At 43.2% G+C, this 45062-nt stretch carries 46 protein-coding genes and 1 pseudogene (1 of these 47 cut by a window edge); 25 read left to right on the top strand and 22 right to left on the bottom strand.

Translation table 11 applies throughout. The features are described from left to right. The coding region (locus H6550_15840) for a DUF4783 domain-containing protein (protein MCB9047605.1) at window positions 1–274 on the top strand (274 nt) is incomplete at its 5' end. 29 nt (window positions 275–303) lie between these two features. Here H6550_15840 and H6550_15835 read toward each other — a convergent pair. The 3 genes from H6550_15835 to H6550_15825 form a co-directional block, all read right to left on the bottom strand. Beyond that, window positions 304–1974: a DUF4139 domain-containing protein gene (locus H6550_15835; GenBank protein MCB9047604.1), complete on the bottom strand. Its 1671-nt coding sequence runs from the start codon at window positions 1972–1974 to the stop codon at window positions 304–306. Window positions 1975–2041: 67 nt separating this feature from the next. Next, the gene (locus H6550_15830) at window positions 2042–4336 is read right to left on the bottom strand and encodes an exodeoxyribonuclease V subunit gamma (protein MCB9047603.1); all 2295 of its coding nucleotides are present in this window, start codon (window positions 4334–4336) and stop codon (window positions 2042–2044) included. Window positions 4337–4407: 71 nt separating this feature from the next. After that, a complete protein-coding gene (locus tag H6550_15825; protein MCB9047602.1) occupies window positions 4408–5130 on the bottom strand; it encodes a DUF1275 domain-containing protein in 723 nt (240 codons plus the stop codon). A gap of 152 nt (window positions 5131–5282) precedes the next feature. Between H6550_15825 and H6550_15820 the strand changes: the two genes are divergently transcribed. The 5 genes and pseudogenes from H6550_15820 (at window position 5283) to obgE (ending at window position 9686) form a co-directional block, all read left to right on the top strand. Continuing rightward, window positions 5283–6293, top strand: a complete 1011-nt coding sequence (locus tag H6550_15820) for a VWA domain-containing protein (protein ID MCB9047601.1) — start codon at window positions 5283–5285, stop codon at window positions 6291–6293. Continuing rightward, window positions 6290–7075, top strand: a complete 786-nt coding sequence (locus H6550_15815; protein MCB9047600.1) for a tetratricopeptide repeat protein — start codon at window positions 6290–6292, stop codon at window positions 7073–7075. Before H6550_15820 ends, H6550_15815 begins: the two co-directional genes overlap by 4 nt. Before the next feature lie 240 nt (window positions 7076–7315). Beyond that, window positions 7316–7910: pseudogene (locus H6550_15810) on the top strand (pseudouridine synthase). Between the two features lie 193 nt (window positions 7911–8103). Further along, the gene (locus H6550_15805) at window positions 8104–8685 is read left to right on the top strand and encodes an adenylate kinase (GenBank protein MCB9047599.1); all 582 of its coding nucleotides are present in this window, start codon (window positions 8104–8106) and stop codon (window positions 8683–8685) included. Next, window positions 8685–9686, top strand: coding sequence for a GTPase ObgE (gene obgE / locus H6550_15800; protein ID MCB9047598.1), 1002 nt, complete (start codon window positions 8685–8687; stop codon window positions 9684–9686). Before H6550_15805 ends, obgE begins: the two co-directional genes overlap by 1 nt. A 246-nt stretch (window positions 9687–9932) precedes the next feature. Here obgE and H6550_15795 read toward each other — a convergent pair whose 3' ends face one another. Further along, entirely contained in the window at window positions 9933–11483 is a 1551-nt protein-coding gene (locus H6550_15795) for a glycosyltransferase family 39 protein (protein MCB9047597.1), read from the bottom strand. Between the two features lie 123 nt (window positions 11484–11606). On the opposite strand from H6550_15795, the gene paaZ reads away from it, so the two are divergent. The 3 genes from paaZ (at window position 11607) to H6550_15780 (ending at window position 15930) form a co-directional block, all read left to right on the top strand. After that, window positions 11607–13661 (top strand): phenylacetic acid degradation bifunctional protein PaaZ, encoded by a 2055-nt coding sequence (paaZ, locus tag H6550_15790; protein MCB9047596.1) that lies wholly within the window; start codon window positions 11607–11609, stop codon window positions 13659–13661. 132 nt (window positions 13662–13793) lie between these two features. Further along, window positions 13794–15131 (top strand): hypothetical protein, encoded by a 1338-nt coding sequence (locus H6550_15785; protein ID MCB9047595.1) that lies wholly within the window; start codon window positions 13794–13796, stop codon window positions 15129–15131. Between the two features lie 31 nt (window positions 15132–15162). Further along, the gene (locus tag H6550_15780) at window positions 15163–15930 is read left to right on the top strand and encodes an enoyl-CoA hydratase/isomerase family protein (protein MCB9047594.1); all 768 of its coding nucleotides are present in this window, start codon (window positions 15163–15165) and stop codon (window positions 15928–15930) included. A 3-nt stretch (window positions 15931–15933) separates the two neighbouring features. Here the strand turns inward: H6550_15780 and H6550_15775 are convergent, their stop codons facing one another. Genes H6550_15775 through H6550_15755 form a run of 5 tightly spaced genes read right to left on the bottom strand, consistent with a single transcriptional unit; the run spans window position 15934 to window position 22171 of the window. Next, complete coding sequence (locus H6550_15775) at window positions 15934–17025, bottom strand: DUF1972 domain-containing protein (protein ID MCB9047593.1); 1092 nt, start codon at window positions 17023–17025, stop codon at window positions 15934–15936. 24 nt (window positions 17026–17049) lie between these two features. Next, complete coding sequence (locus H6550_15770) at window positions 17050–18132, bottom strand: glycosyltransferase family 4 protein (protein MCB9047592.1); 1083 nt, start codon at window positions 18130–18132, stop codon at window positions 17050–17052. 17 nt (window positions 18133–18149) lie between these two features. Then, the gene (locus H6550_15765; GenBank protein MCB9047591.1) at window positions 18150–19106 is read right to left on the bottom strand and encodes a glycosyltransferase; all 957 of its coding nucleotides are present in this window, start codon (window positions 19104–19106) and stop codon (window positions 18150–18152) included. Then, window positions 19093–20694: a hypothetical protein gene (locus H6550_15760; GenBank protein MCB9047590.1), complete on the bottom strand. Its 1602-nt coding sequence runs from the start codon at window positions 20692–20694 to the stop codon at window positions 19093–19095. The genes H6550_15765 and H6550_15760 overlap by 14 nt, the downstream gene beginning before the upstream one ends. 55 nt (window positions 20695–20749) lie before the next feature. Continuing rightward, window positions 20750–22171, bottom strand: a complete 1422-nt coding sequence (locus tag H6550_15755) for an oligosaccharide flippase family protein (protein ID MCB9047589.1) — start codon at window positions 22169–22171, stop codon at window positions 20750–20752. Between the two features lie 111 nt (window positions 22172–22282). Between H6550_15755 and H6550_15750 the strand changes: the two genes are divergently transcribed. From H6550_15750 to H6550_15740, 3 genes are all read left to right on the top strand, one after another. Beyond that, a complete protein-coding gene (locus tag H6550_15750; GenBank protein MCB9047588.1) occupies window positions 22283–23536 on the top strand; it encodes an O-antigen ligase family protein in 1254 nt (417 codons plus the stop codon). Window positions 23537–23648: 112 nt separating this feature from the next. Beyond that, a complete protein-coding gene (locus H6550_15745) occupies window positions 23649–24392 on the top strand; it encodes a sugar transferase (GenBank protein ID MCB9047587.1) in 744 nt (247 codons plus the stop codon). 78 nt (window positions 24393–24470) lie between these two features. Continuing rightward, complete coding sequence (locus H6550_15740; protein ID MCB9047586.1) at window positions 24471–25295, top strand: universal stress protein; 825 nt, start codon at window positions 24471–24473, stop codon at window positions 25293–25295. Here H6550_15740 and H6550_15735 read toward each other — a convergent pair. From H6550_15735 to H6550_15725, 3 genes are read right to left on the bottom strand one after another with little or no spacing between them, the layout of a single operon-like run. Continuing rightward, window positions 25292–25663: a hypothetical protein gene (locus tag H6550_15735; GenBank protein MCB9047585.1), complete on the bottom strand. Its 372-nt coding sequence runs from the start codon at window positions 25661–25663 to the stop codon at window positions 25292–25294. The genes H6550_15740 and H6550_15735 overlap by 4 nt on opposite strands. Next, a complete protein-coding gene (locus H6550_15730) occupies window positions 25660–26016 on the bottom strand; it encodes a hypothetical protein (GenBank protein ID MCB9047584.1) in 357 nt (118 codons plus the stop codon). The genes H6550_15735 and H6550_15730 overlap by 4 nt, the downstream gene beginning before the upstream one ends. A gap of 20 nt (window positions 26017–26036) precedes the next feature. After that, a complete protein-coding gene (locus H6550_15725) occupies window positions 26037–26252 on the bottom strand; it encodes a YtxH domain-containing protein (protein ID MCB9047583.1) in 216 nt (71 codons plus the stop codon). A 144-nt stretch (window positions 26253–26396) separates the two neighbouring features. Between H6550_15725 and H6550_15720 the strand changes: the two genes are divergently transcribed. After that, window positions 26397–27422 (top strand): AI-2E family transporter, encoded by a 1026-nt coding sequence (locus H6550_15720; GenBank protein MCB9047582.1) that lies wholly within the window; start codon window positions 26397–26399, stop codon window positions 27420–27422. 8 nt (window positions 27423–27430) lie between these two features. On the opposite strand, the gene H6550_15715 is transcribed toward H6550_15720, so the two are convergent. Together H6550_15715 and H6550_15710 are read right to left on the bottom strand one after the other, a co-directional pair. After that, entirely contained in the window at window positions 27431–28000 is a 570-nt protein-coding gene (locus H6550_15715) for a nicotinate-nucleotide adenylyltransferase (protein MCB9047581.1), read from the bottom strand. 103 nt (window positions 28001–28103) lie between these two features. Continuing rightward, window positions 28104–28325: a ferrous iron transport protein A gene (locus H6550_15710; GenBank protein ID MCB9047580.1), complete on the bottom strand. Its 222-nt coding sequence runs from the start codon at window positions 28323–28325 to the stop codon at window positions 28104–28106. A gap of 94 nt (window positions 28326–28419) precedes the next feature. Between H6550_15710 and ybeY the strand changes: the two genes are divergently transcribed. The 6 genes from ybeY to H6550_15680 are packed head-to-tail and all read left to right on the top strand — an operon-like array spanning window position 28420 to window position 31602. After that, a complete protein-coding gene (gene ybeY / locus H6550_15705; GenBank protein MCB9047579.1) occupies window positions 28420–28848 on the top strand; it encodes an rRNA maturation RNase YbeY in 429 nt (142 codons plus the stop codon). A 4-nt stretch (window positions 28849–28852) separates the two neighbouring features. Continuing rightward, window positions 28853–29575 carry an RluA family pseudouridine synthase gene (locus H6550_15700; protein ID MCB9047578.1) on the top strand — a complete coding sequence of 241 codons (723 nt, stop codon included), beginning with the start codon at window positions 28853–28855 and terminating at the stop codon, window positions 29573–29575. Between the two features lie 50 nt (window positions 29576–29625). Continuing rightward, the gene (gene gldC / locus H6550_15695) at window positions 29626–29982 is read left to right on the top strand and encodes a gliding motility protein GldC (GenBank protein ID MCB9047577.1); all 357 of its coding nucleotides are present in this window, start codon (window positions 29626–29628) and stop codon (window positions 29980–29982) included. A gap of 56 nt (window positions 29983–30038) precedes the next feature. Further along, on the top strand, window positions 30039–30485 hold the full coding sequence (locus H6550_15690) for a GatB/YqeY domain-containing protein (GenBank protein ID MCB9047576.1): 447 nt from the start codon (window positions 30039–30041) through the stop codon (window positions 30483–30485). A gap of 12 nt (window positions 30486–30497) precedes the next feature. After that, complete coding sequence (locus H6550_15685) at window positions 30498–31055, top strand: CvpA family protein (protein ID MCB9047575.1); 558 nt, start codon at window positions 30498–30500, stop codon at window positions 31053–31055. After that, window positions 31036–31602: an aminodeoxychorismate/anthranilate synthase component II gene (locus H6550_15680; GenBank protein ID MCB9047574.1), complete on the top strand. Its 567-nt coding sequence runs from the start codon at window positions 31036–31038 to the stop codon at window positions 31600–31602. The genes H6550_15685 and H6550_15680 overlap by 20 nt, the downstream gene beginning before the upstream one ends. Here the strand turns inward: H6550_15680 and H6550_15675 are convergent. After that, window positions 31599–33416: a tetratricopeptide repeat protein gene (locus tag H6550_15675; GenBank protein ID MCB9047573.1), complete on the bottom strand. Its 1818-nt coding sequence runs from the start codon at window positions 33414–33416 to the stop codon at window positions 31599–31601. The genes H6550_15680 and H6550_15675 overlap by 4 nt on opposite strands. Window positions 33417–33507: 91 nt before the next feature. Beyond that, entirely contained in the window at window positions 33508–34266 is a 759-nt protein-coding gene (locus H6550_15670) for a biotin--[acetyl-CoA-carboxylase] ligase (protein MCB9047572.1), read from the bottom strand. Between the two features lie 65 nt (window positions 34267–34331). On the opposite strand from H6550_15670, the gene rsfS reads away from it, so the two are divergent. From rsfS to H6550_15650, 4 genes are all read left to right on the top strand, one after another. After that, a complete protein-coding gene (gene rsfS / locus H6550_15665) occupies window positions 34332–34721 on the top strand; it encodes a ribosome silencing factor (GenBank protein ID MCB9047571.1) in 390 nt (129 codons plus the stop codon). 43 nt (window positions 34722–34764) lie between these two features. Beyond that, window positions 34765–36765 (top strand): ATP-dependent metallopeptidase FtsH/Yme1/Tma family protein, encoded by a 2001-nt coding sequence (locus tag H6550_15660; protein ID MCB9047570.1) that lies wholly within the window; start codon window positions 34765–34767, stop codon window positions 36763–36765. Window positions 36766–36897: 132 nt separating this feature from the next. Continuing rightward, entirely contained in the window at window positions 36898–37560 is a 663-nt protein-coding gene (locus H6550_15655) for a lactate utilization protein (GenBank protein ID MCB9047569.1), read from the top strand. Window positions 37561–37917: 357 nt separating this feature from the next. Further along, window positions 37918–38328 carry a group III truncated hemoglobin gene (locus H6550_15650; protein ID MCB9047568.1) on the top strand — a complete coding sequence of 137 codons (411 nt, stop codon included), beginning with the start codon at window positions 37918–37920 and terminating at the stop codon, window positions 38326–38328. Here H6550_15650 and H6550_15645 read toward each other — a convergent pair whose 3' ends face one another. Both H6550_15645 and H6550_15640 read right to left on the bottom strand, forming a co-directional pair. Then, entirely contained in the window at window positions 38329–39108 is a 780-nt protein-coding gene (locus H6550_15645; protein MCB9047567.1) for a diaminopimelate epimerase, read from the bottom strand. A 6-nt stretch (window positions 39109–39114) separates the two neighbouring features. Next, window positions 39115–40599, bottom strand: coding sequence for a GWxTD domain-containing protein (locus tag H6550_15640; GenBank protein MCB9047566.1), 1485 nt, complete (start codon window positions 40597–40599; stop codon window positions 39115–39117). A 47-nt stretch (window positions 40600–40646) separates the two neighbouring features. Between H6550_15640 and H6550_15635 the strand changes: the two genes are divergently transcribed. Beyond that, on the top strand, window positions 40647–41291 hold the full coding sequence (locus H6550_15635) for a WbqC family protein (protein MCB9047565.1): 645 nt from the start codon (window positions 40647–40649) through the stop codon (window positions 41289–41291). Here the strand turns inward: H6550_15635 and H6550_15630 are convergent, their stop codons facing one another. The 3 genes from H6550_15630 to H6550_15620 all read right to left on the bottom strand — a co-directional run bounded on the left by H6550_15630 (window position 41292) and on the right by H6550_15620 (window position 44239). Further along, window positions 41292–42008, bottom strand: coding sequence for a polyprenol monophosphomannose synthase (locus tag H6550_15630; GenBank protein MCB9047564.1), 717 nt, complete (start codon window positions 42006–42008; stop codon window positions 41292–41294). Window positions 42009–42070: 62 nt separating this feature from the next. After that, window positions 42071–42859 (bottom strand): 3'-5' exonuclease, encoded by a 789-nt coding sequence (locus H6550_15625; GenBank protein ID MCB9047563.1) that lies wholly within the window; start codon window positions 42857–42859, stop codon window positions 42071–42073. Between the two features lie 9 nt (window positions 42860–42868). Next, entirely contained in the window at window positions 42869–44239 is a 1371-nt protein-coding gene (locus H6550_15620) for a peptidoglycan synthetase (protein MCB9047562.1), read from the bottom strand. 73 nt (window positions 44240–44312) lie between these two features. On the opposite strand from H6550_15620, the gene H6550_15615 reads away from it, so the two are divergent. After that, window positions 44313–44456: a hypothetical protein gene (locus tag H6550_15615; GenBank protein MCB9047561.1), complete on the top strand. Its 144-nt coding sequence runs from the start codon at window positions 44313–44315 to the stop codon at window positions 44454–44456. Window positions 44457–44541: 85 nt separating this feature from the next. Here the strand turns inward: H6550_15615 and H6550_15610 are convergent, their stop codons facing one another. Further along, window positions 44542–45062: the final stretch of a T9SS type A sorting domain-containing protein gene (locus tag H6550_15610; GenBank protein MCB9047560.1), read on the bottom strand. 1132 nt of this gene lie beyond the right edge of the window; only the last 521 of its 1653 coding nucleotides appear in the window; its start codon lies beyond the right edge, outside the window — the gene reads right to left on this strand; its stop codon occupies window positions 44542–44544.

Here is a 45062-nt window from a genome sequence, read left to right as displayed (position 1 = left end):
CAAATCTGTTGGTATCAATATTAATAATAACCAGGCCACTTACAGTGCTTCGCAGGCCGAGATCATACTCAAGGACTTTTTTACGAAAAATGTAGTGAAGGATTTTAATGTTGCACAAAGCGGCAACAGGGAGAATAATGCACAGTGGGCTATTGGCGACCTTACTACTTCTACGGGCAATTATCAATTGTACGTGAAGATATCAATGATCAACAGTAAATTTTTGATAAAAGATTTCAGGTTTGAAAAGCTTGATAAAAAACCCACTCAATAAGAGTGGGTTTTTTATTGCGTTGTCAGCCCTTATAAATTCACTTGCCGTCCCTTGGGATATTTGACAGTATAGCCAACAGTCAGTTCCCTGGTCTCGTTAGGTTTCAGTTGTAGTTTCCACGTTACTGCTCCTGTTGTCTCGTTGTACTCGGCATCTTTATAATTCCTGTCTGTTATTTCTATGTCCTTATCGTTGCTTATAGGCAACTGGTCCATCACTGTTACTTCTACCGGTTTGTTGCGGGTGTTGCGTACACTTATTTTATACAGGTAGGTTTTCTTTACGTTGCTGCCTATGGTTTTTACCGTGCGCATCTCTTTGTCACACTCGCGGCGAACTACTATCCTTTTGTCCCTGCCCAGCGACAGGTTCATGGTGTCTTCTACATTACGTACATCTAAGAAGCCCTGTCCTACATAAGTGCCTTCGTAAAAAATATTAGTGGGAGCCGGCAGCAGGTTCAGATCTTCCCAGTTGGTTATCTGCGCCTGCAGGAAGGCGTCACGGTCCAGTTTAGGTACGGTAAAGTGGCGATAAGTAGCCGGCATCTCTTCAGTTTTTACAGCCACATTAACCTGTTGCCCGTCTGAAGGGATAGTATATGCCAGGTCAATATCAAAGGTAGTATTGATGCCGCTGTTGTCTACCTGTGTATATTGGTTCATTGTCCCCTGTGCTACATTAATACCTCTTTCTCCATATACCTGTACTCCATCCACTATATATAATGTCCCATCACTACGCCCGCCTCCAATACTAACGCCACCATTAGCGTCTCCATATTTTGCGGCTGTACCACTTTCTTTTATACTATTTTTATAAGCCATAGGCCTTGGCATATAAAACGCCAGGTACCATGGGTTAAGTACGGGAGCTTCCGCACCTTCATTGGGGTTACCTGTCGACAGGCTGAGTTTTATTTTGTTCCATGCCACTCCGCTGTTCTGGTACACATGGGCTTTGTAATACAGCTTTACAGGGCCACCCAGTTCGTCTACCCGCAGGTCGTAGCTGGGGCTCCAGCCTGCATTAGGTACTACATAAGATATATTCACATCGGTAGTTGTGGCTTTAGTACTATAGAACTTTACCAGCAATTGCCCGCCGGGTTGAAAGCCTTTTTGTTGTTCCTGTTGCAATTGCTGGCGTAGTTTGGTAAGGCGTTCATCCGTCTTTTTGATGTCAGCTGCATAACCTTCTTTCTCGTCCAGCAATTTCGACATTCTTGCCTTTACAAGATCCAGCATCTTTACCAGTTCCGCAGTTGACAGTCCTGTATTGGCGCCGGACACCTGCCTGTTCTGGTTAATAATGGCTATCTGCTCATTCACACCGGCCATATCGTTATTGGTATGGCTGCGTTGCTGCTCCAGGTACGCTATGCTGTCTTTTATTTCCTGCGCATGCGGCGACAGGTTGTCATCTCTTAAATAGTTATTCTGAAAAGTGGCGGATTGTACTACTACACCGTTGCCCGCACCAATTGTCAGGCTTTGCTGATTGACATTTCCGGCAACGTTCGTAAATAATATTTCCGTTTCACCGGCATTGAGTGATACACGTGCCTTGCTGGTCAGCTCAGCACCGGTCAGGAATACAGTAGCGGATTCAATATCTGCTTTCTGCTTGGTTTGCGCCCAAAGAATGTGACTGCTCAACAGCAATACAAAAAGGGCGATGACATTCTTCTTTAATAGCATGATCAGGAGTTTTTATTGTTGAGATTGCTAAACAACCCAAAATTCCATAAACCTCCTGCAAGAAATGTCAGCGAACTATCCTGATTTTAGCAAAGTTTAACATTATCTTCTTTACACCCTGCCCTTCCTTGAACTCTATTGTGGCTATCCTGTTGTTAGCACCACCTTCAAGACTCTTGATAGTGCCAAAGCCAAATTTCATATGTTCAACACTCATGCCCACTTCCATTTCCATGGGGTTGTCGGCCGCAAAGTTGGCGGTTGGGGTATGCGAGCTGGGTTTAGGCTGCTGTTGTATCTTATCGGCCAGCTTTTTCAATGAAGGTGTCCGCTCGAACGAACGGCCTACTGTATTACCAAACGAGCCGACAGAGCCTACACCTCTTGCGCTGGGCCCTGTAAAGGAACGGTCCAGGTACATTTCAGGAAGTTCGTCTATGAACCTGCTGGGCTCGTTCTGCACCAGTTGTCCGAAACGATAACGGCTGGTAGCATAAGTGATCCAGAGGCGTTCTTTGGCACGTGTAGTGGCTACATAAAACAAACGGCGTTCTTCTTCAAGGTCTTCACGGTCATACATGCTCATGGCACTGGGGAAGAGGTTCTCTTCCATGCCTACTACAAATACGCATGGGAACTCAAGCCCTTTGGCAGCGTGTACGGTCATCAGTTTTACCGCATCCTGTTCTTCGTCTGAGTCTTTATCAGCATCTGTAAGCAGGGTTATCTGCTGCAGGTAGCTACCCAGCGATTTATCTCTCAGTTCACCTTCTTCATCCGGTGTTTCGGTAAATTCTTTTATTGAGTTCAGCAACTCCTGTACGTTCTCGTAGCGTGCCAGTCCTTCTACTGATTTGTCATTGTATAATTCTTTTACCAGCCCTGTGTGCTTACCTACTTCAAAAGCCAGCTCATACGCATTGCTTTTAGCCAGCAAGGTCTGGAAACTTTCTATCATCACCACGAAGTTCTCAACAGCAGTTGCGGCAGCACCCTTCAGTCCCGCATGTGCCGGGTGATGCAATGCCTCCCAAAAGGTGATATTGTGCTGGTCTGCCAGCAGTAACAAGCGTTCTATACTGGTTTTGCCTATGCTTCTTGCAGGGTAGTTAATAATGCGTTTGATATTTTCCTCATCCTGTGTATTCACTATCGTTCGCAGGTAAGACAGGTAGTCTTTTACCTCTTTGCGTTGGTAGAATGATATACCACCATACAGTTTGCAGGGTATGTTCATCCTGCGCAGGCTTTCTTCAAATGCACGGCTCTGCGCGTTGGTACGGTATAATATAGCGAATGAATTGTTGGTGTAGTGGTTGCGCAGTTTCATCTCGGTAATGGCATCGGCTACAAAACGGCCTTCGTCATTATCGGTAAGTGCGCGTGCCAGGATTATCTTTTCACCTTCAATATTTTCCGTCCAAAGTTGTTTGGGTATCTGGTTGCGGTTGTTAGATATAATGTTATTGGCAGCATTGAGTATAGACTGTGTACTGCGGTAGTTCTGTTCCAGCTTCACGATCTTCACATCGCTATAGTCGCGGTGAAACTCAAGGATATTCTGCACCGTAGCACCGCGGAAGGAGTAGATGCTCTGTGCGTCATCGCCTACCACGCATATGTTCTCGTGCACGGCACCCAGCATCTTGATGATTTTATACTGTGCCACGTTGGTATCCTGGTACTCATCTATGAGCACGTATTTGAACTTATGTTGGTATTTGGCCAGTACTTCAGGAAAGTGTGTCAGCAGCAGGTACATCTGGAACAACAGGTCATCAAAATCCATAGCACCGTTCTTAAAGCACTGCGCTGCGTATCTTTTATATATCTCGCCTATCAGCGGGCGTTTGCTTTGTGCGTCTTCCTTTTGTATATAGCTGTCCTGTATGTAGCCTGCAGGGTCTATAAGGCTGTTCTTAGCGGCAGATATCCTGTTGTAAATGAATGAAGGTTTGTAATGTTTATCATCCAGGTCCATCGCTTTTACAATACCTTTTATCACGTTCTTCGCGTCGTCGGTATCGTATATGGTAAAGTTGTTAGGGTAGCCCAGTTTATTGGCTTCTGCCCTCAGTATTCTTGCAAAAACGGAGTGGAATGTACCTATATATAAATTGCGTGCTTCGCTGTTGCCCAGTATTTTCTCAATACGTTCTTTCATTTCGGCTGCCGCTTTGTTGGTAAAGGTCAGCGCCAGTATGTTGAAGGCATCCACACCATGTTGCATCAGGTGTGCTATGCGTGTGGTCAATACTTTTGTTTTTCCGCTGCCCGCACCTGCCACTATCATCAACGGACCTTCTATATGTTCTACTGCTTCACGCTGTTCTGCGTTCAGCCCCTCCAGGTAATTTTGCATGAATGCAAAGCTAACTTATTTGCCATTTGTTCAGGTAGGTTATCTTCTATATTCTCGCAACTGCATAAATGCTATTTCGTATATTTTCTTTTTATGTATGCGATCTGTGGGCGGATGCTTTCAAATATCAATCCTCCCGCAAGACTTAATACAGCCAGGAACATGATATGTATGCCCCATGCATTATATCCTATACCTCCGGCAATGCAGCCGGCTAAAAAGAAACCAATGATTGCCAGGCGGAGCTGAATAGACGTTTTTAACCTTTTCAGTTGCTCGGGCTGTGTGTAAAAGAACAGTTGAGCTATCTCAATACCCAGGTCAGTAACCAGTCCTGTCAGGTGTGTTGTTCTTACTACGGCGTTGGATATGCTTGTCACCAATGCGTTTTGCATGCCCATGGCGAATAATATGGCTGATGCAATAACAGGAGCATAGCTGTCAAGGGTAGTATTGTTGAAGGCAGCTGTTACAGAAAGAATGATCATCTCCAATATCAAAGGGATAAAGTACATATAGCGTTCCCTTCTTTTGGCTATATATTCTACCGAAAGACCCGAAAAGAAGGCACCTGCAAAAAATGAGAAAATATACAGGAAGTATATCATTGCGGTATGAAACCTGTTTTGTACCAGTTCATCGGCAAAAAAGGCGAAATGTCCCGTTACGTGTGTGGTCAGTATTTTTATGGCAAGAAACCCAGAAACGTTTACTATGCCTGCAACAAAAGAAAGTAATCCGGCAAGTTTGAGATTCTGTTTGAAACTTCGGTGCTTCCCTTTATGCCTGAACATGTTGTGTAAATATGCTTATAAAGATAGGCTAAAAAATATGGTTAGTGATATACCGCATAGTTATGTTACATTGTTAAAGAAATTAAAAATCATCAATTATAATTAGCAGAAATTTCCTGTAAGTTTAAATTTGCATTCGTCGCTATTGGCTTATGATGCGTTTTCAACACATATCACATCTTATTGCATTGGGTCTTATCCCGGTGCTGATACTACTGTTTGTCATGATGGTGGTCTGGCGCAGGAAAAAGCAGAAGTCGCTGGGTGATGAACGACTGATCAATAACCAGGTGCTGGGTTTTATTCCCGGCAGGAATACACTTCGGTTCGTACTGCTGGCATTTGCATTCGGCATTATTGTCATCGGCTGGGCTAACCTGCAAATGGGCGCTAAAACTGAGAAAGTACAACGCAAAGGTGTGGACGTTATCGTTGCTCTTGACGTAAGTAAGAGTATGCTGGCGACGGATATACAACCCGACAGGCTGACACGTGCCAAACAACTGGTACAAAGCATGCTGGACAAAATGGGTGCCGACAGGGTAGGCCTTATTGTGTTTGCGGGTAGGGCGTACTTACAGGTACCGCTTACAATTGATTATAGCGCGCTGAAAATGATGTTGGGTAATGTGTCGCCGGATGTGGTGCCTACGCAAGGTACGGTCATATCGCAGGCGGTAGATCTGGCTATGAACTCGTTTTCGCAAAAAGAGAAAAAATACAAATCGCTGGTTATTATTTCAGATGGTGAGGATCATGACGAACAGGCGATCGAAAAGGTGAAAGAAGCAGCTGAGGCAGGTGTTATCATTCACACCGTGGGTATAGGTTCTCCGCAAGGCACTACCATATTCGACCCCGAAACACAATCTGTAAAGCTGAATGACAACGGCGATCCTGTTATCAGCCGGTTGAATGAAAAAGCGTTGAGCGATATTGCTTCTGCAGGCCGGGGTAAATACATTTTATTAAGAAATACCGATGATGCAGCAGAAAAGCTGGTAGACGAGATAAATGGCATGGAGCAGAAAAGCCTGGGTGCGGTAGTGTTTACAGACTTTAAAAGTTATTTCCAGTATTTCCTGCTTATCGGTTTTGTTTTGCTGGTAGCCGAATGGTTGCTGGCAGGCCGCAGGTCGAACCCTAAAACAGGAACGGCATGAGAAAGATGAATTGGATAGGAACGATCGTTTTATGTTTAATAGCATCGCTGGCATACGCGCAGCCCAAAAAGGAAGTACGCGAGGGTAATAAACTGTATAAAGAACAGAAATATAAAGAAGCGACTGCTGAGTATCAGAAGGCTATACAGAAACAACCTAATTACATACCGGGATTGTTTAACCTGGGTAATGCTCAATACAAACAAAAAGAGTTTGAAGCATCGCGCAAGATATATGAAGGCACTGCAAAAACTGCAAAAGAAAAAGACGAGCAGGCAGCTGCCAACTACAACATAGGTAATACTTACCTCGAGGAAAAGAAATACAAAGAGGCCGTAGAAGCATACAAAGAAGCATTAAGAAAAGATCCGCAGGATGAACAAGCGAAGTATAATTTGTCTTATGCGTTGCAGATGTTAAAAAATCAGCAAGGTGGTGGCGGAAAAGACAAAAATAAGAACGAGGATAAAAAAGACGATAAACAGGATAAGCAAGACAAAAATAAGGACGAGAACAAAGACGAAAATAAGGATAAGCAAGACCAGGAAAACAAGGATAAAAAAGACGGGGATAAAGACAAACAAGATCAGCAGCAGCAAGATCAGCAAGATAAAAAAGGTGACAAAGAAGAAAAAGAAAAACGCCCGAAACCCCAGCCCAGTAAGCTTTCTGAGCAACAGGCAGAACAACTGTTGAATGCATTGCAACAGGAAGAAAAGAAACTGCAGGATAAAATGAAACAGGGAAAAGCGGTACCGATAAAAGTAGAAAAGGACTGGTAGTTGCTTGAAGTTAAATACAAAAAACAAGTAGTACTTTTTCTTTCGCTGCTAACAACTTATCAACATTGTGTTGAAAGATTTCAAAAAAAACTTTTGATATTTTTTTTTAGTAGCAGAATTTCTTTTTAATATTGTGTCAGGATTGTGCTTACTAACCCATCCTAATAGTCCGGCGGTTGAAAAAACCAGCCGGACTCTTTCTTTTTAAGAAGTTGTCAATACAATTTTTTGTCCCGGGTTATGGCTTTTGAATACATTGTTTTTTACAAACCGTTTCGTGTGCTCACACAGTTTTCTGCTGAGGGAGAAAAAGAAACACTGGCAAGTTACCTTACAGGAATTGCGAAAGATATTTACCCGGTAGGCAGGTTAGATTATGAGCAGTGAAGGTTTACTGTTACTACTAATGATAAAGACCTGAATCTCAAACTGATTCTAAACCACAGTTTGCAGTATAAAAGAACTTTATTGGGTACAGGTAGATGGTGGAGATATTGACGAAGAAGCGATAGAAAATTAAGAGCAGGTGTTAATATTAAATGGCAATCAACATCATACCCGCCCGGCTATCGTTGAAAAGTTAGAGGCACCCCCTGATGTGCCTGACAGGAATCCACCGGTTCGTTACCGGGCACAAATACCTACTTCCTGGATAGCAATAACACTGACTGAGGGAAAGAACAGGCAGGTAAGAAAGATGACCGCAGCAGTCGGCTTCCCTACTTTAAGGCTCATACGGTATAGTATTGATAACCTGACCATAGATGGTATCGCACCCGGCGAGTATAAGGTTATGGACAATGGGATAAAAAAAATGCTGATGCCGGGTCGGTAAGCCGGTATTTGCAGTTATATTTTTTTATCTGTACCTTATAACGTTTTAGTTACTGTAGTGGCATGTTTTAACCTGTTACTGCCTTGCTAAATCAAGCTTACTTTCCCATTCGATCGTTTATTAACGCTTACTTATGCCTGCATGTCAGGTAGTATTGCTATTTTTGCACTGTTTAATATTATTTATAGGATATATGTTTAATCTGATTTTATTTGGCCCTCCCGGGAGTGGCAAGGGTACCCAATCACAGAAAATAGTAGAAACTTATCAACTGGTGCATATTTCCACCGGCGACCTGCTACGAGAGGAAAAAAGCAAACAAAGTGCTTTAGGGCTGGAAGCACAGAAGTATATGGACCAGGGATTGCTGGTGCCTGACGAAGTAGTAATAGGTATGATAAGTGGTAAACTGGATGAAACTCCTGATGCACGTGGTTTTATCTTCGATGGCTTTCCGCGTACCAAAGAGCAGGCAGAAGCATTGGATAAACTGCTGGAGTTTAAAGAAACGCCCATCGACCTGGTAATATCTCTTGATGTGCCGGAAGAGGAATTGGTGAAACGTTTAGTGAACCGTGGACTTACCTCCGGCCGTAGCGACGATAATGAAGAGGTGATCACCAAGCGTATCAAAGAGTATCATGCTAAAACAGCAATAGTTGCCAGCCATTATGATGCTTTTGGTAAACTGGTGAAACTGAAAGGTGATGGTGATATTGAAAGCACTTTCAAACTCATTGCACAGAACATCGATAAATTTTTGCAACCCGCATAGTGGAAAAAGGAAACTTCGTTGATTATATCCGCGTCTTTTGCCGTTCAGGAAAAGGCGGGGCAGGTAGCTCGCACTTCGCACGCACCAAATTCAACCCCCAGGCGGGGCCTGATGGTGGCGACGGTGGACGTGGCGGACATGTAATCCTCAGGGGTAATGCACAGCTATGGACATTACTCCATTTACGTTATCGTAAGAATATCCTGGCCAAAGACGGCGTAAATGGAAGTAAGAATAAATGCACCGGTGCAGAGGGCGAGGATGTGATCATTGAAGTGCCATTGGGAACTATCGGTATTGATGAAGAAACCGGTGAAACAGAAGTAGAGATACTGGAAGACGGCCAGGAAGTGATATGGCTGGCAGGTGGACGTGGTGGATTAGGCAATAGCAATTTTGCTACAGCTACCAACCAGGCGCCTGAATATGCACAGCCCGGCGAAATGGGTGTGGAAGGCTGGAAGCTGCTTGAGTTGAAAATTCTGGCAGACGTGGGTCTTGTCGGTTTCCCGAATGCCGGTAAATCAACACTGCTTTCTACAATCAGTGCCGCTAAACCCAAGATAGCCAACTACGCATTTACCACACTTACACCTCAACTGGGCATGGTGCCTTACCGCGATGAGCGTTCGTTTTGCATGGCCGACCTTCCGGGTATCATTGAAGGGGCTGCGGAAGGTAAGGGACTGGGACATCGTTTCCTCAGACATATTGAAAGGAATGCAGCATTGTTGTTCCTCATACCTGCAGATAGTGATGACCACGCCAAAGAGTATAAAATATTGCTGAATGAGCTGGAACAGTTCAACCCTGAACTGCTCAATAAGCGCCGCATAATTGCTATAAGCAAAAGTGATATGCTGGATGATGAACTGAAAGAAGCCATCGAGGAAACACTTCCTAAAGATGTTCCGCATATATTCATATCATCGGTAGCCAACCAGGGCATTACTCAATTGAAAGACATGATCTGGGAAGCGCTTACCGCTGAGGATGAGTAATTAATATCTATTTATCATTTTATTTATGTATATTTGTATAGTATAAAATGTTTCATTTTATGCGCACGCTCTTTGAAATATTGCCATGAAAAGTTAAGTGTAGTTATATATAGCAAAGAAATGCCCGTTGTTTTCTTTGCTCACTACGCCCAATTGTAAACTGCTCAATATCAGCTGTTTGATAAAAAAGCTACTCTTGAAGAAAGCTCAGCTGTACTTAACAAAACTTAACAATTAAAGTTCTTGTTAATTAGTAACGGGCGGTACCCCGTGTTGTGTACAGGTGTCTTCTTCTTTAGGTTTTATGTAGATGTAAGCCTTCACATATGGTTTGTCCAGTTTGTCGTACAGGTCCATATGTTTCAGCATACCATCATTCCGCTTTTTAAATTCAGCCTCTGTACAATTGGTATAAAGTATAGCTAATGGTTGTCTTGTCTTCCACACATGCCTCATGAACCACGCCAGTGAGTCATATTGTGTATACCAGTACAGTTGGTCAGCATCTTTAATATCAGCCCATTGGTCTTTGCCGGGATGCATTTGTGTATAATAGATAAAAGCGGGTACGGAACTGTGATACAATGATATCGCGCTCGACTTCAACTCATTATCTTTTGCAAATTGCATGGCCTCGGTAAGCTCTTCATATTTAAAGGGCTTTTCTCTCATGAAGGCAATATTGCAAGCTGCGGCATACAGGGCAAGCACCACCAGTAGTATCCGCAAAGGCAATGAACGCAGGTAGGCAAATTGCGCAAAACCATAACCGATGATGATGATGAGTACTGGTATGATGAATAGCGACACGCGGGGCATCAGTGAGTATTGGTCTATAGCGGCCGCAGCGCAAAGGGCCAGCACAGGCACGACCAATAAAAAGAACCACGTTCTTGCTTTGCGGAACAACATGATAGTACCGGCTATAAGGAAACCTGTGTTGATGTCATGTGCATAAGGATACAGGCCTTCAAACTGGCGCATCAGCGCACTGAAGGTGTACCAGTTATGTTGCCATTCTTCGCGCTTGGTAGGTGTGGCGAAAAGAAAATCGTAGTGGTGGAAGTTTTGCAGGTAATCAGAATTGGCCTGTTCTTTCAGTAACAGGAAGTAGTACAGGAGGAATTGAACGACCCACACAAGGCTCAAAATAGCGATCGGTACAAACCTGTTGTATTGTTTGCGTTGGATAACATAGAGCCATGTATAGTAACAGCCTACACCCGCCAGTAAAAAGACGCTCGGCATTGAAGACCATACCGCCAGCGAGCCGGCAACTATCCAGGTGAACAAGAACCGTTTAGGTCCCGTTTTGTCCATATCGGTCTTCAGTGCCAGCCATATCAGCGACAGGCTAATGAATACATCGGGCATGTACTGTTTCACTTCGGATGAATAGCGGATAAATATCGCCCCGAAAACGAACAGGCTGACAGGATACCATATGGCGCGGTCCGGAATCAGCTCTTTAAGTATTTGGTAGAAAGCCACTAATGCGGCAAGCCCGCATACTAATGGATATATACGTAAAGACAACTCGCCCATGCCAAACAACAATGAATTTAGTTTGGTGACCCATAAGAAGGTAGGTGGAGCGTATTGAAAATTGTCCAGTGGTTTAAGCAAGGCCCCAAATCCACGGTCATATATATTACGGGCTATATTGGCTTCGTCAATAATAAGGTTGCGGTTCTGCAGGTATATATATATACGTAATGCCGCACCGATTGCCAGCAGGATAAGCGACAATATGCGCATCCGTTTGTCGGTTTTGCTGTATGAAGAGGCTTGTGGCATGGTGTGAATATAAGGAACGTCTGCAATAGGCGGTTATTTCCTGACAAAAATTATAAATTGCAGCCTGTCCTTATAGGGGCTTGTATTGGTAATAGTTTGAATACGATAAAAATAAATTGAGTTATGTCATTGAGACAACTAAGAAACTACGCAGAAGGGAAATGGGTAACTGCCGGAAAAGAGGGCGAGGTATTGCACAATGCCATCACGGGCGAAGCAATATATACTGCCAGCAGTGAGGGACTGGATTTTGGTGCAATGATGGATTATGCGCGTAAAGTGGGTGGTCCTGCACTGCGTAAGCTTACTTTCCAGGAGCGTGGACGCATGCTTAAAGCACTGGCTTTTCACCTGCTGGATAAGAAAGAATATTTTTACGAGATAAGTGCCTATACAGGTGCCACACGTGCTGATTCGTGGGTGGACATAGAGGGCGGTATCGGTAACCTGTTTGCCAACGCCAGCCTGCGTCGCCAGTTTCCTGACGAGACATTTTATGTAGATGGTGAAGCAGCCAAGCTTTCAAAGAACGGCACTTTCATTGGTCACCATATAATGGTGCCAAAAGAAGGGGTAGCGATACATATCAACGCCTTTAACTTCCCGGTATGGGGTATGCTGGAAAAAATAGCGGTGAACCTGCTGGCGGGCGTGCCTGCGATAGTGAAACCGGCAACACTTACATCTTTCCTGACAGAAGCAGTGTTCGAGGAGATCATCAAATCGAATATCCTGCCTGAGGGTTCGCTGCAACTGATATGCGGTTCTGCAAGGGGGATACTGGATAATATACAGACAGGTGACGTGGTGACCTTTACCGGTAGTGCTTCAACAGGACAGATGCTGAAGTCACACCCGCGTATTGTATCAGAGGCGGTAGACTTCAACCTTGAGGCAGACTCTCTGAACTGTTGTGTATTAGGTCCTGATGTTCAGCCTGGCACTGCAGAGTTTGATATTTTCATAAAGGAGATAGCAAGAGAGATAACTACCAAAGCAGGACAGAAATGTACTGCGGTACGTCGTGTGATTGTACCGGCAGACAGGGTAGAGGACGTGCAGATAGCTTTAGGTAAAAGACTGGCAGGCTCTACTATTGGCGACCCGAGCGTAGAGGGTGTGCGTATGGGCTCATTGGCAGGGCAGGTGCAGCGTGAGGAAGTACGTGAGCGTATCATGGAGTTGTCTAAGTCGCAGAATATAGTTATCGGTGACCTTGAAAAATATGAAGTGGTAGGTGCAGATAAGAACAAAGGAGCTTTCCTGCCACCAATAGTATTCTTCAACGACGATCCTTTCAATAAACTTGATTGTCACAACATTGAGGCTTTCGGGCCTGTGTCTACTATCATGCCTTATAATGAGATAAGTGATGCGGTAGCGCTGGCAAAACTGGGTAAAGGTTCGCTGGTATGTTCCATTGTAACCGCTGACGATGATGTGGCCAAAGAGTTTGTATTGGGTGCAGCAAGCATGCACGGACGTATACTGGTGCTTAACCAGGATTGCGCTAAAGAAAGTACAGGCCATGGTTCGCCCATGCCGTTGCTGACACACGGCGGCCCCGGACGTGCTGGTGGTGGCGAAGAGATGGGAGGTAAGCGTGGTGTGTTACATTACATGCAACGTACAGCCATACAGGGTTCGCCTACTACCATTTCTAGAATTACCAACGTGTACCAGCAGGGTGGCAAGCAGACTGAGACAGTAGAGCATCCTTTCCGCAAGCATTTTGAGGACCTTCGTATTGGTGATACACTTATTACAGCAAAGCATACCGTAACAGAGGCGGACATCACCAACTTTGCCAATGTAAGCGGCGACAACTTTTATGCGCATATGGATGCTACATCGCTTGAGGGCACCATATTTGAAGGACGTGTAGCACATGGGTATTTTGTACTATCAAAAGCAGCAGGCTTGTTTGTGGATGCTAAGAAAGGGCCGGTATTACTGAACTATGGTATTGATGAATGTCGTTTCACCAAACCCGTATATCCCGGGATGACCATTGGCGTCAAGTTTACCTGCAAGCAAATGACCGATCAGGAAAAACGAGATGAGAATGATGTGGCGAAGGGTATTGTAAAATGGCTGGTAGATGTGTACGATGAAACTGGTGAGACCGTAGCCATTGCTACCATCCTCACGATGGTAAAGAAGAGAAACCAGGATTGAGTATTCTGAAATAAAGATACTACAGGCCTGCTGCGCAAGTAGCAGGCCTTACTGTTTATGACAAAATAATTACATGACATATCATTCTGTTACCATAACCGTAATTACTTTTATGTAAATGTCATATCCCTGATGAAGTACACCGCTCTTATAATGCTATTCCTGTTGCTGCATACAAAAAGTATAGCGCAAAACCATTGGTTATACCTGCCAAACAATAACCTTCAAAAAGGCAGCGCAATTACAGATACGGAGAGAAGATTTGAAGACGTGTATTTTATAGATACAGTTACCGGTTTTGCTGTTACGCTCAGTAACAGGTTACTGAAAACCATTGATGGTGGCATAAACTGGAGCGTAAAAAATGATACATCTGCCGATGTGTTTTTCCGGAGTATTGAGATGTCTGACAACGGGCAATACGGGATAGCAGGATCATTGGGGCTTAATGCATCTGTATTAAGAACGTCAGATTATGGTGAGACCTGGCAGAATATTACTACAAATATCTCTGATACGACTACCGGTGCAAGCAGACATAACATATGCGGACTGGCACATTTTGGTGATGCTTTTTACGGCGTAGGTTCATGGGGTAGTACAACTGCAAAATTTTTCAGAAGTATAGATAAAGGTGCTACATGGCAAACAAAATATATGGATACCAACCTCGTTAAAAACCTTGTGGATGTTGTTTTCCTTTCACCTGATACAGGTTTCATTTCGGGTGCCAGGGGGCATGAGTCCATTGTTTTGAAAACGATAGACGGAGGTGCGAACTGGGTTAAAGTGTTTGGCGACACTACCATCGGCGGCAAGATATGGAAGCTGCAATTTCTGGATAACAGGATAGCATATGCTTCAATAGAACCATTGTTTAGCCATGATACTGTAAATATGATATACTCATACGATGGTGGTGATAACTGGACTATAGTTCATGTTGGCAAAATAGCTACTAAGCCGGGAGGTTGGGGTACACAAGGTGTTGGCTTTGTTAAGGCTGCAAAAGGATGGGTAGGAGGGTATTTTGATGGGATATTTGAAACTACAGATAGCGGCAAAACATGGAATCATATTAGTTTTGGTTATGACTTCAACAGAATATTTGTAATAGATAGTAATCATGTTTTTGCGGGTGGACATAGCGTATATAAATATGGAAGCGGAATTTTTACCGGAGTGAAAGAAACAGGTATCAGTAACCCTCCGCATATCCTTTACCCTGTATCTCCTAATCCAACTAAAGGGAATGTAAAAATAGAGTTTGATTTAAAGAGGAGTACGAATGTAGTGCTGGATGTTGTGAGTATGGATAGCAGACACATATTCCCTGTAACAAACGTTTTTCTGAACCCGGGTCACTATACATACTATTGGAATGATATTGAAGCACAACCCGGTAATTACATAATATGGTTAGGTACCAACGAGATACCAATAGTTCAGAAATTCGTGCTTTTGGAGTAGTATTCTATATTTGTGGCTGAAATAAGTTGATATGTCACAAACAGAAGGCTACGTAAACAGTAGTATAGAAAATGGAATTGCAACGATAGAGTTCTTTCACCCGGCCAGCAACTCACTGCCCGGCGTAATACTGAACAAACTGGCGGAGACCATAACAGAAGTAGGTAATAATAAAAAGGCTATAGTTGTCATCCTGAAAAGTGCAGGTGACAGAGCTTTTTGTGCTGGCGCTTCTTTTGACGAATTGATAGCTATTAATGATGCTGAAGGTGGATTGCAATTCTTCAGCGGATTTGCCAAAGTTATCAACGCTATGCGCAAGTGCCCTAAGTTCATCATTGGCAGGATACATGGTAAGGCAGTTGGCGGTGGAGTAGGTTTAGCTGCATCTGTTGATTACGCTATCGCGACAGAGTATGCGGCAGTAAAACTGAGTGAGCTGGCTGTAGGTATCGGACCATTTGTGGTAGGCCCTGCTGTTGAGCGTAAGATGGGTCTGTCCGCTTTCTCCGTATTGGCTACAGATGCAACAGAGTGGCGCTCCGCTGACTGGGCAAAAGATCACGGACTCTATGCCGAAGTATATTCTAATCCTGATAAGATGGATGAAGGTATTACAATGTTAGCCGCTAAACTTGCGAAGAGCAGTCCTGAAGCTATGGCAGAACTGAAGAAAGTATATTGGCAGGGTACAGACCATTGGGATACATTGCTCACAGACCGCGCTGCCATCAGTGGCAGGCTGGTATTGAGCGATTTTACCCGCAATGCCATCAATAAGTTTAAAGCAAAGGCATAGCGGTTATTTAGCTGCCGCTATCAGCACCTGCTCATATTCATCTACAATGCGCGGCCAGTTGTACTGGTCGCGTATTTTTCTGTGGTTATTGTCCAGCATCTGTGTATGCTGTGTCTTTGATGTTTCCTTTCTTATGATATCTACCAGTTGGTCTACATTGGCAAAGTAAAAAGCATCTTCGCCAAGTACAGCGCGGTTGAACACATTGTCATGTGCTGCTATTAGGCTATTGCTGCCCATGGCCTCCAGTAAAGAAGGGTTAGTGCCACCAACCGAGTGCCCATGGAAGTACAGGTTAGAAAAATAACGAAGGTTGTTAATGATGGTGATGTCATAAATACCTCCAAGAAAACGGATGCCGGGTTTATTTCCATAGGTAGCTACCAGGTATTGACCGAATGCATTTTCAGTTTTACCTATTACCAGTAGTGGTCGGCCAGTGCCGCTTTGTACATGTGCTTTCAGGATGGTCTCAATATTATTCTCGGGCTCCATACGTGCCATGAGCATATTGTAGTCAAACTTTTTTACATCGTACTTTTCAAGCAGCGGCTCGTATGGGTCATTAAATACATCTGCCCCGTAGGCTATGAAATGCGATGGTTTGTTATAGGTCTCTTTAAGGTATTGTTCTATCCCGGGTGAGTCTGCTACTAATACATCAGCATTAAGAGCCGCCCAGCGTTCAGCATGTTTCAGGAACTTCTGAATGCGTTTGCTGTATTTGCTGCGTTTCCACTCCAGTCCGTCCATATTCACAACGTTCTTACAGCTTTTGGGCCACAGCCTGTACCATATGCTGTTGCTGGTGTAACCCAGTTGCAGCAATACGTCAAACCGGCGTTTGCGGGCATCCATGATACAATTCAGGTCGTAAATGAATTGGCCTGCAGTACCCATCTTCTTCTCAGGGTCGTAGCAATGTATGATGTTCACTCCGTTCCATGTGTCATCCTTGTATTCATGGTCGTGTGAGTTGTATACCCAAACTTTATGACCTTTCTTCACTAATCCTGCAGCCAGGTATTCAGCACATTGCTCAAATCCGCCATACCTGTTAGGTATGCCCCGGGTACCCAGTATGCCTATTCTCAATCCTGTCATATTATACCGTAAAGGTTAATCTTTTAAAACCTGTTTATAGGCAGCCAGTGTTTCTTCGGCAGCTTTTTCCCAGGTGTATTCTGTAAGTATCTTTTTTCTGAATTCGGTATTGTAAGGTGCAGCATAAGCTTCATCTACCGCTTTTTTGATGGATTCGGTACTGTCAGGATCACAGAACCAGGCATAACCATCAAAGTAGTCCTTGGTGTCGCCTTTGTCGGTCACAACTATATTACAACCCATTACAGCAGCTTCAAGAGACGAAAGGCCTGTGGTTTCAAAATAGCTGGGAAGGATATGCACTTTGGCAGAATGGTACATTTCATACAACTCTTCTTCTGTCAGCCATGTGGTGAAATGGATATTATCAGCGGCCTCGCGTTTGCATTGCTCATAATAAGCCACGTTGTTGGGAGAAGGTTTGCCGTGTATGAATACTTTGTATTGCGTATTGTTTAGTGCCCGTATCAGGTTCAACTGGTTCTTGCGTCCTTCAATACGTGCTACACATAGTATGGCGTTCTCATATTTTGGGTTGCGTTTGCTTACCCTGTCGGCCACTTGTGCGTCTATGCCATTGGGTACCACCCTGTATGGGCGGTCTATCTTATATTTTGCAGCCAGGCGGCGGTATTCATTTTCCGAGTTCGGTAGTAATATCTTTGCATGTTGAGCCACCCATTTTACAGACTTCCTGTGCCCTGAGAATAAATAGGTGTTGCTGCGTATCTTTTCGCCGTTCTTTACCCATCGTGCGATAGCTTTTATATATTCTATCTGGTCTTCTGAAAAGATAGCATTCATCCACTTCATCAGTCCGCCACGGGTTTGCTTTTCAAATTCTCCGTAATCCAGGAATATGGTTGATACCACGAAAGGTTTACCCGATTTTTGTGCATGCATCAGGATATCGGCCGGGCGTATGATATTGAAAAAGTGCAGCAGGTCATATTGGCTGTAGTCAATGTCCTGGTTGCTCAGGTATATATCTACATCCACACCAAGTGCGCGCAGGTAATGTGCTGTCAGATCCAACTGTTTGGTATCTCCTCCGGGGGTGCTGTATAGTGTCGACCTTGAAATGTATGCTACTTTCATGCGCTGCAAAAGTAACATCAATATGGCTTTTTCAAAAGATTATATATGTATTTCCTCAACCCGCCTGGCAGGTAAGAGAATGCATATAACAGGTACGATACCATATTTTTTGGATAGTGTTTTATGGATTCTGCGAGGTTTTTTCTTGCCAGCTTGCTATTGGGGTTATTCCACAGATGCTTTTTGGCTATCATAGCATAATAGGAAGCCTGCCTGTACTCTTTGAAGTTCTGCTCAGCCATCATTTTTTTCAGGGTTGCAGCATCTTCGTTACTTACATAGCCATTGTGTATTGAACGTCTCCTGATGTCAATAAAAACTTTACCTCTCCATCTTTCATCTATCGTTACAGATTCCGGGTTGAAACGTACTTTCAGAACCCTGTCACGCAGGTTGCATACTTTGCCAACCGCCAGTAATTTCTTCCAGAGTAAATGGTCCTCAAAATCAAGGGCATTCTTAGGGTATAACCCTGCTTTTATCACCGCATCTTTCCTGAAAGTAACACAAGGATGTATGAACGGTACTTTCTCGTCTATTTTGGCCTGTATCTCTTCGTAGGTATGGGCAATGGGAATAAGCGGCATCAGGTAATTCCCATCTTTGTCCATAATATCAGCTTCTGCGCCTACCAGCACATAATCAGGGTTTTTATCCAGGAAATCCATCTGTAAAGCAAGCCTGTCAGGCAGGCACACATCGTCCGCATCCATACGGGCAATAATATCTCCTTTGCTTGCAAGTATACCTTCGTTCAGTGTAGTTATCAGCCCTTTGTTTTGCTGGCTGACAACTGTGATACGCGGGTCTGAATATGATTTTAATATTTCGGCAGTTTCGTCTGTTGAGCCATCATCAATGATCAGGAACTCAAAATCTGTATACGTCTGTGCCAGGATGCTGTCAACTGCTTCCTTTATATAGGGTCCCGCATTATATGTAGGTAATAGTACCGTCAGGCTATTGCTGCTCATTGCCAACCTTTTTATAAATATCTATAAACATAAATAGCTCAAGAAATACAGTCAGGGACAACATCTCAAACCAATAGTCAAAATTGAAAAATAACAATGTGAGGGGTAGTATTGTAAATCCTAAAGCAGTGATCTTTTTCCGGTTCTTCCAGAAAAATCCAAGATACATCAGTACGAATAACAAGATACCTGCAATGCCATACTCTCCGCCCACCTGGTTGTACACACTGTTGATCATATTGATAATGGAGTGTTCTGATATAGGCAATGAGAATACATAAAAAAATGTATACAGGTGATAGCGAATGAAATCTTCGCTGACATAAGTGTATTTAGCAGGATAACTGCCTTGTATATCCAACCCCAGCATTTTTAATGCCTGCTTCGACGAAAAATTGCCGACTCCTGCCCCGAAAAAGTTCATTACAGGATCGTTAAAAAGAAAAAAGAGTGTCTGGATATTGGAAAAAAGTTTTGCCGGTTTTTTATAGGTAGTAAGTGGAGTACTGCTGTAGGGTATGCCGTACCAATCTGTTATCAAATTTTTCAGAGCGTTGGTGTCAAGCTCAGCCACATTAGCATCTTTATTTTCCAGTTTGCCAAACAGGTCTATATATTTTAATTCGTCAATATGGTTATACACCTTGTTGTCATTGAGCGGTAGCCTGTAATAATTGATCTTACTGGTTATCGATGCGTTTAATTTACTGAAAGCTTGTTCCAGCTCATTTTTGTCACTTTCTGCTACCCACGATTTTATTTTCAGTTTGTCGGCAATTACTATCTGTGTGGGCCCTTGTGTGGTCTCGTGCACATATACTGTATCTACATACCGTACGTTCTGCGGTGACAGGATAGGGTATATGACGAGTGTGGTAAGTAACAGGGCTAAGATATTAAGCCTGACTTTCTTTTGACCTACCAGTATGAAAACACAAACAGATAAAGCAAGGAAAAGTGCAATGGTCAGGTTGCTGGTACACAACAGCATAGTTATGATGCACATCACAGCCCATTTCAGGTCGCGCCTGTACAGGAAATAGAAGGCCCCTAATGTACTGATCATGGCATTTGTAACAGATACGTTGCCGAAAATCCCGTAAATATGATCGCCGGTTGAACTACCGAAATACTCAGATGCGTCCCAGTACCAGTAGGGTACCGGATGTCCTGAAAGCTTAATAAGATATAATAACTCCACTATGCTGGCAATGAAATTAAGTGCAAAGAACGCTTTGAGTGTTTTGTGGAGTATCTCGATATGTGTATTCAGTACAGCTATATATAACATATATGCCGTTGCTGCTCCAAGTATCCAGTACATGATACCAAAGCTCCACCCAAACCAATACCCTTGCTGGCTGAATGAACCATGTATCAGCGAGCCAATAGTTCCCGTTACGGGCATCAGCAGGTAAAACCTGTGCAATGAGGTCAGCCTGGCAGGTTTGTATTTTTTATATAGTAAATAGGTGGCAAAAAATAATATCGCAGCGACCTTGATATATAACTTCACATAAGTGACGCCTATTATAAAGAATAACAGGCTGTAATCGATCTTGCTATATATTTTATCTGCCCTGCTCATGTATGCTAAAGCTGTGCTGTTGCTAGTTGTTTTTTTTAATGAAATAAAATATTATTTACTTTTTCACCAATGCCAGAGTCTTGTCAATTTCCTTTTTTGTTACTGTTTTCGATACAAACGCAACAAGAACATATAAGCACACCGCACATATTAACCTGATGGCAACATTAGGGATAAAATAAGTACATGTTGCATATACACCACCGGTAATCACCAGGAGTTTGATAAAGGGCATGTACGAGAAACGTGTTATTCGTTTGCTCACCAATACATAATACCCTACCAACTGAACTATTGTAGTGACCAGGTAAGCAACAGCTGCACCTTCTGCTCCCCAGAAAGGTATGGCAAAAATATTAAGTGCCAGGTTCAAAACCGATGTTGACCCAATGATAATACTGATAGGTTTGTAGTATTTGCTGGAAAATCCCAGGCTCCACAACATATTGATAAAGAACTGGAATGGAATGCATACAGACAATATCAGGAATTGTGTGTGGTTGACAGACCCGTATTTTCCGTCGAAAAAGTAATCTAACAATGGCGACCATACAATATTCAGGATAAGGGGCAAAAGCATTGCGAAGAATATCTCAACTGTAAACAGGTCTTTTATATCCTTGCTTTTTGAGTCATCTAATGTCTTATTGTTTGCCAGTAGTTTAGCGAATACACTCAGTATTATCGGGCCGAGAATGCTGAGTGGCAGCCTGGCCATTTCATAAGCCCGGTATGCAAAAGAATATTCTGCTGTCATGGTATTGGTGCTGATGATACCTATAAGTATCCAGTCGATACGGGACAGGCTGGAATCGAACAAGGTAGCGACATATTGGTGAAACGACTCTTTTATTAGTTTAATATAGGCACTGAACCTGAACTTGAAACTTAGTTTTTTGTATCGTACATATATGATGAGTGCGACAAATTCGAGGGAAGCGCAGAATATCAATACCAGGTATACTGAACGAACAGTAAGTAGGTTGTTGCGAATGACCAGCCAGGCGAGTACCAGTTTCAATATATTGGCAACTATGGCAATGATAGCGTAAGGAGCAAAATTATGTTTGGCATTCAGGTACTGCTTAAAAGGATTGGCAATAGCAATGATGGCCTGTGCAATAAAAAACCAGGGCAAAAAATAGAATCCTGCATTGCTTACATTCGTAAATATGCCCGAAGCCATCCACAATACAAGGAAAATGACCATGGAGCCAACAACAGAATGAAAGAAAAATGCTACAGCGGTCCAGTCAGAGGTTTGAGACGCGGATATTCTCCTCAAAACTACCTGGTCCATGCCGAAGCTGACGACTATCGTAAGCGTGACAGCTACCGCATTGGCCCAGTTGATAATGCCAAAATCCTCTTTGGGCATCACCAATGACAGTATGACAAAGAATGCAACCCCCAGCACCTGAACGGAAATAGCTTGTACACCCGAAGAGAAGAAAAGTTTCAGGAGGTTTTTATTCATTTATAGATTATTGATATTGAGGTAATAAAAGTAATGTTTAATTCAGCTAATTTTGCCAATATGTATGAATCTGCGAAATTAAGAATACTTCTTCATCAAGCATTGTGCATATTGGCTTTTTCTATCCCTACCAAATTCATTTTTACATCCGTATGTCTTGCTGTAGTAGCATTACTGTGGATCGTACAGGTCAATTTTTCACAAACGTTCCGCAGGTTATCTCAGCAAAAAGCATTGTGGCCCTGGTTTATTTTATATGGACTTCTGGTAATAAGCTACTTCTACAGCCATGACAAAGGGGAATCACTCTTTGACCTGAATTCGAAATTGAGCTATGTGATCATACCCCTTGTGGTAGGTGCCGGTATTACAGATATTAGTCGCAAAACACTGGAGCAGATATTCGTATTTCTTATATCTGGGGTGGCTTTTACAGGTGTGATATCTCTTATAGATGCTACCCAGGTATGGTATTACGAGGCATATAATGATGCGTTTTTCTATCATTTCCTGGTCAGGAATGTGGATCCGAATGCTGTATATACAGCCTGGTATACGTTTTTTTCCATTTCTCTGCTTATGTTCATGCCATGGCAGTATTTTTTTCAGGGTAAGAGAAAAAATATTCGAATAGCGCTAACCATATTTCTTTTTATCTTTTTTGTATTGCTTTCAGCAAGGATGTTTCTGCTGTTATTCCTGGTCTTTATCATTCCTTATTTCCTGAAAAAGGCAGTCAAAAAGAAAAAAACAGGAATCATTCTCATATTATCTACTGTTGTTTTGGGTTCAGTAGCAGCATACTTTGTGTTTACTACCAGCAATCCTATTAAAAACCGTTTCGATGACCTGTTCAGCAAAGATGACCAGTCTGCATGGTTGTCAGATTATACAAATATTGATGTGAATCAGTTCAACAATGCTACTTTGCGAATATTCCTTTGGCGACTGGGGGTGGAAAGTGTTCGTGATAATAATGCATGGTTATCGGGTGTAGGTAATGGGGATGTTCATGCGGTACTAACACAAAAGATGAGAGAATATCATGTAAAAGACATTGAAAATAAGGATACTAACCTCCGTCCTGGCTTTTATAATGCGAACCTTCACAATATGTTTGTGCAGACGCTGGTCATGATAGGCTTGCCCGGACTTATATTAATGCTGTTTATCGCCTTTTTACCAGTGGTTTATATACATAAATTATCACCATATCAACCATTTCTGGTATTTCATATCAGTTCTATATTGTTTATGATGCAGGAAGCCGTCCTGCAAACGCAAGCTGGGATAATTTTTTACATATTTATTTCATCAATATTCTGGAATCTATATTACAGAGATAAAAAGATGATAATAAAATAAATATTATGTTTTTGTGATTTTTTTTACCAAATTTGCACCTGAAACGAATTTCTGACACGGTTTTTGCTATGCATTATGTGCATACTAAGAATAAAATCAGGAAGAAAGCTAAATGGAACAACCCTTTGTAATTAAATTGCCACTTACACAACCAGCTCGCACTACGACCAAGCAGTCGGAGATCACTGAGATCCGCGAGATGTTTCGTGAGATAAACCATAGGTATATGGTTTATCAGCCTTCGCCGTATTACGCAGCGGTGAAGCGTGTAATGGATATTTTAATTTCTATGACATTTATCCTGTTAGTTATGTCATGGCTGTATCCTCTAATTGCTCTTGCTATCAAATTGACTTCAAAAGGCCCTGTTTTCTTTATTCAGAAACGTACTGGTTATAAAGGCATAGAGTTCGATTGTTTCAAATTCCGTACTATGTATGTGAATAGTGATGCAGATACTAAACAGGCAACTACTAATGATAAGCGTATTACCACAGTAGGTAAATTCCTGCGTGCATCGCACCTCGATGAAACAGCACAGTTCTTTAACGTGCTGCTGGGCGATATGTCTATCATAGGCCCGCGCCCGCACATGTTATACCATACACGCCATTATTCACAGTTTATTCCTTACTACAACCTGCGACACGAAGCAATACCCGGAATGACAGGTATGGCCCAGATAAAAGGTTTCATAGGTGAGATAAACGTTGAGCGTGAGTTGCGCAAGCGTATCCAGTGGGATATATATTACCTGAAACACCGCAGCGTGTCTATGGATATCAGGATACTGATCAACACCTTTGGTATGGTGGTTATCAAAGCAATAGACTCAGTTTTCTCTAAGAAGAAGTAATACTTTCCCGGTTATCTTTGTTTTAATAGGTATAAGGCTGTCGAATTTTCCGTAATTTTCGGTTGAAATTCATTCATTATGTCAACAATTATCGTTGCGACAGACTTTTCTGATGTAGCCACAAATGCTGTGCATTACGCATGTAGCATGGCTAAAAACTTCGGCGTGCCTGTATTGGTAACCCATTCTTATGTTATCCCGGTTACATTCCAGGAAAATCCAATGCCTGTAATATCTATGGAAGAGAGTAAATCCACAGCTAAAGCAGAGATGGATAAACTGGTAGCTTCCATGGAAGAGCAATACCCAGGGTTGGATGTATCGGGGCATATTCACTATGGTGATATTACTGATAATCTGAAAGAGATCATTCCGCACAACAATGCATGGCTGGTAGTAGTGGGCAACAGCAGCGCAAATGATAGTGGTTTTTGGCTGGGCAGCAATTTATTAAGCACTTTGAGGAATCTGCAATGCCCTGTAATTGCTGTACCAGAGGGTTACCGGTATAAGAACGTAGGTAAAATAGCTTTTGCATGTGATTTTAAAAACCTGGAGAATAGCCTGCCTGCAGAAGACCTGGTAAACCTTGTGGTGAAATCAGGAGGGCAATTGCATGTACTGAGTGTAGATCACGAGAACAGGCATTTTGATCCTGACACACCGTATGAATATGAAGTATTAGAAGAATCGCTGCATGCGGCAAGCCCGGAGTTTCATCATATAGATAATGAGGATGTGGAAGAGGGGATAAGGTCATTTATTAATAATGAAGAGGTAGATTGGCTGGTAGTAGTACCGCATAAACATAGCTTCTTCGAGAGCTTGTTTCATAAAAGCCAGACCAAAGCTATTGTACGACATGCGCATATCCCGATAGTGGCCTTGCACGAAAAGGCTTAGTCATCTTTGTGTTCTTTGTCAAAGAATGAGAGAATGGCTTTGGTGCCCAGCTCTATGGCTTTCCATTTGGCATAGCCTACCACAAATTCTTTTGCCAGTGACTTAAGGATGTCTTTTTCTATTTTTCTGCCGGCCAGCCTGAGGGCGGGTAATACCAGGGCAAAGAGCTTGTCAGTTATACCTTTTGAGGTCAGCACGTCAAGCCCTGCTTGTATCATGTCGGGTACCGTACTTTCGGCTGAACCATCGGTACTGTTTTTGCCGTCAAGGATGTTAGTGAAAGCAGTGTTGGCTTCATGTTTCACTTTTGCTTTTTCCTGTCTCAGCTCTTCCAGGCTGTTCAGCTTTTTATGATATAGCTTGATCATGATTCTTCTTTTGTTTCGTCAAGATCATCGTCATTACTGGTCAGCAGGCCTACGAATATTCCGGCAAACCATTTCAGAAGCCTGCCTTTGAAAACTACGATAAGGCTTACTAAAAGAAGATATGTGCCTGTTACTATAAAGTATCCTCCAGACAGATTGCCTATCAGCTCTCCGATATATATGCCCAGTCCTATACCTGCAAAAATAATGATCGCTGTAGCGGCCATCATACTAACCATCAGGAACATGCAAAACCCCATAACGATAGCAACTCGTTCTATCGCATTGAGTTTCAGCACGTCAAGATGATGCTCAAGGTACCCTGTTACCTTGTCTACTAGTTTGCCTATCATATTATAGCCTCAAAGACTTTTTAGCCGTGAAATATATCAGCTTCCAGGTCTTCAGTTTTCTTTTTGAAATCGTCAGCCTTGTGTTTCAGCTTTTCGGTCCAGTCATTTACCTGGTTCTTCAATTTGTCAAAATCTTCTTTACGCTTTTTATCATCGGTAGCAATAATATAACCTACTGCAGCACCAACTGCTGCGCCTATCAATAATGTTGCTACTGTCCTTCCTGTGTTTGCCATAGTTACGAATTTTTTGTTCTGTTAATTAAAATAAATATCGAGTACCTTAAAATTAAAGTATTTTAGTAGTATAACAGGTAATCTTTGTCATTGTTTACTATTAATTTGCTATTATAACTTTTCATTACAATTGTACGGTTACAAATGAGGTTATTAGACACGGATAATTTAAAACAGATAGGGCTGCTCAGCCTGATAGTGATAGTTGGCCTGGGCATCTTCAACCAATTCACCGAGTTTCTGCCGGGTGTGCTGGCCGCCACAACTATGTATATCCTTATGCGGCATTATTATATTGAGCTTACAGAAAAGCGTGGTTGGAAAAAATGGTTGGCTGCTACTTTATTCATTGTAGGCTCGGTTGTATTATTTGTGATACCGGTGTTCTTTATTTTTCAGGCGGTAGTACCAAAGCTGAATACGCTGCTGGGGCAAACAAGCCAATTGCAGGAGGTATTACAATCGCTATCTGATGAGCTGAAGGATGCAGGAATGCCTTTTACTATGGATGCTACACAGATAGGAAAGCTGGTGGAGCGCATATCGTCTGAAGTGCCGGCTGTTTTAGGTGCTACTGCCAATGTGCTTACTAATACGGTGCTGGCTTTTTTCTTCCTGTATTTTATGTTGGTACAGGGGCGTGAAATGGAACAGGCCATACAAGGCTTTCTGCCGCTCAAGTCATCAAATGTAGATGATATATGGAACTCAACCAGGTTGGTAGTATATGCCAATGCGATAGGTATTCCTGTTCTGGCTGCAAGTCAGGGGCTTGTTGCGGTGCTTGGCTATAAAATATTCGGTGTTGATTCGTATGTTTTATTGGGCATGCTCACAGGCGTATTTTCAATAGTACCTGTCGTAGGATGTGCAATTGTCTGGGTACCTGTATGTGCTTACCTGGGTAGTACGGGGCATACCACTGCCGCTATAGGCTTAGCCATATACTCCTTTATTATTACTGGTGGAATAGATAATGTACTCCGTTTTACGATATTGAAAAAGCTGGGCGATGTACACCCGATAGTTACTACAATAGGTATAATAGTTGGCGTGCCTATGTTTGGCTTTATGGGCTTTATATTTGGCCCGTTACTCGTTTCTTACCTCTTGCTGTTGATTAAGATATACAGGGTAGAATTTGCTACCGAACCCACAGCAGACAACTAAATGGCTGGTTATTTAAAGTAGTTGCTACCCTCAATATATTCGAAAACCTTTTCAGGTACCAGGTAGCGGATAGATTTCTTTTCTTTCACCTGGTTGCGAATGTAGGTAGATGAAATGTCTAACAGCGGGGCGTGCATGATGGTCAGGTTGGCGCCATGTGTTTCAGTTATTTCAAACCCCGGGCGCATATAGATAATAATGGAGTAGTTTTTTACCAGGTGCTCATAGTTCTTCCATCGGTGTATGTTCTGAAAACTGTCAGAGCCCATAATCACTGAAAATCGCTCAAGCGGAAACTTTTCTGTCAGGTAGGTGAGGGTATCTATTGTATAAGAAGGTTTGGCCAGGCTGAACTCAATATTGCTGGCCCTGAACTTAGTATTATCTTCTATGGCCAGGTTCACTAAGTGCAGCCTGTCATATTCATTCAGTAACGAATTTGAATCTTTCAGTGGGTTGTGTGGCGACACCACGAACCAGAGTTTGTCTATCTCAGAGTGCTCTACAATGTGGTTGGCCACTATCATATGGCCGATGTGTATCGGGTTAAAACTGCCGAAATACAATCCGATGTGCATATGGGCAAAAGTAGCTTTTAATTAGTTAAATGGTTGATTAGTTAATAGTTAAATAGTGAGCAGTGTAGGCTGTTATACTATATCTGGGATCTGGGAGGGCTGCTTATACCAGTGTCACCCATATGCTTTGGGCGTCGCTTTTGCGTATGCTCAGGTAGTAGCCCGCTATTTGTATAGCTATCGGGTCGCCCATAGGGGCTACCATCTCTATCCATACAGGCTGGCCGGGCACGCAGCCCATTTCCATCAGGGTCAGTTGAAAATCACTCTCCTCGTGGTGCTCTATCAGGGCTTTCTGCCCTTTTTTCAGCTCCGATAGCCTAATGGCTTTTTTTTCTATTGCGTCCATTTGTCTGTGCTTGCAGGATTGCAAAGGTATGGGTAAAAAACTTTACCGACATTTGCATAAAATTACGCAAATGTCGGCAAGTTTTCATGAACATGATGTAAAGTCCGGGTTGAAAGACAAACGGAAGCTGTCAGCTTTTCTTGACAAGCTCGTTCGCCAATACAGGAAAGGGAAAGGTAAGGTCAGCCTGACTTATATATTTTGCGCTGACGATTACCTGCTGGCTATGAATAAGCAATTCCTGGATCACGATACTTATACGGATATCATCACATTCGACCTGACGGGCGAGGGTGAAGCATTGGCCGGGGAGATATACATAAGTACAGACCGTATATCTGAAAATGCACTTAAGTTTGGTGTTACTTATAATGATGAATTGCATAGGGTGATATTTCACGGTGCGCTGCACCTTTGTGGTTTCAAAGACAAATCAGCCGCTGATAAGAAGAAGATGAGAGATATGGAGGATAAATGCCTGGCTGAATACTTTAACTGAACAAATGAAGATCGAAATAATTTACGAAGATGACGACCTGGTGATCGTCAACAAGCCGGCAGGCGTACTGGTAATACCCGACAGGTTCGATAATGACCTGCCATCGCTCAACCGTATACTGGAAACGAAATATGGACACCATATGTACGTAGTGCACAGGCTGGACAGGGGCACCAGTGGCGTAATTTGCTTTGCAAAAAATGAAGAGACGCATAAATATATGTCGGCTATATTCCAGGAGCATAAAGTTGAAAAGTACTATTTGGGCCTTGTGGGTGGCAGGTTGATACCCGAAAGCGGTACTATTGAAGCTGCCATTATGGAACATCCTACAAAGAAGGGGAAGATGGTTACGACAAAAAAAGGTAAACCTTCTCGTACCGATTATACGGCTATCGAGCAGTGGCCGCTGTATTCTTTGGTGCAGTTCAGGATATTTACCGGCCGTACACACCAGATACGGGTACATATGCAGAGCATAGGGCATCCCATAGCATGCGATGAATTATATGGTGACGGCAAGCCGTTTTATCTATCGGCAATAAAGAAGAAGTACAACGCTGGTAAAGATGGTGAAGAGAAACCGCTGATGAGCAGGCTGGCGCTGCATGCTTCAAAGCTGGTATTTACCAATGCCGCAGGTAAAGAGATAGTGGCAGAAGCCCCGTTACCTAAAGATATAGCTGCCTGTGTCAACCAGCTGAATAAATGGGCCAAACCCGTTTAACGTACGATTAGTTACTTTTGCACTTCTAAAATTTCTGAACAACTTTTACAATGAGTAGAAAATCAAATATCAATATCCAGGTAGAGCTGGACGAGGACAAGATGCCTGAGCGTATTGACTGGAATGCCCCTGATGGTGGTATTGACGGGTTACAGGAAGCAAAAGCTATATTGCTGGGCCTTTGGGATGGGCAGGAAAAGTCAGCGTTGCGTATAGACCTGTGGACCAAGAAAATGATGGTGGATGAAATGAACGACTTTTTCTACCAGACTTTCTATGGCATGGCCGATACTTTTGCCCGTGCTACACAAAACAAACAGCTGGCGGATGAGATAAAGGCATTTGCGAAGGACTTTTTGAAAAAAGCGTCGGATGCACTGGAGCAACAGGAGAAGGGCAACAACTAAGCCCGGTAATATTTTTTACCTTAGTAAGTAATAATACTGAATAAATACATAGAACTATGACGCTGGAAGAAAAAGTAATGGCAGAAATGAAAGCTGCTATGAAAGCTAAGAATGAGGCTGAATTGCGTACACTGCGTGCTATCAAATCAGCTATATTATTGGAAAAAACATCGGGTAGCGGAAGCGAGATAACCGAGGCGGACGAAATGAAAATGCTGCAGAAAATGGCCAAGCAGCGCCGTGACTCATTAGACATATTCACGCAGCAGAACCGTGCCGACCTGGCAGCCAAGGAAGAGGAAGAGCTGGCAATACTGGAACGTTTTCTGCCAAAACCTTTCTCTGCCGAAGAACTGGAAACGGAATTGAAAGCTATCATTGCCCAGGTTGGTGCCGCAAGTCCTGCTGATATGGGAAAGGTAATGGGTGTTGCATCAAAACAACTGGCAGGAAAAGCTGACGGCAAAACCATTTCAGAAACGGTGAAGCGCTTGCTGGCATAATCTTACAGGCTGATGCTGTTAGATATCATTGCCATATCATTGATCATCATTTTTTTTATTCGCGGCTACATGAAAGGTATCATTGTAGCCGCTTTTTCTGTGCTGGCAATTGTACTGGGCATTATTGTTTCGCTCAAATTGTCTGAGGTATTGGCCACATGGCTTTTTGAAAAAGGTTATGTCACGTCGGGCTGGGCACAGCTCATTAGTTATATCATACTTTTTGTTGGGGTAGTATGGGGCGTCCGGCTCATAGCAAAAGCTATCGAGTCGGCCATGCAGGCGGTAATGCTGGGCTGGGTCAATAAAGGCTTGGGGGGAATGTTCTATGCTTTCATCGTTACTATGGCATGGAGTGCTTTGCTCTGGCTGGGTACGGAAATGAAGATAGTAACGCCCGAAATGATAGCCGAATCAAAAACCTATGAATACATTCAGCCGCTGGCGCCATGGGTAGCGGCAAAGGTGGGTTACCTCTGGCCAATGGCTAAAGATGTTTTCTCCGACCTGGAACATTTCTTTGATAATGTAAACGAATACATTCCGCAACATGTGGGTACTGCTGGATAACTACGATTCATTCACTTATATATTACATCACTACCTGTTGCAGACGGGTAATGATTGTAAGGTGTATCGCAACGATGAGCTGACGGTTGAAGAAATGGCAGCACTCAACCCGGAACGACTTATTATCTCACCGGGCCCTGAAACACCTTTGCAGGCAGGCATTACGCTGGATGCGATACAATACTTCCATGATAAGATACCCATACTGGGGGTCTGCCTTGGGCATCAGGCATTGGGTATGTTTTTCGGGGCAGAACTGATACATATCCCATACCCGATGCATGGTAAAACAAGTGAAGTTGCTCACATCGGTCATCCTTTTTTCGGCAACATACAATCGCCCTGTACGGTAATGCGTTATCATTCGCTGGCTATTGACAACTTAGAGGGTACGGGTCTTCAGGTATTAGCTACCTCAACTGATGACAATATCATAATGGCTGTAGCGCACGAACAATATCCTTGTGTCGGCATCCAGTTTCACCCCGAAAGTATTGGTACCAATCACGGACTACAGATGCTTAAGAACTGGGCAGAGATGTACTAGTGGGTATTACATATCTCGGTCAGAGCTTCTGTGGCTGCATCAAGACCAAGATTGCGTGCTTTGTTCAGGTCGTCGCAGGGCATCATGCCTGACCGGTGTTTTATCATACCCCGCCAATACCATGCTTCAGCATATTTATTGTCTATCTGTATGGCGCTACTCATATCGCTTATTGCCTCCTGGTTGCGTCCTGTTTTTGCCTGTACCAATCCCCTGCGCAGGTAAAAAAGAGGGTCGTTCGGGTCATACTGTATAGCCGAATTGTATGCCTGTAACGCTTTATCAAGGTTCCCTTGTTGTTCTATGCAATCCCCGTATATGTAGTAGGCACGGGCATTTTGGGGTTCGGTGGCCAATACTTTTTCAATATCTGGTAGGGCTTTGTTATAGTTGCCTGTTTGCTGGTAAAGTAGTGCCCGTGTGAATAATGCTTTTGAATATTCATTCAGACGAATGGCCCTGTTCAGGGCATATAATGCTTCCTGTGCATCGCCTTTGCGCAGCATCAGCACACCTTTGTTGTACCATGCTTTGTAGTTGTTTTCGTCCAGTTTGATAGCCTCTTCAATATAGCTCATCGCCGTAGTGTTCTCGCCTTTATTCATATATACGCCACCCAGGCTGCTTTGCGCTACAGACGATTCAGGGAATTTATCAGTTACAGATTGCCAGAAGTTAAGTTCTGACAGCCAGATATCATTCCGCATAAAAGTAGCACCGCCATATATAAGGCACATGGCTGCAATAACAGCAAGGCCTGCCTTTGTTGTTTTTTCTTTGTTTTTGTTGAAATATTGGTATCCGAAAAATGCCATAGGATACCATACACCAATACCCGCCAGGTACAAATAACGGTCTGCCATCAGTACTTCACCAAACTGTACAAATTGCAGTACTATAGCAATATTGACCGTGTAGAATAAAATACCTCCGGCCAATGTAAACCACTTTTTTCTGTAAGCTATTACTCCGGTTGCCACTATAGCTATTGCCAATATTGTGTACAGGATGTGTACTGGTCCGATAGCCGTAGGGTAGGGGTAAAGAACAGATAATCGCACAGGTACCAGCAGGTTGATGATATACTGTACGTATGCATAGCCTGCGAAAACAATGGTATGCCCGAAGTTAAATTCAGGGTGCAGGTTCAGGAAAGATACCTGGTCTTGCGCCTGTAGGTTGATAATACCGATAGGTATAGCCAGCAATACCAGTGGTAATTTTTCCAGCCATATTTTTTTACCGTTCAGCGGCCGTGCCATCCATATATCTACAGCCAGCAATGCAAATGGCAATGTTACAGCCGTCAGTTTGCTCAGGTAGGCCAACAGGCCGAAAATGTACACCCAAATAAGCCTCTTATTCTTGTGGGTAAGCAGGTAGTCTATATATATGTACATTGCCAGCAGGAAGAAGAAACCGTTCATCACCTTATTCCGTGCGGCTATCCACGATACGCTTTCCGTCTGTACGGGATGCACTGCAAATAGTAATGCTGCAAACAGGGCTATGTAAGCGTTACCACCCATTTTTTTGATACAGGCATACAGCAATATCACATCAGCTATATGCCAAACTATATTGGTGAGGTGGTAGATAAATGGTTTGTCACCAACTATTAAGTAATCAAGAGCATAGCTCATCATTGGCAGTGGCTGGTAGTTACCTATGTAATACTCCGACCACATATTTTTGAGATGCTCTGCTGTAAATGAGGAGATGTCAGGCGTATGAAAAACATAGTCAATATCATCCCACGACATGAACCCCGCATTGAATATTTTACTATACGCCAATACTACAGCTATTGCCATAATAGCTATGTGTAACCATGTAATGCGATGTTCTTTGCTGAATATGCTCATTTGGGTTGTCGAAACTAAAAAAAATTATGCAGTAACGACATTAGCTCCACAGCCATTCTGCCGAGCCATGGGCATAATTAACAATATCGCCACTACCGGGTCTTACCTGCAATAATCCGTTGCCCGTTACCCCCATCACTATACCCGAAAATTCATCATTGGCCAACTTGAATTTCTGGGGCTGGTCTTTGCGGAACAATACCTCGTTATACAACCTGAGCATATCGACCATGTCATGCTCTGAGTACAGGTAGGTAAAAATACGTTCACGCAACTTTATAGCCAGCTCAGATATGTTGAACTGTTTGCCGCTTTCTATCCTGAGTGAGGTAGCATAAGGCAACTCATCTGGCATGCGGTATTGCAAAATATTGATACCTATGCCTACTACACTATATGCCCAATGATTACCACGTATCACGTTTTCTATCAATATGCCACCTGCCTTTTTGTCATTGATGATAATATCATTGGGCCATTTGATACGTATGTCCCAATTTTCGTATATCTCCTGCAGGTAATCTGCAATAGCCAGTGATATAAGAACATTAAATGAAAATTGATGCTCAATTTCCAGCTCAGGAACGGTCACAAGGCTCATTAACAGGCTTTCACGGGGGGTGTCTATCCATTTTCTACCCCTCTGCCCTTTCCCTGTGGTCTGCACATCAGTCACTATTGTCAGGCCGGCCTGTGCCGTATCGGCATCTATCAGGCGCATGGCATAGTTATTGGTACTGTCTATGGTAATAAGTTCAATAACGGGAGCATTTAGAACTGCTTGTAACTTTACTGACAAACTTTAGTTATTTTTGACTGTAAAGATATTGCCAAACATAATAGATAGACCAGAATTTGGAGAAAATTATTACCGTATTACAGGGAAGAAAAAAATCTGCTGAAGGGCTTACAAGAAGTAGTAAACTATTTAAGTCTGTAATAAAAGCAGTACAGGAGAAAAAGGCAGAAAATATTGTTTCTCTCGATTTGAAGAAGATTGACGAAGCTGTTGCCGACTTTTTTATTCTATGCGAGGCACAATCAAATACCCAGATAAAGGCAATTGTTGATAACGTCGAAAAGATCGTTAAAGAAGATTGTGATGAACTACCATATCACGTGGAAAGAGGTGAAAAATGGACATTGATCGATTATGTGAACATTGTAGTACATGTTTTTGAGCGTGACCATCGCAAATTCTATAACCTGGAAAGCCTTTGGGGCGATGCCGGCCGTGTTGAACACAATGACTAATTAAACTGTTAAAACAGGATCAAAAAGAACTTAGGAACGAACAATGGAAGATAATAAGTTTAAGCCCGGACAGGGTCCGGGGAAAGATAACAAGTCACCACGCAAAGGGCCCAAATTCAATATCTATTGGATATATGGTATCATGGTGTTGTTGCTCATAGGGTTGAATTTCTTCAGCGGGAACATGGGTGGCAGCACCGAACAGATGAGTTTCCAGGATTTTCGCCAGAAATACCTGGACCAGGGCAAAGTTGAGAAGTTGGTGGTAGTGAATAAATCAGAAGTAGAGATATATCAGAGATCAACAGAAAACGCGAAAAAAGACCCTGAAAACAAAGTTCCCTTTGCCAGCAACGAAGGGCCTGTAGCTAAATTTAACATTGGTAGTGTTGAGCAATTTGAAACTAACCTGAAAGAAGCCCAGGCGAATGTGCCGGAAAATGACCGCGTTCGTGTGATATATGAAACGCGTGGTAGTTTCTTCAATGACATTTTTAGTTCATTCCTGTTGCCGGTCATCTTCCTGGTAGCTATGTGGTTCTTTATCATGCGCAAAATGGGCGGCGGTGCTGGCGGCGGCGGCGGTGCCGGTGGTATATTTAACATCGGTAAATCAAAAGCACAGTTGTTTGAAAAAGGAACCCGTGTAAATGTAACATTCAACGATGTAGCGGGGTTAGATGAAGCCAAGGTAGAGGTAATGGAGATCGTTGATTTTCTGAAAAATCCGAAAAAATACACTGCGCTGGGAGGCAAAATACCTAAAGGCGCATTACTGGTAGGCCCTCCGGGTACAGGTAAGACCTTGCTGGCAAAAGCCGTAGCAGGCGAAGCCCAGGTGCCGTTCTTCTCTATGTCAGGATCCGATTTCGTAGAGATGTTTGTGGGCGTGGGTGCCAGTCGTGTTCGTGACCTGTTCAAGCAGGCTCGTGAAAAAGCACCTTGTATCGTATTCATAGACGAGATAGACGCTATTGGTCGAGCACGTGGTAAGAATATGGTGATGAGCAATGACGAGCGTGAGAATACACTGAACCAACTGCTGGTTGAAATGGACGGCTTCAGCGGGGATACAGGTATTATTGTCCTTGCGGCTACCAACAGGCCCGATGTATTAGACTCAGCATTACTGCGTCCTGGCCGTTTCGATCGCCAGATATCTATTGACGTACCGGATGTAAAAGGCCGTGAAAAAATATTTGATGTACACCTGAAACCTATTAAGAGGTCTGCAGGCCTGGATATTCATAAACTGGCGGTACAAACTCCCGGTTTTGCAGGTGCGGATATTGCAAATATCTGTAATGAAGCTACGCTGATAGCTGCCCGTAAAGGCAAAACAGAGGTGGATATGGATGACTTCAACGATGCTATCGACCGTGTAATAGGTGGACTGGAGAAGAAGAACAAGATCATACTGCCTGAGGAGAAAAAAGTAATTGCTTACCATGAAGCAGGTCACGCTGTTTCTGGCTGGTTCCTGGAGCATGCGCACCCGTTAGTTAAGGTGACAATCGTACCCCGTGGTGTAGCTGCACTAGGCTATGCGCAATACTTGCCCAAAGAAATGTACATACGCAATACCGACCACCTTATGGATGATATGTGTATGACATTAGGTGGCCGTGCGGTTGAAGAGATCGTATTCGGTAAAATATCAACAGGTGCGCTCAGCGATCTGCAGCACGTTACGCGTATGGCTTACGCAATGGTAAGTATGTATGGCATGAACCCTGTACTGGGTAATATATCCTACTACGATCCGCAGAACGATAATGCATACTCAAAGCCATACTCTGAAGAGACAGGTAAGCTGATAGATGACGAGGTACGCAAACTGATAGAAGAAGCTTATCAGAAAGTAAAACACCTGCTGACAGAGAAACTGGATTCAGTGAAAGCTATTGCTGAAGAATTGCTGAAAAAAGAAGTACTGTTCAAAGACGATATGGAACGTCTCATAGGTGCACGCCCATGGGAAGAGACAGCTCCACCGGTTGATATCATTCCCCCGGTGTCAGACAATATCATTCCAACATCTTAATCCAGATATTATTCCAAAAGAGCGACGGTTACCGTCGCTCTTTTATTTATCGCATTATTCAATGCAAATCTTACCGTCAAGGCAGAACAAAAGGGGTATTTTGCCATTTACTTTTTACTTTTGCGATACTATATGCAGACATTCAAAACATCTAAGTCTAAGGAAAATATTCTGGCCAGGATCAGAAAAGAGCTCAACAAAGCTTCTGTTTCTATGCCTTATCCCGAGTTGGAAAAGCGCCAGTCTGATAAGATATACACTTCATCCGGTATGTCTGACGAAGAAAAATTTGCCGAAAGTTTTAATGCCCTTGGGGGTAAGTTTGTTTTTTGTGCCAATAAGGAGGAACTGGTTGATAAACTGTATTCCCTTCACGAAAACCGTGGGTGGAAAAAAATGCTCTGCTCTGAACAGGATATATTAGAGGCACTTAATACAGGAGGTTCCAGCATAGCCCTTTCCAGCCAGGGTAATCCTGAAGATGCTGAGGCGTGTATTACCGGTTGTGAACTACTGGTAGCACGCACCGGATCGGTGATATTGAGCAGCAGGCAAAACATGGGTCGTACGTCGTCTGTTTTTTATCCCGTACATATAATTGTAGCATACACAGGACAAGTGGTACATGATATAGGTGATGCTATCAATACAATGAAAAAGAAATATGGCAGCGATATGCCATCCATGATCAACCTGAATACAGGCCCCAGCCGTACGGCAGATATAGAGAAAACATTGGTAGTAGGTGTACATGGTCCGGGTGAAGTATTTTGTTTCCTCGTAAATGATATATAAAAAAAATGCTGAATCCCGGCGCGCCCACAGGCTCTCTCAAGTTTCAGCAAAAAGACTCTCTTTTAGAAAAAAGACAGTTAATAAGTATGGGTACAATTACAAAAAAAGGGCGCATAAGGGCTGACAAACGCTAATTAATAACCCATGAGTTTAAGCATTTGGTTATCAACCTATTACAAAGGAACGCATTTAACACAATATTAATCCCCGTATTCAACGAAAGTGCATTTTGGTCCGACGAAATAACTATTTCATCAGACGAACGGATCATCGCATATTCGCTCCGATCAGGCTTATTTGCTTTTTTCTTTCCCGTTTTTGAAAATAAAAGATATATGTGACAGGTAACTTTACATTATGGAACAAACAAAACACGACATACAGACCAGGGAAGAGATAGTATTGCTGGTCAATACATTCTACGACAGGGTAAAAGCAGATGATACCATAGGGTATATCTTTCACGAGATCATCGGGGAAGATTGGTCGCACCATTTACCAGTTATGTACAGTTTTTGGGAAACAGTATTATTTGGCAAAGCAGGGTATATGGGCAACCCGGTAGGGAAACATATTGAACTGGATCGCCGCATACCATTGACTGAGCAACACTATGAGCGCTGGCTGAAGCTGTGGACGGAAACGGTGGATGATATGTTTGCAGGCGAAACGGCCAACGAAGCGAAAAAGAAGGCCGCCACAATGCTGCAACTTATCAGCATGAAAGTAAATATGGCTCGCGAACGCGGCAACAAGTCTGTCCTGTAATTATATCAGCTCTATATGCCCTTCAAATACCAATGTAGCAGGGCCTGATAATATTACGTCTGTAGCGCTGGAAGCTTCTGTCTTGTTAAATTGAACACGTAGTTCACCCCCGGGAGTGTGAATAGCCATATCAAATTTTCCTGTTGTGCTTTTAGTTGTTGCAATAGCGCTGGCTGTAACGCCCGTTCCGCAACTCAGGGTCTCATCTTCTACTCCCCGTTCATATGTTCTTACTTTTATGCTGCCATCCAGCACCTGCACAAAGTTGACATTGATGCCTTTCGGCTGAAAATTATCTTTATTGCGTATGCTGCGCCCGGTATTGAATACATCCGTTGTTTCAGTATCATCCACCCATGTAACATAGTGTGGTGAACCGGTATTAAGTATTGTATGATCGGCATGTGCAGCTATGTGATGTACATCCTGCATGGCCAGGTGAACAATACCTTGTTTATCTATTGTTGCATGATGCGGACCGTCTATAGCCACGAAACTGGCTTCGTCTTTTATTACGCCCAACAGCTGTGCAAACGCTGTGATACACCTGCCGCCATTGCCGCACATCGTGCTTTCATTACCATCGCTGTTGTAGTATACCATTTTAAAATCAAAGCCGGTTTCCTGTTCCAGCAGCATCAATCCATCGGCGCCAATGCCAAAATGCCTGTGACAAAGAAAAGCAACCTGCTGTTGCGACAAGTGTATTTTGCCCTCGCGGTTGTCTGCTATGACAAAATCATTGCCTGTGCCCTGGTATTTATAAAAATGTAGTTTCATGTTCTGCTATCTATTCTGAAATACCTGCTCCGCACGAGAGTTCAGGTTATTGGTCGAGCTTCCGTTTGTATACAGGCTTGCCCGCCAGTTATTATTGCGCATTTCTCCACTGACGGTGGAATGCAGTAGTATATACTCGTTCACCATGTAAGGTGGATTATAGAACAAAAATGAGCCTGAATAGCTCTGCTTGCCCGGCGCATTGTATTGCCAAACCTCGTAGGGCAGTGTTCCCTCTTCGGCCGTTACCACATATCGCTGATCCGGCGGGCCATATTTCAAATAGTAAAAGCCACGCTCGGTCTCATATCCCGGTTTCCTTTTCGACCCGAACATCTTGTTGACCTCTTTTACTTTTTCGGTATAATCCAGCCATCCTTTTTCAGGATCAGCAGGTGTTCTCGATTTCCAGAAGTTATATATAAAATACTTCATGTAGGTTTCGTCAGGCCGGGTGATAAAACTTTCTATGCTGATAAGCTCTGTTTCGTTGGCCACGGGTTTCAGCATTTTTATTATAGCCTTTTGCTGTGCTATATTATACTTGCTAACAAATGTCTTGCCCAGGTCAAAGACACTTACCTTTTCAAATAATGGTTGTGTACTGTCAGCACCTGTCGTATCTGAAGTCTCCTTTGGATGTGTGTTACTCCGCTGAAAGAATAGTGACTGGCGAGTGAGTTCCTGTTCTTTATTATTGGTCAGCACCACGTTAAGGTAATAATTGCCCGAAGGCAATACGTCTGTTTTAAATCGCCCCAGCACAGGGATGATTGCCGCAGGTTGCAGGGTGTCAGTATGAACAAGGCGTGCTACAGGATAATCGTATTCTTTCTTTGAAATGGTTACAGTCTGTGTGAGTGGTAGTTGGTCAGCACTGATGTTATTCGCGCCATTTAGCTCTACATAATAGTTCAGTGTCGACCTGTGATCGTCCAGGAAGTTGAAACAAACAGGTATTTGCAGGTTGCCGTTCTTAAGGTAAATATTATCCTTCAGGTCTGTTTTGTAAGATGTGTCTATCAACTGGAGCTGGCTATAGAAGGTCTTCCCATGCTTCGGCACTTCAAATGTATCTATATATTCATACGTGTCCAGTTTATTGTCATAGGCTGTTAACAGCAGCTTGATACGCACTATACCTTCCGGTACCATATATCTGTGCATATCCATAATATTTTGCAGTCGTGCCGCTATGAGCGAAGAAGCGGGAGTAGTTTGCAGGAAGTACTTTTCGTGGGTAATTACCCCTGTATCTGTTGTTATCAGTATCTCGGTTTTTACCTTGCTACGCCATATGCCGGCAGTATCTTCTCTGAATGTTATGCTGTTCGGGTCTATCTGCCAGTAAAACTCTATATATGCCTGTGCATCATTATTACTATTGGCGGGCAGGTAGAATATTGTGTGAGCAGGTACTGCATTGATTCCATAAGCTATTTGCCCGCTCAACAGCAAGAGTAATAAACACGATCCAATCCAACGGCCCATTTTTATTGTTTTCCGCAAATTACTGAAATACCTTTACTTCACGTTTTATGCAGCAGATAGTTACATCATTAATACCTTTTCCTAATATACGATGGTGGTCGGTTGTGGCAGATCATACACATGTTATTTTCGACCATGCTGAGCATTTTGCCAAGATGACCTATCGCAATCGTTACTATATTACCGGTGCAAATGGGCTGATACAACTTACGGTACCCCTTGCCCATGGCCGCAATCAGCGTACCGCCATGCAGGATGTATTGATTGATAATAAAGAACGCTGGCAGGTACAGCATTGGCGTACGTTGTTCTCTGTATATGGCCGTACGCCTTATTTTGAACACTATGCCCCGTCCCTGGAACAACTTTTCCTGCAAAAATTTGACAAGCTTGTGGCATTTAACGAAGCCTCTGTTCATTGGTTGAAGAAAGAGTTACGCATTGGTTTTGATGAAGAAAGCGCACCGGCCTACAAAAAGTATGAATTACCCGTGCATGATATGCGCAATGCATGCAAACCCGGAATGGAGAAAAAAGCAATGCCTGAAAGTGAGGGACTATATTACCAGGTGTTCAGCGAGCGGAATGGTTTTTATCCTAACCTGAGTATGCTCGACCTGTTGTTTGCCGAAGGGCCTGCTGCCATGAGCATCATCAACCGTAACAAAGAGATAATAAATAGATGGGTGTAATTACTTTTTAGGCTGTCTGAATCCACGCATTTTCCATACGCCAAACATGGCTTCGTGTATGATGCCGGATGTCATTTTAGACGTACCTTCTTTCCTGTCTTCAAATGTTATCGGAACTTCTTTCAGTTTGAACCCTGCTCTCCAGGCACGGTATTTCATTTCTATCTGGAAGGCATAGCCGATGAACTGAACTTCATCCAGCGGTATGGTTTTCAACACCTCCCTGCGGTAGCAGATAAAACCGGCTGTAGGATCATTAACAGGCATCCACAGTATCAGGCGGGTATAAAAGGCCCCGCCACGCGATATCAGTTTGCGGTCAAGTGGCCAGTTCACCAGTTTGCCGCCTTTTACATAGCGCGAGCCTACTGCCACGTCCGCTCCTGCCACACATGCCTGGTGCAGGCGCAACAGGTCATCAGGGTTATGAGAGAAGTCAGCGTCCATCTCGAAAATGTAATCATAGTCCCTGCGCAATGCCCATTTGAAACCCGCAATATAGGCGGTGCCCAACCCAAGTTTGCCGGTACGTTCTATCATATGTATCTGCTCAGGATAGGTATTCATCAGGTTGCGGACAATATCTGCGGTACCATCAGGAGATCCGTCGTCTACAACCAGCACATGATAACCACCCGCCAGCGACAGCACTTTGAGTAGGATGCGTTCTATATTCTCCTTCTCGTTGTATGTAGGTATGATAACAAGTTTGTCCAAGAGGGCAAAAAATTAAAAGGCTGAAAATAAGCAATTCTTTCTAATCACTCCTTAAGAAATACTTAAGATTTCAGTCCTGATTTACGTAATTTCATATCGGTGAGTATCTCGGTCAGTTTCTGTTTGGTATGCAATGGAAAATCCGCATTCATCATCCAGTCATAATACTGTGGTTGTTCGTTGAATACGTCTTCCACTTTACGTCCTTTATATTTCCCAAAGTTAAATATAGGTGCTCCGTCCTTCAGCACCATGCGGCGTGCATAGTCCACTATTCCTTCCTCTCCATTCGTAAAGTTATGTAGTGCCTTTACATCATTTTCAAGGTTTGCATACTTGTCCAGTTGCGCTTGTAATATTTCTACGGTCGCTTCTATATCTGCTTCCGCGCTGTGTGCATTAGTTAATTCTTTTTTACAATAGAACTCATAGGCTGCACTCAGTGTACGGCTTTCCATTTTAAAGAATATCTGCTGTACGTCTACAAACTGCCTTTCTGTAAAATCTACCTGCACGTTGCAACGCAACAGTTCTTCAGCCAGCATCGGTATGTCAAAACGTACGGCATTATATCCACCCAGGTCACAACCCTTCATCCATTCATATATTTCTTTGGCTACCTGCTTAAAGGTCGGGCAGTCTTTTACATCGTCGTTCGTGATACCGTGTATAGATGTTGACTCCGCAGAAATAGGAATGGTTGGGTTAATGCGTTTTACATATTTGTCCTTAGTACCGTTGGGATTCAGTTTGATCATCGCTATTTCCACGATCCTGTCTGTGCCCGGGTCGGTTCCGGTGGTTTCAAGGTCAAAAAATATGATCGGTTTTCTTAAGGAAAGCTCTGCCATGAGTACTATTTAATTCAATTCTTTGTGCGAACATACATTATTCCAGTCAATTCCGTCGAATGTACCGGAGCTCATCAGCAGCAGGCACACAGGTTTTTCAGCTTTGTTCAGCAGTGTAGCCACCGTTCCTGCAAGTTCTTCTTTATTATCTATGGCCACTAACCCATCTGTCTTAAAATGTTGTGTCACATCTTCTTTGGTCAGTGGTGGCAAGCCCTTCAGCTGCAATGCATGGTGGCTGAAATACACGATAGCATCGTCTGCACCTTTCATACTTCCTGCATATTCTTCCAGGAATTTAGCACTCAGGCTGCTGTAGGTGTGCAGCTCAAAACAGGCTATCAGTTGATGATTGGGATAAGCTTCCCTCGTTGCTTCCAGTGTGGCTTGCAGTTTAGATGGTGCGTGCGCAAAGTCCCTGTATGCTACCAGGTTATCAGTCTCTATTATTTTTTCCAGCCTGCGTGCAGCGCCTGTAAAGTCTGTAATGGCCTCATAACAATCTTCACGGCTGATGCCCAGCTCCTGGCATACGGCTATGGCAGCCTGCATGTTCAGCAGGTTGTGCCTGCCAAAAACAGAAACTTCTACCGGGCCTATTTTAGTATCCAGCACGGCTACGCCATCTTCATAATGGAAAGCAGGCATACTATAGGGTACTGCTTTCAGGTGGCCGGCAGATGAGGCTACGACCTTTTTCACTTCCTCATCCTCTGCATTGTAGAACAAGGGGATGCCCTTGTCGCAGTCGTGCAGGTATTGCCTGAACTGGTCAAGATATATTTCATAGGTAGGAAATACATTGATATGGTCCCACGCTATGCCGCTCAATACGGTTATGTGTGGGTGATAAAAGAATATCTTGGGTTTTTTCTCTATTACCGATGCCGGGTATTCATCTCCTTCCAGTATGATAACAGGTGCGTCACTCAGTTTTACTGATTGATCGAAACCCTCCACTTTGGCACCTACCAGGTAGTCAAAATCAAGGTCCTGGTGGCGTAGTATATGCATGATCATCGATGTAATAGTGGTTTTGCCATGGCTGCCCGCTATCACAATACGTGTCTTTTCTTTAGCTACTTCATAAATATATTCCGGAAAAGAATATATAGGAATGTTAAAATTCTGTGCCGCAAGCAGTTCAGGGTTGTCTGCTTTGGCGTGCATACCCAGTACTATAGCGTCAATTTCCGGCGTGATAAGCTCAGGGTGCCAGCCTTGTTTTTCGGGCAAAATGCCTGCTGCTGCTAGGTTTGAGCGTGCAGGGTCATTGATTTCATCATCACTACCCGTTACCTTGTTGCCCTGCCTGTGCAGTGCCAGTGCCAGTTGGTGCATTACAGCACCTCCTATAGCTATAAAATGTATATGCTTCATTGATTTTTTACTATCTTTACTATCTTAGTACAAATGTAAGGGACGTTTTAGTTTTTTAAATAAGTAATAAAATATGATGAAAAAATATACAATTCTACGTCGCGTGGCTCCAATAGTAGCCCTGCTGACATTAACTGTGATGATGGCTTCTTCATGTGCGTCAACCAACAAGTATGGTTGCCCCAACCACCTGGAGAGCAGTGTAGGCATGCCTTAATAAGGTTTATCTCAAATAAGAACAACTTATATAGGTTGGTAAAACATGGTTTTGCCAGCCTTTTCTTGTTTATGGAAGTTTTTTGTTACTGTACTACAAACCTGGATATGGCCTGTTGCCCGTCGGATGCACTAAAGAGCACATAATACCAACCAGCAGCCCAGGAGGAGACATCTATTTTTTGTTCCGTGCTGTTCCTGAGCGTCTTTGATTTGTATATCTCTTGTCCCATGCTGTTTACAACCATCATTGCTCCTTCCGGGGCATTGGCAGGTAGTTGTATATATACCATATCGTCTGCAGGATTAGGGTAAGCGGTAAGTTCTGTTTTGTTATTGTTGATATCTTGTACTGCGCCGTACCACCCGTAATTGATAATGTAGATCACCCCGGTGTCTCCTGTATTCAGCAACCTGCTATCTGCCATTGAGGATGTATCTGTTTTTATAGAACTGCCGGCAATAGCATACATTCTGTCTCCAACGCTAACAATGGCGCCCGCCCAATCTTCGTTTTTAGTTCCTGTTTCTTTTGCTGTATATGAATGGTCATACCACCAGCCATCTATATAGGATATGTTGATATTTTGTGCTGTTGTCCTGTTAC

Source organism: Chitinophagales bacterium (genome assembly GCA_020636495.1).
Taxonomy (GTDB): Bacteria; Bacteroidota; Bacteroidia; order Chitinophagales; family Chitinophagaceae; genus UBA5543.
The sequence above is the reverse complement of the archived record's forward strand: the minus strand, read 5'-3'. Positions and strand labels throughout refer to the sequence as shown.

What these genes read in the sequence shown, in the direction of transcription:
- H6550_15620 (MCB9047562.1), bottom strand. Translation starts at nt 44,239, where the DNA reads ATGAAGCATATACATTTTATAGCTATAGGAGGTGCTGTAATGCACCAA.
- H6550_15700 (MCB9047578.1), top strand. Translation starts at nt 28,853, where the DNA reads ATGAAGATCGAAATAATTTACGAAGATGACGACCTGGTGATCGTCAAC.
- H6550_15730 (MCB9047584.1), bottom strand. Translation starts at nt 26,016, where the DNA reads ATGATAGGCAAACTAGTAGACAAGGTAACAGGGTACCTTGAGCATCAT.
- gldC (MCB9047577.1), top strand. Translation starts at nt 29,626, where the DNA reads ATGAGTAGAAAATCAAATATCAATATCCAGGTAGAGCTGGACGAGGAC.
- H6550_15615 (MCB9047561.1), top strand. Translation starts at nt 44,313, where the DNA reads ATGATGAAAAAATATACAATTCTACGTCGCGTGGCTCCAATAGTAGCC.
- H6550_15645 (MCB9047567.1), bottom strand. Translation starts at nt 39,108, where the DNA reads ATGAAACTACATTTTTATAAATACCAGGGCACAGGCAATGATTTTGTC.
- H6550_15825 (MCB9047602.1), bottom strand. Translation starts at nt 5,130, where the DNA reads ATGTTCAGGCATAAAGGGAAGCACCGAAGTTTCAAACAGAATCTCAAA.
- H6550_15735 (MCB9047585.1), bottom strand. Translation starts at nt 25,663, where the DNA reads ATGATCAAGCTATATCATAAAAAGCTGAACAGCCTGGAAGAGCTGAGA.
- H6550_15720 (MCB9047582.1), top strand. Translation starts at nt 26,397, where the DNA reads ATGAGGTTATTAGACACGGATAATTTAAAACAGATAGGGCTGCTCAGC.
- H6550_15740 (MCB9047586.1), top strand. Translation starts at nt 24,471, where the DNA reads ATGTCAACAATTATCGTTGCGACAGACTTTTCTGATGTAGCCACAAAT.
- H6550_15760 (MCB9047590.1), bottom strand. Translation starts at nt 20,694, where the DNA reads ATGAGCAGGGCAGATAAAATATATAGCAAGATCGATTACAGCCTGTTA.
- H6550_15625 (MCB9047563.1), bottom strand. Translation starts at nt 42,859, where the DNA reads ATGGCAGAGCTTTCCTTAAGAAAACCGATCATATTTTTTGACCTTGAA.
- ybeY (MCB9047579.1), top strand. Translation starts at nt 28,420, where the DNA reads ATGTCGGCAAGTTTTCATGAACATGATGTAAAGTCCGGGTTGAAAGAC.
- H6550_15795 (MCB9047597.1), bottom strand. Translation starts at nt 11,483, where the DNA reads ATGCCACAAGCCTCTTCATACAGCAAAACCGACAAACGGATGCGCATA.
- H6550_15820 (MCB9047601.1), top strand. Translation starts at nt 5,283, where the DNA reads ATGATGCGTTTTCAACACATATCACATCTTATTGCATTGGGTCTTATC.
- H6550_15830 (MCB9047603.1), bottom strand. Translation starts at nt 4,336, where the DNA reads ATGCAAAATTACCTGGAGGGGCTGAACGCAGAACAGCGTGAAGCAGTA.
- H6550_15675 (MCB9047573.1), bottom strand. Translation starts at nt 33,416, where the DNA reads ATGGCAATAGCTGTAGTATTGGCGTATAGTAAAATATTCAATGCGGGG.
- H6550_15715 (MCB9047581.1), bottom strand. Translation starts at nt 28,000, where the DNA reads ATGCACATCGGATTGTATTTCGGCAGTTTTAACCCGATACACATCGGC.
- H6550_15780 (MCB9047594.1), top strand. Translation starts at nt 15,163, where the DNA reads ATGTCACAAACAGAAGGCTACGTAAACAGTAGTATAGAAAATGGAATT.
- H6550_15685 (MCB9047575.1), top strand. Translation starts at nt 30,498, where the DNA reads ATGCTGTTAGATATCATTGCCATATCATTGATCATCATTTTTTTTATT.
- H6550_15635 (MCB9047565.1), top strand. Translation starts at nt 40,647, where the DNA reads ATGCAGCAGATAGTTACATCATTAATACCTTTTCCTAATATACGATGG.
- H6550_15765 (MCB9047591.1), bottom strand. Translation starts at nt 19,106, where the DNA reads ATGAGCAGCAATAGCCTGACGGTACTATTACCTACATATAATGCGGGA.
- H6550_15745 (MCB9047587.1), top strand. Translation starts at nt 23,649, where the DNA reads ATGGAACAACCCTTTGTAATTAAATTGCCACTTACACAACCAGCTCGC.
- H6550_15805 (MCB9047599.1), top strand. Translation starts at nt 8,104, where the DNA reads ATGTTTAATCTGATTTTATTTGGCCCTCCCGGGAGTGGCAAGGGTACC.
- H6550_15690 (MCB9047576.1), top strand. Translation starts at nt 30,039, where the DNA reads ATGACGCTGGAAGAAAAAGTAATGGCAGAAATGAAAGCTGCTATGAAA.
- H6550_15815 (MCB9047600.1), top strand. Translation starts at nt 6,290, where the DNA reads ATGAGAAAGATGAATTGGATAGGAACGATCGTTTTATGTTTAATAGCA.
- paaZ (MCB9047596.1), top strand. Translation starts at nt 11,607, where the DNA reads ATGTCATTGAGACAACTAAGAAACTACGCAGAAGGGAAATGGGTAACT.
- H6550_15680 (MCB9047574.1), top strand. Translation starts at nt 31,036, where the DNA reads ATGTGGGTACTGCTGGATAACTACGATTCATTCACTTATATATTACAT.
- H6550_15640 (MCB9047566.1), bottom strand. Translation starts at nt 40,599, where the DNA reads ATGGGCCGTTGGATTGGATCGTGTTTATTACTCTTGCTGTTGAGCGGG.
- H6550_15660 (MCB9047570.1), top strand. Translation starts at nt 34,765, where the DNA reads ATGGAAGATAATAAGTTTAAGCCCGGACAGGGTCCGGGGAAAGATAAC.
- H6550_15835 (MCB9047604.1), bottom strand. Translation starts at nt 1,974, where the DNA reads ATGCTATTAAAGAAGAATGTCATCGCCCTTTTTGTATTGCTGTTGAGC.
- H6550_15770 (MCB9047592.1), bottom strand. Translation starts at nt 18,132, where the DNA reads ATGAAAGTAGCATACATTTCAAGGTCGACACTATACAGCACCCCCGGA.
- H6550_15650 (MCB9047568.1), top strand. Translation starts at nt 37,918, where the DNA reads ATGGAACAAACAAAACACGACATACAGACCAGGGAAGAGATAGTATTG.
- H6550_15755 (MCB9047589.1), bottom strand. Translation starts at nt 22,171, where the DNA reads ATGAATAAAAACCTCCTGAAACTTTTCTTCTCTTCGGGTGTACAAGCT.
- H6550_15655 (MCB9047569.1), top strand. Translation starts at nt 36,898, where the DNA reads ATGCAGACATTCAAAACATCTAAGTCTAAGGAAAATATTCTGGCCAGG.
- H6550_15785 (MCB9047595.1), top strand. Translation starts at nt 13,794, where the DNA reads ATGAAGTACACCGCTCTTATAATGCTATTCCTGTTGCTGCATACAAAA.
- H6550_15725 (MCB9047583.1), bottom strand. Translation starts at nt 26,252, where the DNA reads ATGGCAAACACAGGAAGGACAGTAGCAACATTATTGATAGGCGCAGCA.